This window comes from Mucilaginibacter sp., assembly GCF_039921305.1.
Taxonomy (GTDB): domain Bacteria; phylum Bacteroidota; class Bacteroidia; order Sphingobacteriales; family Sphingobacteriaceae; genus Mucilaginibacter.
Window position 1 is genome coordinate 1 of record NZ_JBDSCA010000014.1, and the last position, 49,372, is coordinate 49,372.

General features: G+C 43.8%; 35 protein-coding genes and 1 pseudogene. 17 read left to right on the forward strand and 19 right to left on the reverse strand.

Features of this window, described 5'->3' with window-relative positions; genetic code table 11:
- Nucleotides 1-379 (forward strand): T9SS type A sorting domain-containing protein (locus ABIN91_RS02760; protein WP_348048205.1); only part of this gene is annotated, 379 nt, incomplete at its 5' end.
- Nucleotides 380-479: 100 nt separating this feature from the next.
- Here ABIN91_RS02760 and ABIN91_RS02765 read toward each other — a convergent pair.
- The 6 genes from ABIN91_RS02765 to ABIN91_RS02790 all read right to left on the reverse strand — a co-directional run bounded on the left by ABIN91_RS02765 (nt 480) and on the right by ABIN91_RS02790 (nt 12,080).
- A complete protein-coding gene (locus ABIN91_RS02765) occupies nt 480-1,481 on the reverse strand; it encodes a glycoside hydrolase family 43 protein (protein WP_348048207.1) in 1,002 nt (333 codons plus the stop codon).
- Between the two features lie 111 nt (nt 1,482-1,592).
- Nucleotides 1,593-2,429, reverse strand: a complete 837-nt coding sequence (locus tag ABIN91_RS02770; RefSeq protein ID WP_348048209.1) for a glycoside hydrolase — start codon at nt 2,427-2,429, stop codon at nt 1,593-1,595.
- A gap of 303 nt (nt 2,430-2,732) precedes the next feature.
- Nucleotides 2,733-5,672, reverse strand: coding sequence for a beta-galactosidase (locus ABIN91_RS02775; protein WP_348048211.1), 2,940 nt, complete (start codon nt 5,670-5,672; stop codon nt 2,733-2,735).
- Between the two features lie 19 nt (nt 5,673-5,691).
- Nucleotides 5,692-6,552 (reverse strand): glycoside hydrolase family 16 protein, encoded by an 861-nt coding sequence (locus ABIN91_RS02780; protein WP_348048213.1) that lies wholly within the window; start codon nt 6,550-6,552, stop codon nt 5,692-5,694.
- A gap of 228 nt (nt 6,553-6,780) precedes the next feature.
- A complete protein-coding gene (locus ABIN91_RS02785; protein WP_348048215.1) occupies nt 6,781-8,796 on the reverse strand; it encodes a RagB/SusD family nutrient uptake outer membrane protein in 2,016 nt (671 codons plus the stop codon).
- Between the two features lie 11 nt (nt 8,797-8,807).
- Entirely contained in the window at nt 8,808-12,080 is a 3,273-nt protein-coding gene (locus tag ABIN91_RS02790) for a SusC/RagA family TonB-linked outer membrane protein (protein ID WP_348048217.1), read from the reverse strand.
- A gap of 708 nt (nt 12,081-12,788) precedes the next feature.
- On the opposite strand from ABIN91_RS02790, the gene ABIN91_RS02795 reads away from it, so the two are divergent.
- The 7 genes from ABIN91_RS02795 (at nt 12,789) to ABIN91_RS02825 (ending at nt 25,483) form a co-directional block, all read left to right on the forward strand.
- Nucleotides 12,789-16,856 (forward strand): two-component regulator propeller domain-containing protein, encoded by a 4,068-nt coding sequence (locus ABIN91_RS02795; RefSeq protein WP_348048219.1) that lies wholly within the window; start codon nt 12,789-12,791, stop codon nt 16,854-16,856.
- Nucleotides 16,857-17,228: 372 nt separating this feature from the next.
- The gene (locus ABIN91_RS02800) at nt 17,229-18,434 is read left to right on the forward strand and encodes a glycoside hydrolase family 88 protein (protein WP_348048221.1); all 1,206 of its coding nucleotides are present in this window, start codon (nt 17,229-17,231) and stop codon (nt 18,432-18,434) included.
- Between the two features lies 1 nt (nt 18,435).
- The gene (locus tag ABIN91_RS02805) at nt 18,436-19,431 is read left to right on the forward strand and encodes a family 43 glycosylhydrolase (protein ID WP_348048223.1); all 996 of its coding nucleotides are present in this window, start codon (nt 18,436-18,438) and stop codon (nt 19,429-19,431) included.
- A gap of 5 nt (nt 19,432-19,436) precedes the next feature.
- Nucleotides 19,437-20,687: a DUF2264 domain-containing protein gene (locus ABIN91_RS02810; protein ID WP_348048225.1), complete on the forward strand. Its 1,251-nt coding sequence runs from the start codon at nt 19,437-19,439 to the stop codon at nt 20,685-20,687.
- Nucleotides 20,688-20,693: 6 nt separating this feature from the next.
- Nucleotides 20,694-21,797 carry a glycoside hydrolase family 43 protein gene (locus tag ABIN91_RS02815; RefSeq protein ID WP_348048227.1) on the forward strand — a complete coding sequence of 368 codons (1,104 nt, stop codon included), beginning with the start codon at nt 20,694-20,696 and terminating at the stop codon, nt 21,795-21,797.
- Entirely contained in the window at nt 21,798-23,645 is a 1,848-nt protein-coding gene (locus ABIN91_RS02820) for a glycoside hydrolase family 2 TIM barrel-domain containing protein (protein WP_348048229.1), read from the forward strand. It abuts the gene before it with no gap.
- 5 nt (nt 23,646-23,650) lie between these two features.
- Nucleotides 23,651-25,483, forward strand: a complete 1,833-nt coding sequence (locus ABIN91_RS02825; RefSeq protein ID WP_348048231.1) for a beta-galactosidase — start codon at nt 23,651-23,653, stop codon at nt 25,481-25,483.
- 62 nt (nt 25,484-25,545) lie between these two features.
- On the opposite strand, the gene ABIN91_RS02830 is transcribed toward ABIN91_RS02825, so the two are convergent.
- Nucleotides 25,546-26,853 (reverse strand): DUF892 family protein, encoded by a 1,308-nt coding sequence (locus ABIN91_RS02830; protein WP_348048233.1) that lies wholly within the window; start codon nt 26,851-26,853, stop codon nt 25,546-25,548.
- Nucleotides 26,837-27,775, reverse strand: a complete 939-nt coding sequence (locus ABIN91_RS02835) for a manganese catalase family protein (RefSeq protein ID WP_348048235.1) — start codon at nt 27,773-27,775, stop codon at nt 26,837-26,839. The genes ABIN91_RS02830 and ABIN91_RS02835 overlap by 17 nt, the downstream gene beginning before the upstream one ends.
- A 276-nt stretch (nt 27,776-28,051) precedes the next feature.
- Here ABIN91_RS02835 and ABIN91_RS02840 point away from each other — a divergent pair, with 276 nt between their 5' ends.
- Nucleotides 28,052-29,917, forward strand: a complete 1,866-nt coding sequence (locus ABIN91_RS02840; protein ID WP_348048237.1) for a PAS domain-containing sensor histidine kinase — start codon at nt 28,052-28,054, stop codon at nt 29,915-29,917.
- A gap of 98 nt (nt 29,918-30,015) precedes the next feature.
- On the opposite strand, the gene ABIN91_RS02845 is transcribed toward ABIN91_RS02840, so the two are convergent.
- From ABIN91_RS02845 to ABIN91_RS02880, 8 genes are all read right to left on the reverse strand, one after another.
- A complete protein-coding gene (locus ABIN91_RS02845; RefSeq protein ID WP_348048239.1) occupies nt 30,016-30,570 on the reverse strand; it encodes a ferritin-like domain-containing protein in 555 nt (184 codons plus the stop codon).
- Between the two features lie 61 nt (nt 30,571-30,631).
- A complete protein-coding gene (locus ABIN91_RS02850) occupies nt 30,632-31,042 on the reverse strand; it encodes a YetF domain-containing protein (RefSeq protein WP_348048241.1) in 411 nt (136 codons plus the stop codon).
- 227 nt (nt 31,043-31,269) lie between these two features.
- Complete coding sequence (locus ABIN91_RS02855; protein ID WP_348048243.1) at nt 31,270-31,752, reverse strand: inorganic diphosphatase; 483 nt, start codon at nt 31,750-31,752, stop codon at nt 31,270-31,272.
- Nucleotides 31,739-32,944, reverse strand: a complete 1,206-nt coding sequence (locus ABIN91_RS02860) for a DUF2252 family protein (protein ID WP_348048245.1) — start codon at nt 32,942-32,944, stop codon at nt 31,739-31,741. Before ABIN91_RS02860 ends, ABIN91_RS02855 begins: the two co-directional genes overlap by 14 nt.
- Nucleotides 32,944-35,160 (reverse strand): hypothetical protein, encoded by a 2,217-nt coding sequence (locus ABIN91_RS02865; protein WP_348048247.1) that lies wholly within the window; start codon nt 35,158-35,160, stop codon nt 32,944-32,946. The genes ABIN91_RS02860 and ABIN91_RS02865 overlap by 1 nt, the downstream gene beginning before the upstream one ends.
- A 1,031-nt stretch (nt 35,161-36,191) precedes the next feature.
- Entirely contained in the window at nt 36,192-36,878 is a 687-nt protein-coding gene (locus ABIN91_RS02870; RefSeq protein WP_348048249.1) for a hypothetical protein, read from the reverse strand.
- Complete coding sequence (locus tag ABIN91_RS02875) at nt 36,875-39,718, reverse strand: MBG domain-containing protein (RefSeq protein ID WP_348048251.1); 2,844 nt, start codon at nt 39,716-39,718, stop codon at nt 36,875-36,877. Before ABIN91_RS02875 ends, ABIN91_RS02870 begins: the two co-directional genes overlap by 4 nt.
- Nucleotides 39,719-40,468: 750 nt before the next feature.
- Nucleotides 40,469-41,644, reverse strand: a complete 1,176-nt coding sequence (locus ABIN91_RS02880) for a DUF87 domain-containing protein (protein WP_348048253.1) — start codon at nt 41,642-41,644, stop codon at nt 40,469-40,471.
- 118 nt (nt 41,645-41,762) lie between these two features.
- Here ABIN91_RS02880 and ABIN91_RS02885 point away from each other — a divergent pair, with 118 nt between their 5' ends.
- The 3 genes from ABIN91_RS02885 to ABIN91_RS02895 all read left to right on the forward strand — a co-directional run bounded on the left by ABIN91_RS02885 (nt 41,763) and on the right by ABIN91_RS02895 (nt 43,764).
- The gene (locus tag ABIN91_RS02885; RefSeq protein WP_348048255.1) at nt 41,763-41,951 is read left to right on the forward strand and encodes a hypothetical protein; all 189 of its coding nucleotides are present in this window, start codon (nt 41,763-41,765) and stop codon (nt 41,949-41,951) included.
- 89 nt (nt 41,952-42,040) lie between these two features.
- Complete coding sequence (locus ABIN91_RS02890) at nt 42,041-43,375, forward strand: recombinase family protein (RefSeq protein WP_348048273.1); 1,335 nt, start codon at nt 42,041-42,043, stop codon at nt 43,373-43,375.
- A gap of 8 nt (nt 43,376-43,383) precedes the next feature.
- Nucleotides 43,384-43,764 carry a hypothetical protein gene (locus ABIN91_RS02895; RefSeq protein ID WP_348048257.1) on the forward strand — a complete coding sequence of 127 codons (381 nt, stop codon included), beginning with the start codon at nt 43,384-43,386 and terminating at the stop codon, nt 43,762-43,764.
- 193 nt (nt 43,765-43,957) lie between these two features.
- Here the strand turns inward: ABIN91_RS02895 and ABIN91_RS02900 are convergent, their stop codons facing one another.
- Complete coding sequence (locus ABIN91_RS02900; RefSeq protein ID WP_348048259.1) at nt 43,958-44,272, reverse strand: hypothetical protein; 315 nt, start codon at nt 44,270-44,272, stop codon at nt 43,958-43,960.
- A 1,132-nt stretch (nt 44,273-45,404) separates the two neighbouring features.
- Between ABIN91_RS02900 and ABIN91_RS02905 the strand changes: the two genes are divergently transcribed.
- The 5 genes from ABIN91_RS02905 (at nt 45,405) to ABIN91_RS02925 (ending at nt 47,587) form a co-directional block, all read left to right on the forward strand.
- The gene (locus tag ABIN91_RS02905; RefSeq protein ID WP_348048261.1) at nt 45,405-45,848 is read left to right on the forward strand and encodes a hypothetical protein; all 444 of its coding nucleotides are present in this window, start codon (nt 45,405-45,407) and stop codon (nt 45,846-45,848) included.
- Nucleotides 45,849-46,025: 177 nt separating this feature from the next.
- Nucleotides 46,026-46,280 carry a helix-turn-helix transcriptional regulator gene (locus tag ABIN91_RS02910; RefSeq protein ID WP_348048263.1) on the forward strand — a complete coding sequence of 85 codons (255 nt, stop codon included), beginning with the start codon at nt 46,026-46,028 and terminating at the stop codon, nt 46,278-46,280.
- A 132-nt stretch (nt 46,281-46,412) separates the two neighbouring features.
- A complete protein-coding gene (locus ABIN91_RS02915; protein ID WP_348048265.1) occupies nt 46,413-46,673 on the forward strand; it encodes a hypothetical protein in 261 nt (86 codons plus the stop codon).
- Complete coding sequence (locus ABIN91_RS02920) at nt 46,654-47,130, forward strand: hypothetical protein (RefSeq protein WP_348048267.1); 477 nt, start codon at nt 46,654-46,656, stop codon at nt 47,128-47,130. The genes ABIN91_RS02915 and ABIN91_RS02920 overlap by 20 nt, the downstream gene beginning before the upstream one ends.
- Nucleotides 47,131-47,377: 247 nt before the next feature.
- Nucleotides 47,378-47,587 (forward strand): hypothetical protein, encoded by a 210-nt coding sequence (locus ABIN91_RS02925; protein ID WP_348048269.1) that lies wholly within the window; start codon nt 47,378-47,380, stop codon nt 47,585-47,587.
- A gap of 367 nt (nt 47,588-47,954) precedes the next feature.
- On the opposite strand, the gene ABIN91_RS02930 is transcribed toward ABIN91_RS02925, so the two are convergent.
- Together ABIN91_RS02930 and ABIN91_RS02935 are read right to left on the reverse strand one after the other, a co-directional pair.
- Nucleotides 47,955-48,389, reverse strand: a complete 435-nt coding sequence (locus ABIN91_RS02930) for a hypothetical protein (RefSeq protein ID WP_348048271.1) — start codon at nt 48,387-48,389, stop codon at nt 47,955-47,957.
- 6 nt (nt 48,390-48,395) lie between these two features.
- A pseudogene (locus tag ABIN91_RS02935) lies at nt 48,396-49,250 on the reverse strand (RHS repeat-associated core domain-containing protein); the annotation flags it as partial.
- Nucleotides 49,251-49,372: the final 122 nt, after the last annotated feature.

A 49,372-nucleotide genomic window follows, 5' to 3' on the forward strand; every position in this document is an offset into this window, starting at 1 on the left:
CATCACCGTGTATGACAAGGGTGTTTTGATCTATGGTACGGAACCCGCAGCCCTATCCACAAACGCGATAGCCGCCAGCAGCAAAGATATTGCATTGATGCCACCTGCTGTTGATATCAACAAGCCCCTTTCCGATAGATTGATCATTTATCCTAATCCATTGGTCGATACCCGTTTCTCGGTCAAGCTAACCAGTGATCTGGTCAATCAATCCATAACCGTAAGGATAAGGGATGCTTACGGAAAGATCATGCAGACCAATACTTTTAAAGCTGATGGGGATGCATTACTCGTACCCTTGTCTGGAACCTATCCTCCTGGTGTGTATTTCGTTCAACTTAACAACTTATCCTCCCTTAGGATCATGGTGAACCAGTAAACCTAACCTGATTTTACCGGAAGACCATTTGTTCAATAAATAAATGATCTTCCGGTATATAATCAGATTCCATCTAAACCAGATGAAATTGACCTTTGAGTTAAGGTATATAAGGCTTATTTAAAATTAGTTTATCGCCCGACAGATCTACTTCAAACAAATGAGGCACCCTGATATAACGGCCGTTAATGTTTTTATGACTATGTACCGCCATTAACTGCTTACCACCCAACGTGGTAAACAACATTCCATGACCGTAATCAGGCGGTGTAATGGGATTTTTCTCTTGAACCCATGGCCCATTCAATGTACCACTTTGCGAATATGCAACCCCTTGGGTATACACATTGTAAACCCAACTGGTCCATATCATCCCTAATCGCCCGGTTGCTGTCTTAAATAAATACGGCCCATCAGTTACCTTATTGGGGCGATCATCGCCTTTCTCATCTTTCTCACGGCTCCACGGAGAATCACTGGCACGGAACAATACCTTTCCCTGGCCAATTGTACCAGTTAAATCGGGTTTGAGTTCAATCATTTCAATTGTCCCATTCCAATTCTGCAACCATTCGTAGCAGTATATCATATAAGGCTTTCCATTCTTATCTATCCAGAACGTAGCATCCAGTGTGGGCTTATTGGCAGGCAAATAGGTAGAATCTTTCATAGGTAAATACGGCCCATCAGGCGTATCACTTACAAGCACGTGGCAGGCGCGGCGTTCTATCACATTCCCTTTATATGTATCTATATTAACCGCCTTATTGGTAAAGGTGGCAAAGTAATAATATTTGCCTTTAAAGGGATGGATCTCGGCGGCCCATATCATCGGCTTAGGCCCCATCCACGAGTTGGGGTCTGTTTTGGCAACTTCATACGGTCCATCCCAAAATTTCAAGTCTTTACTTTTCCATAATAGGCCGCCCGTCCCTGTCATATAATACATATTCGTATTCTGATCTGCCAGTATGAAAGGATCGCTTAAAAGAATAGAGTCTAAAGGAACATGGTTCCTGATTTTCCTTGTCTTGATTTGTTGGGCACTTACCACTGCCGAAAGCAACATAGAACCCAATAAAACAACCCAAATCTTTTTCATATAATGAATTTTAAAAATAACCTGCGAAATACTATTTAAATGTATCTATTGCTAAACTCATCGGCAAGCGCTTAATTAATAAAAGGGGAAGCACCTTTTATTAATTAAACCTTATAAGGTTGCGCTCTTTTCAACAATTACATTCCTTGCGCGCATATAGGTGGTGCCGGTTGGCCCGGGCGAACCTGATGAACCTTCCATCTGGTAATCGATGATGATGTTCATAGTTTTGCCTACAAAGTTGGCCCCAGTTTGGGTACTCCTCAAAACACCGTCAATCCAGTATTCAATTGATACATCTGTAGCAGTGGTTTTGGTCATGTAAACAGAATAAGTATGCCAGCTTCCCGGACTGCTAATTGTTGTTCCAACGCTGCTCCATCCACCACTTGCATTCTTATAAGTGTTTGTCCAGCAGGTAGTGCTGCCTTTATACTCCAGAAAATCACTCTCTGGCGGCCATGAACTGGCTCCGGTAGCCCAAAACGCCGGCCAGGTACCTGTTTGCGATTCGCACTGAAACTCCCCTTTAAAATGCCATTTTGGCCATGAGGCATCTACAACCGGTATCACCTTCGCGTATACAGTACCCGAATAATAGTGTATGGGCAAAAATGGGGTTACTGTGCTATTGCCTACGCTTCCGCTTGGAGCACTGGTTAGCGTAAGTACACCTCCCGAAACAGATATGTTTGCGGCACGCATTCGCGCCGAACCATTGTGATCTGCCCCCCAGGGATAAAGGTTATTCCAATACGTGCTGAATGAACTGAACGATGTGATCGGAATTACATTTACCCAGGATACCGCAAATGAGGCTGAGGCATTGACAGAAGATGGCAGAGCAGCAACGGCTTCTGTGCTTTGGGTTGCTGCTTCTTTTTTGCAGGCAGATAACCCAACAAAAAATAATAAAATAATAACCGGAATTAATTTAATTTTTTTCATAACTAATAGATTTTTTGGTAGTTAATTGATCTTTGCTTCCCCTAATATTATAATTGATAAGCAAATGAAGTATAAAAATACTTGTGCAATAAGGGGCAAATCACGATTTTGTAGGGGGGGTATTAGCAAGCTCACTTACTTAAATGTCAGGTTTTTTAAGCGGACGGATGATTAATGTCCATCCCGACAAAAAACTCCAATTTTTACGTTACCGATCTTGCTAAATAACTGTAAATAAACACAAAACCCCTGTAACTCAAATATTGGTTACAGGGGTTCGGTCATGTATTAATTCAAATACGACTAAAGTATCAAAGTCTTGGTATTCCGGCTGGAAATGGTTTCAGGCACAATTTCAATCTTATCCGGACGATTGCCATATTGGTCATAAATAACGATGGTATTTTCGCCCTCTTTCAACCAACACTCTGGAATATATAAACTTTTAACCGGAACCCGCTCCGGATAGCCACCAATATTATGCCCGTTTACAAATACAAACCCATGGCTCAAACCATCAAAGGTAACCCGCCACATTGGGTGGCTTTGTTTCGGATGGCTGATAATGAACGAATTTTTAAAAAAGTAAGGCCTGTCAAATTGATCAGCTGAAGACAGGGCTTTCCAGTTATCGGTACCAACTATATTTCCCGGCCCTCCTTTCATACGCCAATTGGTTAAAAATTGGTCATCTTTAAAGATAATTTCTACCGGTTTATTTATAGCGCCAAATACCCCCCGGTTATTTTGCCCTCCCTTGTTTTCGGCAAACACTGTGATCACTACCCGCTGTGCACCGTCTGAAAGAACGGTTAATGGCTTATTTTTTTTCTCTTGTTTCGCAACCTGTTTGCCGTTTATAAATACTATGGCATTCTCAGCTATTCCTTTAAAATTAAATTGTAGCGGAACGCGTCCTTCAATAACAGGAACTTCAGTTTGAAACCAGGCATAACCACGCTTCAAAGTATTGGTATTGGCCCTGCCACCCGCTTGGTAAGGCGTTGCATTATCAAAAGAAGGAATAGTAAGTGCGTCACCCTCCTTATAGTTATCGGCAGCAACGGTTTTCCAGGTAGTTACGTATGGCACCGCTCCCCGTCGGAGGATCACATCACCGGCTATACCCTTTACATCCGTATTCTGCAGGTTACCAATAAAATTGTATAATTTATCCCGGCCATCATGTGCCGCATACACGGTTAGCAAATGATCTCCGGAAGTAACTTCAAACTGCAGGTTATCCAGCATGCCATCTGCCACACGCTTATCATCTATAAACACAATAAACCTGCCCCCGCCTTTACTTATACTTAATTTGTAAGTACCGGCAGTTTTTACGCTGATGTGTGTACGATACCAGGCATTTGAGCTTATATCATCATCCGCACCCATTTCAAGGGGGTTTTCACTTTGTTTCCAGCTACTGTCATCAAATTTATCAGCCGTGCCGGGAGACGCATTTTTAGCAAGCCATACTGCCGAAAATTTACCTTTAGAAATCCCAGCGTTAGTCACTTCTTTAGCTGCGGGTGTCATTCTGCTAAAGGTTTCGCCATAAAGCCAGGTTGGATAACTGTTTTGTTGTTCCCAAAAATGTTCGGTTGTTAGTTCGGTTTGCCCTTTAGCAAGCGGTTTTAATTCCGAAACATATTCCGGGCCGGTTACCACATAGTTTTTGCTTTTTGCATCAATAAACCAGGTGCGGTCGGCTAAAGTACTGTTTAAGGCTAATATCCTGATCAGTTGACCACCCGATCTAAAGCTATACACCAATGGCTGAACAGCGTCAAACCTGGTGTGGATGGTTAGTTGGTTACCTTTAATGCTGATTGGTTTGGAGCCTTCCGCCAATACAGGCTTGATCTTCGATGTCAGCTGCAAATCACCTGACGACCCCACGGGCCCATACATCACTAATGTGGTTGTTTTACCTTGTTCACATACCCCTAAAATACGGCTCAAGCCCCAATTTAGGGTAATATTGCCTGTCAGTTTATAGTTGTGCACTACCGGGAAGATCTCGCCCGGTGCTAAATTTAATTGAGTTGGAGGTAACCCTTCCGGAGAGAGGGACAGCGCGGCGTTACCGGCCGAAGCGTGATCAAAGAAAAGGATATCTCCGTTATCACTATGCCTCGTGGTTAATACAACACCGGTATCTTTTAACATGCTTTGATAGGCATCACTATGGGTACTGTTTTCCAATACGCTTTCAAAACTTCTGGCAAACAAGGCATTCCGTTTAAATTGATAATATATTGGTCTAAGGTCGCCGGTTTGCCCTACCGCTGCACCATAATCATAGGATGCCGCATCCTCATGACTGAAGCTATAATCAAAATTAGTGCCGCCATGAGCCATATAATAATTGTAACCGTTGCCGCCGTGCGCTATGATCTTCCAGGTACGGCGCCCGTAGGTGTCAGCATCTTTCTGGGTAGAGCCATAAAGGTTGTACCATACACTCCAAAACTCGGTTGTAAACCAAGGGTTTGGCCGGTTCGGATCATCAAGCGTAGGTTTTTTTCCAGCCGGATCACTTCCATGATTCAAACCGCTGAAAAAATAGGGCACTTCCAAACCAGAAGCCAGCGCCTTTTGTTGTAAATGTTTAAAGTAATCGTTAGGGATAAATGTGCCCCAGCTGGCAGGGTGTTCGTTTTCCAACTGAACCAATATAACCGAACCGCCCTTATTGATCTGGTTATTGTTAACTATGGGCAATAGCTTATCAAAAAAACGATCCATGTATTTTTCAAACTCCGCATTAGGCGATCGTACCGTAATATTGTCTTTAAATCGCAGCCAAATAGGGTAACCACCGCTATCCCACTCGCCGCAATAATACGGGCCCACGCGAACAATGGCATACATCCCCAACTGTTTAACCGTTTTCAGGAAGGTATCCAGATCCTGGTCGCCACTAAACTTGAAGTGGCCTTCATTTGGCTCATGAAAGTTCCAGAAAGTATAGATCTCGATGCAATTAAAGCCACCTCTTTTTAATCGAAGCAAGCGGTCATACCATAATTGGTGAGGGATACGCGCGTATTCCATTCCGGCAGAAACAATGAAGGTCCGTTTCCCATTAATGAGAAACCCTTTAGCGTCAAAATCCATAAACTTTTTAGCCGCAGGTGATGCCGGGAATATGTAGTCATTAATCTGGGCGCGGAGCGATTGGCTAATGGCAATGCAAGCCACGATCAGGATAACTCGTCTGATCAGTTTAACAGTCATAATTTTCTTTTTAGTTTAGTTAATATTTGGAGCTTTCTTGTTTCTGATATACCCTTACATAGTCAATTTCATACTTACGCGGGAACTCAGTGCCTGCTGGATCGCCACCATTATCTCCGCCCAATGCCAAATTGAGCAAAATATATTCAGGCTGCTTAAAAGGGTTATAGCCGCTTCCATCCCGGTTAACAAGTTTGCTTAATTCCACCTGGTTAAGTAGTTGGTCATCCACATACAAACTGATCATCTTTTCATCCCAATCCATGCGCCAGATGTGAAATTTTTTAACCCAGCTTTTACCCAGACTATCCACCTTTTGGGTATTGCTGTACCATATGGCTTTATTAGGCGCGTTGCCGCCGCAAGCAATATTGGCCAATAGTTTGCCCCGGTAATATTCCATAATGTCTATCTCGCCGTTAAACGGCCAGGGGTGGCTCACACCCAAGGTCCAAAATGCCGGCCATAAACCCGGTGCTACATCTATACGGGCGCGCATTACAAAACGGCCATATTGCCAGGCGTGCTGTCCGCGTGTATTCAGGCTCGAAGAGGTGTAATCTATAAATTCACGATTCGTTTTCCAGTTGGAACTCCGCGGAACATAATTCGGATTAGGCAAATGTTCCTTCCTTGCCTCAATTACCAACATCCCTTTATGGCAAACTGCATTTTGAGGCTGATACCATTGCAACTCATGGTTACGTGTAAATCCCTTTTCAAATTCCCAGTTCGTACTATCCGGTTTACCTTCCTTATTAAATTCATCCGCCCATACCAAGCGATATTGGCCAAGCGTATCGGCTTGAACGCGCTGCGCCAAAGTAACAGCCGGTGAGCATAGAGCGATGAAAATGAAGGTTGACAGTATCTTTTGCATATCGCTGTAAGGTTTTGATAAATGGTTTACAAAGTTTGATGAAGTTGAGTGATGGTTTGAATGGTTTCCATTCAAATATAATTGTACATTCTAATCATGTATGCAAACTCTCTAAATAAAAGGGACTGTGTTTTTACGACAGCCCCCTTTTATTTGATATGATAAGGATGGATCTAAATAATTTCTGATTCCAATAAGCTTAATTGCATCACCCACGGTGACAACATGTTAATTAACCTTATCCTCATCGGCTACAGCATCCGCATAGTTATCCCATTCCGGAATACTGGCATCATAACCGGTATAACCAAAATTTTGGAAAAGTTTCCCTCTGTTGTTAGCCACAATAGCATAATTTGGAATTGGCCAATACATATTATATTTATTCATGGTGTATTTTAGTACAACTCCGGTACCTAAATTAATATTACCCTTATTGTATGGCGTGTAATGAGCAATACGTTGATACCAATAACTTCCTCCGCTATTATCAGTTCCGTTCTGTTTATCGTAGGTAGCCAGGGTATATGTATTTCCCCATTCATCAGGCTTGCCGCTTTTGGCCAGGCAGTACGATATCCTTTTGAGTTCCACATTACGCCATTCTTCCAAATATAGTTCACGGGCGCGTTCATTTACAATATCACCAATATTTACCGATGTATATAACTGTGCGCAATTCGCTCTTTTCCGCACCTCGTTCACATCACTGGTGGCATCTTTCCCCTGGTATAACTTAGCCTCTGCCCGTAGTAAATAAGTTTCAGCCAGGCGGTATAAGTACCAGTTCGCATTTCCGCCTTTGGTAGCACCTGCAAAAGTAACCCCTCCAAGACCAGCTTCATCAACAACATCTAACATATAAATTTTGTAAAGCGGAAAATCAAACCAATCCCGAATCGTGTCTTTAACGAGAATCGCGTTAGTGGTAGGATGATATTTCACAATATTTTGTCCTTTATAGGTAGATGTAGGGTCATTATATCTAAAATCGGTCATATTAACCCAGTTACCAACCGTGGAATTGTGTCGCAAATCTTGTTTGTCTTCTATTCCATTAACGTTCCAAAGCGGATGTTGTGCGAAATAGGTTGAGCTTGTAGTTGCGATACCACGGCCCATTGCACGAACCCAATCATATACAGGGTTATAGTTAGCATTATTCCGTGCGTAGTTGTTAAGGGCTTTTTTACCATCGGGGCCAATGATGTTACCATCGTTCCAAAACGGGCCAAAAACACGCATGGCCTTAAAGTTAGTAAATCCTTCAATTCCATAGTTGGGCAGGCCCATCAAAACTTCAGTGTTACTTGCGATCAACTTATTCTCCGGGCGATGTAGATCCCAGATCACGTTACGGGTGATAGGCCATGTCTTTGCTTCACCTCCGGGATTGAAAGTACCAAAACTGTTCTTCATCAATGCAAATCCAGATGAATTGATCAGGATATCAGCCTGTGCCTCAGCTTCGGCATAACGTCCTGTACACAAGTAAATTTTGATCAGTAACTGACGGCATGCCGCTTTGTTCACCTGGCCAACCAGTAAAGAATTTTTTTGGTCGGGAACCCACTGGATTGCAAATTCCATATCCTTGGTTAGCATATCTAAAATTGCCGCTTTTTTGGTAGACCGATAGTTTTGCTTAGGAACTTGCAATATTTTGGTAACGAGAGGAACATCGCCAAATTGCCACATTAATGCCATGTACCGGAACGCACGATGGAAATAAGCACGGCCTTTATAGGCGTTCTTGGTAGCCGCATCTAAGGCGGTTATACCATCGATATAACTGGTAACGGTATTGGCATATTTGATCCCATTATAGTTTTCGTTCCAAAAATATCCAAGCCATGATCCATCCCCCTCGGTACCAAAGGGGCCACTTGGCGTTAATTTTGCGTTTATATCATCAAACAATCCACCTCCGGCATCAGTTTTTCCATAAACCGACATATCTGAGAAATAATACTCCGTACTCATGGGTACGTTATTATCATTTCCGCTATAACCATTATAGAAAAAGCCCAGATTCCGGTCCGCCGTGGCTAACGCAGCCTTTATCCCGGCTTCCGTTGTAAATGTTACGGCCGGTTCGTAGAATGATAAAGGATCCGGTTCAAGAAACGATTTTTTACACGCTGATAAGATGACAGTACCAGCCAAAACTAAAATCCCCTTTGATATTAAGCTCTTGTAATTATACTTCATAATTACAGAGTTATTCTTATTGTAATTTTTCATGTTCTGATAATTTAGAAAGTAACGTTTAAGCCAAATGTATAGGTCCGTGTTGCCAGGCCCCCTGTTTCAGGATCGGCATATTCCCAACCGCTATTATAAACGGCTGCATTTTTCACGGCACCATACAATTTCACTTTTGCAAGGTTGATTTTAGATGTTAGTGATAGCGGTAAAGTGTAACCTACAGAAATATTGTCTAAACGAATAAATGAGCGGTTATAAAGTTTTTGTGCCCCAGTAGCACCAGCGGGGCCAACAGCCGCTAAACGGCCATAGTCATTCGTCGGGTTTTCGGGGGTCCAATATTTCTTGGCAAACGGATTGAATCCGTAGGTGATCAAAGATCCCGCGTTATCTCCGTTCAGATAGTAACCTGCCAGGCTTTTACCGCCCATGTACGAGTAAATACTAAAAGCAACGTCGAAGTTCTTATATAGTTTAAATTCGTTACGCAACGACCAATTGATAGGAGGTGTGCTTTGGCCCAAAAATTCCTTGTCTTTATCGTTATAAACCGGGGTGGTGGTTCCGTTCGCGTTCTTGATATCATCGGCCGTATAATTATTGGCAACTTTGGGATCTCCCGGACGCTGTCCATATCTTGCTGCTTCAACAACTTCATTTGCCTGCCAAATACCAGTTACCCTATAATCCCAAATTTCACTGATCGGTTGTCCGATAAACCAGCCCGCAGGTGTATAATCATCCTCTTTCTGACCAGTAACATTACCAGCAGCATCCACTATGTTTGAGTAAGTACCAAACAGGTGCACAATTTTATTGGCATTGTACGCAAATCCTAATGAAGTTCGCCATTCGAAATTCTTTTTCCGGATGTTTACCGTATTCACAGTGATCTCAACCCCTTTGTTATTTACTTCTCCCAAATTTGCGGCTATCGAAGAAAATCCGGTAAAACCTGGCAGTGGCTGGTTCATGATCATATCTGTGGTTTTGATATTGTAATATTCAATAGATCCATTGATACGATCATTAAAGAAACCAAAATCCAACGCCGCATTCAGCGCGATAGATTTTTCCCATCTTAAATTAGGATTCGCCAACCGTGATGCTGAAATTGATTTTACCAGTGCCGGGTTTCCAGAATTGTCGAGATAGGGCATTGTAGTGTTAGACGCCAGGTTAGCTAACGCGACATACGGATCATCCAAAGAGCGGTTACCGTTCTGACCATAAGAAAGGCGGAATTTACCGAGATTCATCGGTGTCCAATGAAAGAATTTTTCGTTGGTAAACGTCCAGCCAACAGCCACAGATGGGAATGTTGCATAAGCATTATTCGCGCCAAATGCTGAATAACCATCACGACGGATAGATGCTGTAATTAAGTAGCGCTCATCAAAAGCATAAAATAACCTGCCCAGCAAACCATTTGCGGTTTGGTGCGTATCTGTGCTTGAGAAGCTACTGGCAGTTTTGTCACCATTACTGGTATTATGGAATCCCAGCGCGTCCGATGGCAGAATATTACGCGCATTAATAAGATCGCCCCAATAGCGGCGCTCTTCAACTTCCTGTACTAAGGTCGCTGTGAAATGATGTTTCTTTGCAAAAGTTTTGTCCCAGTTAACCGTGTTATTAAAATTATAATCGTAACGTTTGCTCTGCTCCCGGTCTACACCAGCATTAGTTGGAGCGGTATCAGGTCTTTCGGCAGAGGTAAAATAACGGTTATAAAAGAACTGGAAACGAGGTGAAGCATTAAATGAGTAAGTAATACCCAATGGTAATTTCACCTTTGCATTGAATATCGTATTCAATACTGTATATCCTTTTTCCAGGTCCACATATTGCTTTTCAAAATCAAAGTTATAACCGCGTTTATCTGTATTACCCATCGGGTATTCGGCTAAACTGCCATCATCATTCAAATAACTGGCATACGGGCTGTTACGTACTTGGTTGGCATCGTAGTAATTGGTTCCTAACCCTACCTGTATCGTCCCGTCAGATCTGTTTTGAAAGTTAACGTTCGCTCCAATTGATAACCAATCAGTTATTTTACCATCTACTTTTAGGTTAGCACGCACAGTTGAGTAATCATCTCCTTTAACAGCGCCCATTGCGCCCAAATAGCCCATAGACATGTAGTAATTGATCTTATCACTGGCACCTGCCACACTTACGTTATAATCTCTATTATACCCGGTGCGGAAAGATTGATTAAACCAGTCAAATGTTTTTCCAGCCACATAGTTTTTTAGCACGGCATCGCTCAATCCCAAACGCCTTGCGTAAATACTCGCATCAGATTCGCCAGCGACGTTAGTGGAATATGCTCTCCACTGTTGTATGGTGATGCCATATTTGCCAATATTATTCGGGTTATCAAACTGGCCCGGTTTTGTAGCTGGATTTTGATAAGCTTCGTAAGCGCCGGTAGTTGCATTTACGCCGTAAGTTGGCGCTTTATACCAATCTTCCCGATACTGCATATATTCATCCGGGCTAAAAACGTTCATATACGCGCTTTTGCCGTTAATACCAACGCTGGTATTAAAATTTATCACCGGCTTACCGATCTTACCTTTTTTGGTGGAAATGATGATTACCCCACTGGCTGATTTGGCACCGTACACGGCTGCGGCTGAAGCATCTTTCAAGATATCGATTTGCTCGATATCATCAGGATTGATCTCAGAAAGCTCACCATAAAACTGCATACCATCAAGAATGATCAAAGGCTCATTGTGAGCACCTGCAGTATACAATGAACGTTGTCCCCGCAGTTCGAGGGAGCCACCACCTTTTGCCGAAACATCCATTCCTACCCTTAAACCTGGGGTTCCGCGTAGTATGTCCTGTACTGTTTTAGGGTTTTCATTAGCCAGCCTGTCCGGAGTTATCTGAACAACAGATCCTGTCAAATCTTTTTTCTTAACAGTGTTATATCCTACAACCACCACTTCATTCAGGCTGCTGCTGGACGGCTCCATTTTCACCGATATAACGGGAACAGCGGTCAGAGTGATCGTTTGAGCTTTATAACCCAGAAAACTTATTTCAATGGTTTTAGCACTTTCAGGGATTGATAGCTTAAATTTCCCATTAAAGTCAGTGCTCGCACCGAGCGAGGTACCGGATACCCGCACCGCGGCTCCTATAAGCGGGTCACCATTGCTGGCGTCGGTAATGGTACCAGTAATGTTTCGAGTCTGAGCTGAGGCTCCATACGGAAAAATAAAGATCAGCAGAAATAATAAGACCGCGCGGGACGACCGCCCTAATCTTTCATTCAAATTTTTCAAGTAATAATTTAGCATAATTATAAGGTTATTATTAATTAGTTAATTAGGTGTTCACTCCCAGGGACTGACCATAGACACCCGTTTAAAGCCAGTTAAGCCGAGCCTTGATTTTGTTCCGATAAAATAAATTCCGTTTTTCTTCGTTTCATGGAAAAACGCATTTCCCGGCGAATTACAGAGTAATAAGATTTTTAATTCTGTGTTGAGTAGTAGTCTCATCATATCTTAATTTGTTAAATTGGTTTATAGCCGCCAACGCGATTTGTTCACTTGAGTCACTGTACAAATTTTTGCGGTCTACTTTTGGTTTAACGAAAGTAGACCGCAAAAAACAAATCCTTAGGGGTTAAATCTTCCAACTTAGGGGGATGAATCATTACTTTAAGTGAGGAAATAATAATGTTGGTTTCGTAATTAAAAAATAACGCCAAATACAAGTGTTATTCTCCTAAGGATGGATCCTTGACTTGGATCTTAGTAAAATAATCGTCACGATATTTAAGATAATGCTGATTGAACATGCCACCGAACATCTGGGGCAAAAACAAATCAATAAGATACTTTTTTACCCATTAAAATTCATATCTTTTTATCTAAAAGGTGGCGAATATTTATCATAGAAGTGCGCCTGTGATAAGAAAAGACTCAAATGGAATAATTCTGAATTTTATGTGTTAAAATAGTAGTTTTGATTGCCAATTCATTGTTACTTAATTACCAACATTGATCAGATCAATTCAAAGCTTTTTAAAGCTATATTTATTTTTAAGCCTGTTTACTTGTACTGCCGAAGCCAGGGTTGCACAAATGCCGTTGAAATATTTTGGGATAGATGAAGGTTTATCCAATAATTCGGTAACAACTATTTTTAAGGATAAATACGGGTTTGTTTGGGTGGGCACATACGATGGTCTTAATCGTTACGATGGAAGCACCGTTGGCATATTTAGAAACGTATGGGGCGATCATTCATCGCTGAACGATAATCATATCAACAAATTATCGGGCTGGGACAATAAAATATTCATCGGTGCACAAACCGGGCTAACATATTACAATTATAAAGATTCAAAATTTTACCCGGTTACATACCTAAAGTCAGGCAGTTCACATCCAACTAAGATCTCTAATAATGTAACCGCCCTGGCAACTGATCATTCGGGAACCGTTTTCATTGGGACAGACTACGCCGGCTTATATGTTTATAACCAGGCCGCTAAAAATGCAAGCTTAATTCCTTTTCGCAATTCACATAACAGCTACAGCGTTCAGGCAATTTTTATTGATCGCGACGATCAGGTATGGCTGTTTATTAGAGATGTTGGATTATGCATTTACACAAAAAATGATCATAAAATTCAAGTCGTAAATAATAAGCTAAAATCCGCAAGCTGTATCACTACAGACAAGTATAACCGTATATGGATCGGAACCGATGGTGGTTTGTATTCTCTGGATCTCAAAACCGGCTCTTTAAACCGTTACTATAATAATGGCGTTTTACTAACCAATGAAAATATAACCGATATTAAGTTTTCAGCATCAGGAGAGATGTGGATCGCGACCGATGGAGGCGGGGTGAATATTATAGATACCACCCACCGGAAAACAACGTATCTCATCAGCGGCCACAAACGAGGTTCCGGACTTTTAAGTGACGCCATCAGCATGATCTTTCAGGATAACGAAGCCAGAACCTGGATAGCCACCTTACGGGGCGGGGTTAATATCATTGATAAACAAAGAGATCAGTTTAAAACCATTTCAAACGACCCATTTAATCCCAACAGTTTGATCAATAATTTTATCATCTCTTTTTGCGAGGATGAGAATCACAACTTATGGATAGGCACAGACGGTGGCGGTTTGAGCTACTGGGACCGGCAACATAACCGGTTTACCAATTATCTTCATAACCCAAAAAACGAAGAAAGCCTGGGCAGTAATTTTGTGGTGAGCATCATCAAAGATCAGGAAAACCAGATCTGGCTTGGATTATTTAATGGAGGTATTAACCGTTTTGATAAACGCACCCAAAAATTCATCCATTACTCGTGCTTTAACCCCTTTACCAATACTGAGGATAAAAATTTGTGGAAGCTTTATATTGACAGCCGCCACCAGATCTGGGCAGGTACCACCAGGGGCGGCGCGCTATACTGGTATAATCGGCCTAAAGATAAATTCGAGGTTTTTGACGAGAGGCTTACCAACATTCATGCGCTTTATGAAGATCAAAAAGGTAATATATGGGCAGGTGATTATTCCAGGTTAATTAAAATTGACGCTGTTCACCGCCACCATCAGTACATTGTGGTTAACAATCCCGTTCGGTCGATTAACGGTACCGGCAATCTGATCTGGATAGGAACAGAAGGCGGCGGCCTGTTAAAATACAATACAGATAACGGGGCGATAGTACGTTATACCCAAAAAGACGCTTTACCAAGCAATTCTTTGCTCAATATTTTGATAGATGCCAAAGGGAATTTGTGGGGAAGTACATACAATGGCCTCACAGAGTATTTGGCAGGTACCGGAAATTTTAGAAACTTCTACGTTTTTGATGGCTTACAGAGCAACCAGTTTAATTTTAACGCTGCTGCTAGATTGCAATCAGGAGAATTGGCATTCGGTGGGATCAATGGTTTTAATGTTTTTCATCCGGATAGCATTAGTCAGCCCGTTGATCTACCTCAATTGAAAGTTACCGGTTTACAGATCAACAACCACATTGTAGAAGGGAACAGCAAATATTCTCCGCAGCAAGGAATTGTTGATCTTAAGGAGATCACCGTTCCATACAATGACGCAACAATCGCGTTGAATTACACGGCCCTTGAATATTCATTTCCTGATAAGATCAACTATGCATACTTTCTGGAAGGCTGGGACCATGGATGGAATGATGTTGGGAAACTCAAAACAGCCTATTATACCCGGCTCAACGAAGGTACATACCTATTGAAAATAAAAGCCACCAATACGGCCGGAACTTGGGATAGCCATGAGTTACATATCAGGATAATTGTATTACCCCCGTGGTACCGTACCTGGTGGGCTTATCTAATTTATTTTGCGGCGCTGAATACCCTAGTTTACGGGTTCTGGGTTTACAGGATCAGGCAAACCCGCTTTAAATATGAAATAGAGATCGCTAATTTGAAGGTAGAACGTGAAAAAGAATTAAATGAAAAGAAGCTGTCGTTTTTCACTAACGTGTCTCATGAATTTCGTACGCCACTTACCTTGATCATCAATCCCGTTAAGGATTTGCTGAACCAGTATAAAAATAATGAGGAATTAAATATCGTATACCGTAATGCCAGAAGATTGCTGGGTCTGGTTGACCATCTGCTGCTTTTCCGCAAAACAGAAAGTGAAAATCCGCAACTCAAAGTCGGCCTCATCAACTTTCCGGTATTGTGTAAAGAAGTTTATAACTGCTTTACACATCAGGCAAAGATCAAACATATCATTTACGAGTTCGAATGCGATCAAAACACGGTTGAAGTTTATCTGGATAAAGAAAAAATAGAAATTGCACTCTTTAATCTGATATCGAATGCGTTTAAATTCACTCCTGATGGAGGTAATATCCACATTTCGGTAAAAGAGGATGAATTATCAGTGTCTTTTGAGATCGCGGATAATGGTATCGGTATCACTGCCGATGCCGGAGAAAAGCTCTTTGATAAATTTTACCAGGTTAAGGACCCAAACTCGTTAAAAACCGGATTTGGAATTGGACTATACTTGGTGAAAACCTTTATAGAAAGCCACCACGGTACCATTAATTACAAGAACACTGCCGGTGGCGGAGCAACGTTTACACTATGTTTACCGAAAGGGAAAGAGCATTTCGGTATAGATGAAATCAGCCTGCCGCTTAATCAGGAGCCGCTTCCCTCTGATTTTCTGATGGAGCATGATAACATCGAAATGATGAATAAGGAACCGGATAATTCAGACCTTGAATTGCTGATATCTGATCACCAATCCATTCTGATCATTGATGATAACCCCGAGATCAGGAATTATATCAAAAGGATATTTTCACACGACTACTCCGTTCTGGAAGCTGGTGATGGTGAGGTAGGTTTAGAAATGATAAAAAAGCATCTACCCGATATTATCATCAGTGATATTGTGATGCCAAAACTGAACGGACTGGATCTTTGCAAGATAGTTAAAGAAGATACTTTGTTAAGCCATATCCCCATCATCCTTTTAACCGGTGAATCGGGCCACGATATCCGGTTGAAAGGGATTGAAGAAGGGGCGGTCGATTTTTTAAGCAAACCTTTCGATAAGGATTTGTTGGTAGCGCGTGTGAGGGGGATTATTAAAAACAAATCAGAACTTCAAAACTACTTTTATAGCGAGATCACCTTAAAAGGCAAGAGCCGTAACGTATCAGAAGAGCATAAGGATTTCTTATATAAATGCATTGAGGTGATCGAGGCTTCGTTAATGGATCCGGAACTTGAGGTTAATTTAATAGCAGACAAGATGGGTATGAGCTATTCTAATCTTTATAAAAAGGTAAAAGCCATCACGGGCCAAACCATTAACGGATTTATAAGGTATGTGCGCCTGCGCAAGTCGGCAGAGTTAATGATCAATACCAATTGTAATGTAAACGAAGCCGCGTTCAAAGTGGGTTTCAACGACGTAAAATATTTCCGTGAGCACTTTCACAAGCAATTCGGCATGAACCCCTCAGAGTTTATTAAACGTCATCGCGTAGCCTTTCAAAAATCTTATCGTTTGGGCAAATCCGTTCAGTAAAGCGGGTTTTCTGCCCTTTTTAAAAAATATCCCCTGTTATTGGTGATTTTACCCCCTCTCCGGATGCTACAAAAAGCAGTAATTAGCCGTATCAATTATGAACGGATCAGATTGGGTAACTAACATTGCCCAACTGTATTAACAATTTTGTAGTGTTTAAATTCTTTTACTCCTGTTTTGTATTTACGGTTGTTACCGTACCACTGCCAAACACCCGCGTTTTTGGGCAGAGCAAAAGCATATCCACTATAGCCGGTGATAGATGGGCCAATAATAGTGTCAATACAGCTATCTTTAAAAAGAATCCCCTAATAACAGGTGAACAGGTGCGAGTTATTGACTGGAAGCCAAAGATCAAATAAGTATTACAAAATGTTAAAAAAAATTATAGCCATCGGATTAACAGCCATTTTATCGGGCCATATTTCTTTCGCCCAGCAAAGTGGTTTTAAAGTCAATAAAAAGGTTCTTTCTTTGGTGAGATCAGACTTAAAACGTGCTGCGGATCAATACAAGATCTTAATGAAACAGCTACCGCCGGATAAGTTTCCAAAATCTTATAACGCTAAAACCGGCAAGTTTGAAACCAGCGGATCGGGCTGGTGGTGCAGCGGCTTTTATCCGGGAACCCTGATCTATTTATATGAGAATAACAAAGACCAGGTTTTGCTTTCGGAAGCCAACCGCATGCTGGCCTTATTAGCTAAGGAACAATACAACAAAACCACACACGACCTCGGTTTTATGATGTATTGCAGCTTCGGTAATGCCGAGAAGGCAGAACCCAAACCAGAATATAAACAAATCTTGATCAACAGTGCCAAATCATTAAGCAGCCGCTTTGATCCTAAGGTGGGGTGTATTAAATCATGGGACAGCAAAAGGCCCGAATACCTGGTGATCATCGATAATATGATGAACCTCGAACTCCTTTTCTATGCTACCAAAGTAACAGGAGATTCAAGTTATTATAAGATCGCGGTAACGCACGCCAATACCACGATGAAAAACCATTTCCGGCCAGATTATAGTTCCTATCACGTAGTCAATTACAACCCGGGAACAGGTGCTGTACAGCAAAAGCGTACAGCACAGGGCTACAGTAACGAATCTGCCTGGGCGCGTGGCCAGGCATGGGGCCTGTACGGTTACACGGTAATGTACCGCGAAACAAAGGATAGAAAATATCTTGAACAAGCTAATCACATCGCGAAATTCATTCTAACCAACCCCAATTTACCTGCCGATAAGATCCCCTATTGGGATTATAATGCTCCCAATATACCAAACGCTTTGCGGGATGCCTCGGCAGCCGCTGTAATGGCCTCGGCATTGCTGGAATTATGCCGTTATGTGAGTCATCAAGAAGGGCATAATTACTTCAGTGCAGCCGAAACGATCATCCGGAATTTATCCGTGGCACCATATCTGGCGGCAAAGGGAACAAATGGAGGATTTATCCTGGAGCATAGCGTTGGTCACATTCCCGAAAATACAGAAGTGGATGTACCCCTTACCTATGCCGACTATTATTTTATAGAAGCCCTGAGCAGGTACAAAAATTTCAACACCAAGTAAAATGAACAGATCAAGAACGATAACCGCAGCTATTTTATTGATATTGATTTCGTCTGGAGCCATTGCGCAGGTTCACGATACTGTCCGGAAAATTTCATCCGCGACCGGGGTAATTATTGATACTGTACCGCCGCCACCCGCATTGCCAGGTCTGTTCGCTGATCCAAATATTGCTGTTTTTGGGAAGCGGTTTTACATTTACCCAACTACTGATGGAACAGAGGGCTGGCTATCTACTAATTTTACCTGCTGGTCATCCAGCAACCTGGTTGATTGGAAAAATGAAGGCGTGATACTGGATCTACCGCGCGACTTGGTATGGGCAAAACAAAGAGCCTGGGCACCCACCATCGCCTTTAAAAATAACAAATACTATTATTACTATTCGGCGAATGTAAATATTGGCGTTGCTGTTGCTGATAAACCAACCGGACCTTTTACCGACCCGATCAGTAAGCCACTTATAGCAAAAGGCACCAAGCGCGGGCAAATGATAGACCCTATGGCATTTGTAGATGATGACGGAGCGGCTTATTTATATTGGGGACAAGGCCAGTGTAATGTAGTTAAGTTAAACAACGATATGGTATCGTGCGACACATCAAAAATTCTCTCTTTTAAACCTCCGGGTTATAACGAAGGCCCGTTTGTAATCAAAAGGAAAGGTATTTACTACCTGATGTGGTCGGAGTATGACACCCGCGACCCGAGGTACTCCATTGCTTATGCAACCGCCACATCACCAATGGGGCCATTTAAAAAGGCGGAAAATGCCGTGGTATTAAAAGGCAGAGGCGCAGTAAAAGGTGCAGGGCATCATTCTGTAGTACAGGTACCCGGTAAAGATGAGTGGTATATTGCCTACCATCGTTTCAAAATTCCCGGAGGGGATGGCTATAACAGGGAAACCTGTATTTCAGCAATGCACTTCGATAAGGATGGCAACATTTTACCTGTCAATGTTTTGTTAAAAATTCATCCTGTAAAATTGAAATGAAGAGAATGAGATTCATAAAAACATTTCCGCTTTGCGCCATTCTAATCATTGTCGTAAGCAACGTTATCGCCCAAAAGCAACCAAAAACAGTAACCGGTTCTACCCGGAAACTATGGTTAAGTTATATGGACAAAGTTGCGCGCCCGGTTATTTTCAACCTCGCCGACGATAAGCTGAAAGAAAAAATGCCCATGCTGCTTTCCGATCATATTGATAATAAGGAAAGCCGCTCACAAATAGGCTACCTGGAAGCCTTTGGCCGCACCTTAAGCGGGATAGCACCTTGGTTGCAATTGGAAGGCGGAGAGGCAGAAGAAGTAAAACTGAGGAGTGAGTATCGCAAAAAAGCTTTGCAGGCAATTTCAAATGCCGTAAATCCACAAGCCAAAGATTACCTGAAATGGAAAGGGGGCCAGCCCTTAGTTGATGCGTCTTACGTAGCGTTTGCTATGATCCGAGCTCCCTGGCTTTGGCAGAACCTGGATAGCCTGTCTAAGCGCCGGCTGGTTTCCGTATTAATGGACACGCGGAGTACCGTCCCTGTTTACAGCAATTGGATATTGTTTAGCGGAATGATAGAGGCATTCTTTTGTAAATACGATCTGGGTTATGATCCGGTGAGGGTAGAGTTTGGAGTAAGAGAATTTACTGAGCACTGGTATGTTGGTGATGGTTTTTATTCGGACGGTATGAATTTTCATGATGATTATTATAACAGTATCGTCATCCACCCCAATCTGCAGGTTATTTTGAACGAGATCAATCTTAAAAAGAAAACGTACCTGAGGGAGCAGCAAAAGGAGCTGCTTATAGCGCAGCGTTATGCCGAGATCCTGGAGAGAACGATCAATGCCGATGGCAGCTATCCCGCCATAGGCCGGTCAATTGTTTACCGGGGCGGTGTATTCCATCATTTGGCAAACATCGCTTTTGAGCAGCAACTGCCTACAAAGCTGAAGCCCGCGCAGGTGAGATGCGCACTCACAGCGATGATAAAAAAAACACTTGGAGCGCCAAATACATTTACGCAGGATGGCTGGCTGAACATCGGTTTATACGGAAAACAGCCCAGCCTGGCAGATTTTTATATTACCACCGGCAGTCTTTACATCTGCACCAATGCCTTTGTTGTTCTTGGGTTACCGGAGTCGGCGCCATTTTGGTCTGATGTGGATGAACCCTGGACCTCTGTAAAAATTTGGAGCGGGCAAGATGTGGAAGCTGATCATGCCCTTGATTTAAAAGATAAAAAGTAACGATAGATGAAATACTTCAAATTTTTATTGCCGGCAACTTTATTACTAAATAGTCTGGCATTCGCGCAAAGCAAGGTCAAAAACTTTACGCCGGGTGCAATATGGCCTGATAACAAGGGTGTACATATCAATGCTCACGGTGGTGGGATATTATTTAAAAATGGCACCTATTATTGGTTTGGTGAACACAAGATAGCAGGAGGCGCCGGGAACAAGGCCATGATTGGTGTTCATTGCTATTCGTCTAAGGACCTATACAACTGGAAAGATCAGGGGATATCCTTGTCGGTATCAGAAGATCCTGAGAACGATATCGCCAAGGGCTGCATATTGGAGCGCCCAAAAGTGGTTTATAATGCCAAAACCAAAAAATACGTGATGTGGTTCCATTTGGAATTAAATGGTCAGAGTTATAAAGCCGCTCGTACCGGTGTAGCCATAAGCGATAAAGTAACAGGGCCATATGCTTTCATCAAAAGTTACCGTCCAAATGCAGGCTTTATGCCATTTTATCCGGAAGGTACACCCGAAAGTGATAAGGTGAACTGCGAACAGCCTAAAAACAAAAGTGAGGGTTTCTTTTGCCGCGACCTGCCTGGCGGACAAATGGCGCGTGATATGAACCTTTTTGTTGACGATGATGGAAAAGCATACCATATATTTTCGGCTGAGGAAAACTTCACTTTGGATGTGGCCGAATTAAATGCTGACTATACCGGGCATACCGGAAAATACTCAAGAGTATATGCCGGGCACCAAACAGAAGCACCCGCGTTATTCAAACACAATGGTATTTACTACATGATCGGATCTGGAACCACTGGTTGGGCACCTAACCCCGCCCGCTGGTTCACGGCAAAATCTATCTACGGGCCGTGGACTTATCATGGTAACCCTTGCATTGGCAAAGGCGCTGAAATTACATTTGGGGGGCAGAGTACCTATGTACTTCCTGTTTCCGGCAAAAAAGACGCTTTCATTTTCATTGCGGATAAATGGGCACCGAAAGATGCCATTGACGGAAGATATTTGTGGCTACCGATAACTTTTAAAGGAAACGACATCGAGATCAACTGGTTAGATAGCTGGGATCTGAAAATATTTAACTAGATGAAAAAGATAGGACTGTTATTTTGTTATTTAGGTTTCGCATTTTCTGCCATTGCGCAGGACAGCTTGATCACGAATATTAATGCCCGTAAATCAATGTCGTTAAACGGCTCGTGGCAATATATTGTTGATCCGTATGAGACCGGCTTTTATGATTACCGGTTTAAGGAACTCAAGGAAAGCAATGGCGATGCTTATTGGAACACGGATATCCAGATCAATAAGACAGAGAAGAAGGAGCATGGCTATATTAATAAATATACGTTACAGGTTCCGGGTGACTGGAACCATCAAAAGCCTGAATTTGTATATTATGAAGGCACCATTTGGTATAAAAAAAGTTTCGATTTTCATCCGGTTAACGGGCAAACAAGCTATTACCTTTATTTTGGAGCGGTTAATTACCGGGCCGATGTTTATCTGAATGGTAAAAAGCTGGGTATGCATATTGGTGGCTTTACCCCTTTTAACTTTGTGATACCAGCTTCCTTACTCAAAGAAAAAGGAAACTTCCTTGTTGTTAAAGTTGACAATAAGCGCTACGCCGACGAAGTGCCTACCCTAAATACCGATTGGTGGAACTATGGCGGCATTACACGTGATGTTAAACTGATTGAAGTACCAACCAGCTTTATTCAGGATTACATGATACAGCTAAAAAAAGCCGTACCCGGAAAAGCGCCATCAGCAAAAGCCGAGGTTGAAGGCTGGGTGAGGATACGTAATGCACAGGCGGGAACATTAATTAACATTACTATACCCGAGTTAAAATTCAAAAAGCAGATTGCAGCATCCGGAGAAATTACACCGGTTAGTTTCCCGTTAACGGGACTCAAACTATGGTCGCCGGAGCAGCCCAAATTATATACCGTGATCGTTTCCACCAATAACGATAAGGTAGAAGATCAAATAGGTTTCCGCACCATTGAGGCTTATGGCAAACAGGTATTACTGAACGGCAAACCAATTTTTATGCGCGGCATATGTGCCCACGGCGAAATTCCAGCCGAAGTAAGGCGGGCCTTTGGGCCGGATGATGCTAAAACATTACTATACCAGGCACGCGAATTAGGCTGCAATATGGTTAGGCTGGCCCATTACCCTCACGATGAAGCGATAACCCGGCTGGCCGATTCATTAGGTATATTGGTTTGGTCGGAAATACCGGTATACTGGACCATAAAATTCGGGAGCCCGGAGGTATTGAACAAAGCCAAAGCCCAGTTACAGGAAATGATAACACGCGATCATAACCGTGCCTCCATCATAATTTGGTCGGTAGGGAATGAAACGCCGATTAGCCAAACCCGTACAGATTTTATGCACAGCCTCATTACCCGGGCTAAAGAACTGGATCAAACCCGGATGGTTTCAGCTGCGCTTGAAGTTAATTATAGCGCCTTGAAAGACATGAACATAGTGGATGACCCGCTGGGACAATTTGTTGACCTGGTAGCGTTTAACGAGTATTTAGGCTGGTACGGCGGCTTACCCGACAAGTGCCGCACAACCAATTGGAGCACACCATACAACAAACCGCTTTTCATTAGTGAAACAGGTGCCGAAGGTAAAGGCGGTTTCCATGCCGATTCACTAACGCGCTTTAGCGAAGAGTTTCAGGAATGGTACTTTAAAGAGCAGGTGGCCATGTTAAAGCGTATGCCCGATAACTATGTTGGCATATCGCCCTGGGTGTTGAATGATTTCCGTTCGCCCAAGCGTAATAATCCTTTGTACCAGGAAGGCTGGAACCGCAAAGGTTTATACGACGATAAGGGCCATAAGAAAAAAGCCTTTTACGTTATGCAGGCTTACTACAATGAAATTAAAAATAGATTCTCAAAATAACCAACATGTATTTAAAAAAAAGTATTTGGAAAATAGTTTCCATCGTATTATTATTGACCCAAACCCCTGTCTATGCACAGGTAAAACACACTTTCAGCTTCGGCGATACTGCTTTTTTACTGGATGGAAAACCCTTCCAGATAATTAGCGGAGAAATGCACTATCCACGCGTACCACGCGAGGCCTGGCGATCACGCATGAAAATGGCCAAAGCCATGGGGTTGAACACCATTGGCACCTATGTGTTTTGGAACCTGCACGAGCCCGAGAAAGGCAAGTTCGATTTCACAGGAAATAATGATGTTGCGGAATTTGTTAACATCGCAAAACAGGAGGGTTTATGGGTGGTCCTTCGCCCAAGCCCTTACGTATGTGCCGAATGGGAATTTGGAGGATATCCTTATTGGTTACAAAATGAAAAAGGATTGATCGTTCGGAGTAAAGAAACCCAATACCTTGCCGAATACAAAAAATACATTCTGGAAGTAGGTAAACAACTTGCACCCCTTCAGATCAATCATGGTGGAAACGTGCTGATGGTACAGATCGAGAACGAGTATGGATCTTACGCAAGCGATAAAGAATATCTTAAAATAAACGAAGCCATGTTTAAACAAGCCGGGTTTGACGGCTTGCTGTACACCTGCGACCCTGCCAGCGACGTAAGCAAAGGGCATTTACCCGGCATGCTACCGGCTGTTAATGGTTTAGATAATCCCGCCAAGGTTAAAAAGATAGTGGATGACAATCATGATGGGAAAGGGCCTTATTTTATTGCAGAATGGTATCCGGCCTGGTTCGATTGGTGGGGAACAAGCCATCACACGGTACCGGCAGCCAAGTATAGTGGCCGGTTAGACTCTGTTTTGGCAGCTGGCCTATCAATTAATATGTATATGTTTCATGGTGGTACAACAAGGGCCTTTATGAATGGCGCCAATTTTAAAGATGCAACACCGTATGAACCACAGGTGAGCAGTTACGATTATGACGCGCCGCTTGATGAGGCAGGCAACGCTACAGCAAAATTTATGTCTTTCAGAAATGTGATCGAAAAGCACCTTGCACCAGGTGTAAAACTACCGGCTGTACCTGCTCAAAAACCAGCAATAAAAACTGCAGACATTCAGCTCAATGAGGTGGCGGGTTTGTTAAATAACCTCCCAACACCGCAGCTAAATTCGCGCCCGCTTACTTTCGAGGACCTGAATCAGAATTATGGATTTGTACTTTACCGCACTACCTTAACAGGTGGCAAGAGCGGTTTTTTAAAGCTGAAAGAACTCCGGGATTTCGCCATCGTGATGATCAACGGTAAAACCATAGGCACCGTAGACAGGCGTTTGAAACAAGATAGCATAAAGATAGATTTACCAGAAGGAATGGTGACATTGGATATTCTGGTAGAAAATATGGGGAGGGTGAATTTTGGTAAATACCTGTTACAAAACAGGAAGGGCATCACACAAAAAGTACTTTTTGACCAAACGGAAGTGTTAAACTGGAAAATGTACAGTTTGCCATTTGCAAATACTACTGCCTTCAAATATTCAAAAACTGTCCAAACAAACACATCACCGGTGATCAGGAGAGGATCATTCCAGGTGAATAACCCCGGAGACACCTATCTGGATATGCGTAAATGGGGAAAAGGTATGATATGGGTTAACGGCCACAATTTAGGAAAATACTGGAGCATTGGCCCGCAGCAAACTGTGTATTTGCCGGTTGAATGGTTAAAGAAAGGAAAAAATGAAATTACCGTTTTGGAATTGCTCAAGCCTCAATCGGCTAATGTCTCGGGAATAGAAAAGCCGATTCTGGACCAAATCCAATAATAAGACGCAAATAAATAAAGAAGGCCGCTTTGAGCGGCCTTCTTTATTAGTGCTAACCAGTATTATTCATCTGTGGGTTCCGTACCCGCTTCATAATTGACATGATTCTCAGCAATCTCTGTTAGTAAAGCATCCGCCGTTTTTTCTTCATCAATGGTTAATATCAGCAGTTCGGCAATGTCATAATACCCCAGCGTTTTGGCCAGGCTGATCATTCCGCCGTACGAGGCGATCTCGTAATGCTCGGCTTTTTGCCCGGCGAATATCAAGCCTACATCTCGTTGAGCCGTGCCTTCCTCCGTGTTGCTGATGATCTCATCACCTTCATCTACTATGCCAGACATTGCGTCGCATTTAGTAGTTTCGGGTTCTAAACCCAATATACCAAATATCTGCTCTAAACGGCTCACATGAATTTGTGTTTCGGCCAGGTGATTGGTAAAGGCAGTCTTCAATTCCTGCGAAGTAGCCGCATCGGCCATATCGGGTAAAGTTTCAACTAACTCTCTTTCGGCCCATAGCAGGTCTTTTAATTCATCCACAAAAAACTCCATCAATTTAGAATTTCCGGTAGATGTAGCTTGTTCTTCCTGCCAGGCTTCTTCCTGCTCTATACTTTCAGGTTCGGGTGCATAAGCTGTTTGTTGGTATTCACCGGCTGCTCCTTCGTATGATGGTTGTTCTACAAATTGTTCCTGCTGCTCCTGGTAAACAGGCTCACCGGATGCTACCGTATTTCCATAGTCTTGCTCGTCATTATCATCCGTAGCTTCCATCTGGTCGCGTAATGCTTTAATCAGGTCATGACCTGCCGTGATACCTTGTTGTTGTATCTGTAAAACCTGCACCAGTTCTGGGCTCAAATCATTTTCCGGGTCAAGTGCATCACGGTAGGCGGCTTTGGCTGCATCTTCGCCGCGCTCGCATTCGTTCAAAATTGCTACTACATCACTACCCGTAAAGGTAGCCTTAATATCGATCCAGGCACGGTGCAGATCGCCAGAGGCGCTGGTACCTTCAGCCACATCGCCTCCGTATTGCTGTGCTATGCTGGTCAGTTCGGTTACATATTGCTGGCTCTCGCCAGCCAATCTGTTAAATACAGCTATTAAACCATTGTGGTCGCTTTCCAGGTCGGTACCCGTTTTTTCAAAACCGGCTACGCGGTCATTATTTATTTTGATGAGGTCATTGATCACATCAATTGCTTTTTCAGAAACTTCCATAGGTGTTTGTTGTTTTTTGTTAATTGTTCGTTTATCATGGTCAAGGCTCGCGACAATGCGACTGGCATGCTCAGCACGAGCCCTGATCACTTCTTCTGGCTCAATCCGTAAATCGGTTATGCCGTTGTTATTTTTTTCCATCATAAGTACTCCATTGCGCCACGCCTTTTGGCTCCGCGGTTTTCACTTCGGCACTTTTTACCGCGCTCATTTCCTTATCCAGTTTTTCAGTGGCTTTTAGTTCTTTCTCATAATTAACCGGCAGCTTGGTCTGGCCTTGAGTTTCTTGTACCTGCTGTAATGGGTTTTCTACAAATACCCATTCCTTGCCTAAGCCAGGCATTTCCCCTTCGTTCCAGGGGCCGCGAACGGCACCTTCAGAAAGGTTATAAGCTTGTTGCGTGAACCGCGGATCAGCGGCTAATACCCCTGGCGGGAAGTTATTCGGAATGCTATCAAGTGCGGCTTCAAACATTTTATAGTGGGCCACTTCGCGGGTCATCAGAAACGACAGCGTTTCGTGTATATACGGGTCATCGGTAAATTTCATCAGGTGTTCGTAAACCAGTTTAGCTCTTGACTCAGAGGCCAGGTTGCTGCGCAGGTCTACCGTTAGGTCACCGTTGGAGTGTATATAGGACGCGCACCAAGGAATGCCCTGGCTGTTTCGGGGCGTAACGCCACCGCCGGTAATGATACCGAACTGCGGGTTGGCGCTCAGGGCTTCATGAATGATGCTCTCTTTAGCGGCTTTACCATTCATCACCTGCATAATCTCGCTTTGGTCAGCGGCGTCCTTTAGTTCGCCATTGACTCCTTTTAACAACATCTGTATAGTAGCGCCCACAATTTCGAGGTGACTGAATTCTTCCGTCGCGATATCCATCAGCATATCGTATTTATCCGGATGTGGCACCTTCGCGCCAAATGCCTGGGTGAAATACTGCATAGCTGCGGCTAACTCTCCGTTTTCACCGCCGAATTGCTCCAAAAGTAAGTTGGCAAAACGCGGATCGGGGCGGGAAACCCTGGCATTGAATTGTAGGGATTTAACATGGTAAAACATAGCTGTAGATTTTTAATGGTGAACTACTGTTCTTGCAATTTTAAGTCCAATTATTCTTTTAATTAAAAATATTTTTTATAAAGAAATAAAACAACTTAATACTCATCATAGTTAACTCTGCATTTTTATTACGTTACCGAAGAGTTTCCGGTGTACTAACAATAATTCCGGGTATCTTTAGGTACCTGATGAAAGGACGGTAACAAAAGTGTATTCAGTACAGCTTTTTAAGTCATTAATAAAACAATTAGGAATATTATTGGTTATTTTGGTTTGATGGATCAAGATGCTGAGTTCCCGAAATTAGATACGAATGCTTTAGACACGAAGCAAGCCATACTTGCTGCGATCATCGCATCTACGGATGATACGATCATTAGCAAAACAACACAGGGAATTATAACAAGCTGGAACCCCGCCGCCGAACGGATGTTTGGTTATACAGAGACCGAAGCTATTGGTCAGCATATTTCGCTTATCATTCCGCATGACCGGCTGGCAGAAGAAGCCTTTATTATAGGACAGATACTTAAAGGTGAAAAGATAGATCACTTTGAAACGTTAAGAAGCACTAAGAACGGTGATCTGATACCTATTTCATTGACCGTATCGCCCATCAGAAACAGCGCTGGCCAGATCATTGGCGCCTCTAAAATTGCCAGGGACATCAGCGAACGTCAAATCGCCGACGAAAAACAAGCCATGCTGGCTGCTATTATCTCTACGTCCGACGATGCCATCATCAGTAAAACCATGGAGGGCATCATCACCAGTTGGAACCCCGCCGCCGAGCTCATGTTTGGACATTCGGCACAGGAAGCTATCGGCAAACATATCTCGCTGATCATTCCGCCCGGCCACTTAGGCGAGGAAGATAATATCATTAGCAATATTTCAAAGGGGAACAAGATCGACCATTTTGAAACCATACGCATCGCCAAAGATGGGCGGCTTATACCTATTTCTGTAAGTGTTTCACCCATCAGGAGCAGTTCGGGTAAAATCATCGGGGCTTCCAAAATCGCGAGGGATATTTCCGAACAAAAAAAAGCCGCTGAAAAGCAAGGCGTACTTGCGGCTATTGTCGACACTTCTGATGATACCATCCTTAGCAAAACCTTAGACGGTATTATTACCAGCTGGAACAAGGCTGCCGTAAGGATGTTTGGCTATACCGAAGCGGAAGCCATAGGACAGCACATTTCGCTCATTATCCCGCCTGATCGTTTGAATGAAGAAACGTATATCATCGGCGAAGTGAGTAAAGGCAATAGTGTGGATCATTTTCAAACCTTTCGCCGTGCCAAAAACGGCAGCCTGGTACCTATCTCCCTGTCGGTTTCTCCGGTTACAGATAGTAACGGCACGGTTATCGGCGCGTCGAAGATAGCACGCGACATCAGTGCAGAACAGGCTTCACAACAGGAAACAGCCAAACTTTATGAACAGTTAAAAGAATTGAACGCCAAAAAAGATGAGTTTATTGGCTTAGCCAGTCATGAATTAAAAACGCCGTTAACCAGCATTAACGGTTACCTTCAGATACTTGGCCAACGGGTGGTGGATGAAAAGGATAAGATGTTTGTAAGCAGAACCCAACAGCAGGTAAATAAGCTGAGCTCGTTAGTGAATGATTTGCTTGATGTATCTAAGATAGAGGCAGGTAAACTCCATTTTGACGAGGAAGAGTTTGATATTCGCGGAATTGTTGATGACTCGATTGATCTGATCACTCATTCCAATAATAATTACCGCATAACATTACATTCGCCGGTTACTAAATGTATCATAAAAGGCGATTCGCACCGTATACAACAGGTGTTGGTTAACCTTTTAACCAATGCCATCCGATATTCACCTGGCAGTAAAGAAATAGAAGTATATCTAAGCTACAACGAACAAGAAGTAAAAATAGGTATTAAGGATTATGGCATAGGTATAGCACCGGAGAAGCTTAATAATATTTTTTCACGGTATTATCGGGTAGATGACATTAATTCCAAAGCTTCCGGCCTGGGTATAGGCCTCTATTTATCTTCTGAGATTGTAACGAGGCACCAAGGCAAAATATGGGCTGAAAGCGAGCCCAAAGTAGGGAGTACATTCTGGTTTACTCTTCCTGTTAACAACGGAGTGCTTTAAGGATACAACAGAACCATTAAATAATATGGTACTGGTTAGAATCTTTAACCTAAAAAATAACCGGGGGCAGCCAAGGCTGCCCCCGGTTTTCAAATGTTTTATTCAACTTCAGCCGCGGCGGCTTCATTTACATAATTTTCGGCCACTTGCGTTAATAATGAATCAGCATTTTTTTCTTCTGCTAACGTTTCGTCAAATAAGCTTTGCGCTTCGCCGAAGCCCAGCGTTCCCGCTAAAGTGCGCAGGATACCATAAGAAGCAATCTCGTAATGCTCTACTTTTTGAGCAGCCGATATGATCGCAACATCTCTCACCTCTGTACCTTTTTCAGTGTCAGATAGTAGTTCGGTCGCTTCGCTCAATAAGCCTTCCATTGCAAGGCACTTCTTCGCTGCGGCTTTTTCACCTATCGAGGCAAATACACTTTCCAAACGGGTTACATGGTTTTTGGTCTCTTCCAGGTGGTTGGTAATGGTTTGTTTCAATTCCTCTGAGGTAGCGCCCTTAATGAGCTTTGGCAACGCGGTAGCCAAATGTTTTTCGGCCCAATAAATATCTTTTATCTCATCAATAAATAATTCTTTCAGCGCGCTCTCTGCTTCAGGTGTGCGGCTGGCTGCTGCTGCAGACTTTGTGTTGTTTTTTGTAGGCATAATGTTATATATTAATGTATAGTTAATGTATTTAATTACTATGCAATTTTTATTCCACAAGTTATTTTTTTATGGAACTTATTTCGCCGTTGCGTTCCATGTATACCTTATCTATTTTGGTCATGTCTTCGGTAAGTGCCGATTTGCGTACACCTTGCATAATGTCTTCTCGGCAAACCAGCGCCTTTTTCATTGTGGCCTCCTGAAATTTACCTTGTTCAAACAATACCATTCTATCCCCCTCGATAAATTTGCCGAAAGCTTTGCTATGAGCGATCAGCCAACCGAACAAACGGTGCATTAAAACGATCACTAAACAACACACAACTACCGAAACAAAGTCTGAGGCTCCTACAATGGCACGGCTCATAACCGCGCCGAGCGAAATGGTAATAATATTGTCCAACGGCGTACGTACGCCAAAAGAGCGCCGGCCCGATATCCGGATCAGGATAAGCGCGATAAAGAACATGACCACCCCGCGACTAGCTCATTTGCAGCGCGTTGAGATCTTTGCCTTCGCCGAAAATTTTGATGAGTAGTTCCATAATTTTATAAGTTTAAGTTAGATCGTTCGCCCGCAAACCGCCACCGCGCGGCGAGTGGGAGGCACAGCTTTACGATGTTGTTGCCAATACATCCCGGTGATAATCAATACCAAACCGCAGATCATCAGGATCACTATCAGCCGTTTCCTTTTCATTTGCCCAGCAATTTAGCGGCCTGAACGGCATTCAGCTTTGCCGTCACTTTGAATTGTTTACCAGCCTGTTCATTATAATTCTTAAAAAAGGCTTCAAGTTGGTTCCCTATTGCTTCCGGCAACTGCTCCAATGTAGTAATCTCCGAAAACATTTGCGATACACCGGGCACGCCAATAAAACGATCGTTCCGCATGGTTTGGCCATTAAGCTCGGTCTGCTCGGCTTGCAAAGCGCCAATAATTCGGCAGTCGACAAGGCAACCTGGAAACGTCCCACTTTCCGAGATCATAATGATATCCAACGGATCACCATCTTCCCCTTTGGTTCCGGGAACCATCCCAAAATCGAAGGGGAATACTAATCCCGCCGGCAGTATCTTACTTAGCCGGAACCGTTGTTCTTCCGGGTCGTAATCAAACTTTTGGTTATAGCCTTTAGGGCATTCAACCATGGCGGTTATCATTTTAGACTGTTCCATATTCCCCTCTTTTAAGCTCTTTAAGATATTGGCGGTAATATTTTTTAGTAGTGGCGGCGTATTTTCGCGCATAACTGATCACCGCTTCCTGCCATCCCTGGTCCTGGCCAAAAGCCATCAGTTCATCAATAGTAGCCGAGCCCTGCATCCCGCCGCTGCGCAATTGCGCCGAAGCTGTCAACGCAGCCATATCGTCAATTACCTGGTACATATCCCGGTAATCTTTTAGCAATTTAAACTTGATGGTATCTTTTACCGGTTGCAATTCCTGGATGATATAAGATTCGCCCCTAAAAATCGTAGTGCTTAATAATGCTGCCGGCACGTTCTGCATCCGTTGTTGTATACCAATCACCCGGGCTGCTTCGGCATCCCATTGCAATTGCTGTACCGGGATATACGGCAATGCCGAAGAAGACCGGGCCTGCTTCATATCCAGCAACAGGTATTTATTTTTGGTATTTGTACTCTTCAATAAAAACAGGTAACGTTTAACACCGATGCTGCCCGTACCCGCCAAACGGAAAACCGCACTGATTACTTTATAATTATAGGGCCCATCGCTACTGGTATGGATCCATTCGCCGATATGCGCCTTTAGTTCCGCGCGCAGCTTTTTATTCAGCTTGAAATGGCGCTCATCTTCCAGCGTAAGCATGATGCTTTTTTTCTTGCTGATCGTGCGTTTTTTGAGCAGATCCTTATAAGTGGTTTTAGTGGCAGCGGTTAGAAAATTACAAACGATGCCTTTGGCGGTACGCGGATCGATACTGATGGCCTTACCCCTGGCCAGGGTGACTGAATAGGTCCTGAGAAAAAGCTGCGCCATTTTCTGAGCCTTTTCCGGTTCGATTTCCAGGTTATCAAAGGCGATAAAAATGCTGGTTACCATCCGTACGGTTTCATAACTGGCCGGAGCCAGTAAACCCTCGTCAAAATCATTAAGGTCAAAATACACCAGTTTATTATCCCCCTTGTAACTCCCGAAATTCTCGATATGCAGGTCGCCGCAGATCCAGGCCAGCGGTGATAAGGGCAAAGGTTCGGCGGCCGCCAGGTCCTCATAAAATAAATGGCAGGTGCCGCGGAAAAACCGGAACGCATTATCCGCCATAGCCTCGTATTTCAGTTGCACCTTTTCGGGCAGCAGGCCTTCATTAAATGTCTTTAAGCGTTCAATTAGTTTTCCCATTAATGCTTACTCCAACTAATATGAATTTCACTGTCACCGGGGATTATAAATTCCAGATGGCCCTCTTTTGTTTTTTTTCCTTTAAGTAATTCTTTACCGGCGTTCAACCTGACCGAAAATTCTGGCATCGGTTCTTTACCCGTCTTCACCAGCATGAGCCGGCAATTTACCCGTGAATCACCCGCCAGTTTGAAATTTGCCGGTTTATGTTTTTTAGGAGAAAACCCATAAGTTGGGTAATCGGTATAGATCATAAAGGGCTGGCCTTCTACCTGCATATAATGCCGCGGCAATATACCGAAGGCATTACCTGCCCCGTACACTTCCTGGCCAACCAGGCCCGATTTTTCCCAACCATCGTGTAAGTCTTCCAATGCAATCCAAAGGTTAGGATCAACTTCGCCAGTCTTTACTTCCTCCGATAGCATTTCTTTCGGTAACATGGTAGGATAATAGTAAACCGCCCGATCGATCAGGAAACGGATATATTCTGCCATTAGTAATCTTAATGATGGCAGAATATCCTCACCCTCAGCATGATGCAAATAATCGTGAAAAGCGCAAAAAACCTCCTGTTCTTCGTAAACTGCCGTATAAGTCGCATCGTTTAATGGGAATAAAGCGAAAAAGGACGGAAAGTTTTTCCCGTAACCATAGTTGCAGTCCCACAAACTGGTGTTCTTAAAAACATTAGCCAAACAGAGGTAACTTAGTTCTTTATAAACTTCTTTTTTGGTAATTTTATACAGCCGCAACAAAGCGCCTGCAGAAAAGGCCGTGTTATTCGCCTGGTAAAATAATTCAAAGCCGAGTCCGCGTAAGCGCTTTGCCGCTTTTTCGGCTTCTGTAAGATAGCGCCCCTCGCCCGTTAATTCCCAGGCCTGCAGCATTACATGAGCATATAAACCCGGCACATCTTTTTCGCCGCCCTTACCAGGTTGCGTTTCTGCCTTCACTACTTCCAGCGTATCCATTTTATAAAATACCGGCCAGGTATAATCAAAATGATGGGCCACCTTAATGGCAAAGTCCAATGAATCAACAAACAGCTTTTCTGCTACCTTATCTCCCTTCAGCGCAAGCCGCGATAAGTTAAGGAGTGGATGATGTAAATACCACGAATCCATGATCATAGGTTTCTTATGTTCTTCCTCACCTTCCATGGTATCCGCTACTTTTGGATGCCAGCGCATAATAGTGCCGAGCTTTTCATTATAAAAAGGAGGTAGGCCCTCCATAACCTTTTTTATAAGAGCCAACTGAGAATTGTTCCATTCCACGTAATCCAAAAGAGGCAACAGCACAGCGAGTTGTACCATGATTTCTGGAGGCGACTTGTAATCGCATACATAAGCATTGAAATAATGATGTCCGTCTACCTGCGACCAGCACCCGGGGCTATCCTCAAGGTCGGTTATGCCTTTTTGCAGGATATCCAGCCAATTTTGGTAATGTGTTTCCGGTTTGGGCAATGCCAAATAAACAACCGATAATAAATCAAGATACTGGCGCACCATAGCCTCCTCATCTGCGGGAACGAGTTCATCAAAAACGATGAAAGCATCACTTAAAACATAGCTTTTTCCGGCTTCCAACGGCTTGTTTTTGAGCGTTGGAGGTAATGCAAAACCTATCTCGGGCCATTTACCTCCAACTGTATCGCCTGCCGAAGTTTCGGTAACCTGGTTATAGTCTGCCAGCGATGTAAGGTTTTGCATGTACAAAACCGAACCAGCTTTTGGCCGGGTTAGGTTAAAGTAAAGCTGACCCGAGCGTGCTCCCACCTGGTTTACTTTAACCTCGCCTTCTGCCAACACATCGCTGCTGGCGGCGCCTAATGGCACAATATCTCGCGGCCAATAAGGAAATAATAATGGAGCCTCTGTTGTTAAATTTATTGTTAAACGTATTACCGGCGTTTCTTCGCCAGGCAGTTGCAGCTCGGTTGTATATTCGCCCATAAGCGAACCCATTTTAAAAGTAATGTTCTGTTCGTCCTTTAATACTTTTTTCAGTTCCAACTGATCATCAGGCGAATAAGCCATCCGGAAAGCGATTCGACTGCCTTTTGGCCACGACACAACCAACCAGCAGGAATTATCTGCCAAATAAACTTTAAACCAATACCCTGATATTTCATGTTCAAAAACAGGTTGAAGATTGATGTTGTTAAGTTGCTTATTGATATTCAAAAGCCATGCTGAAGCTGCACTCATCGTAAAAAAATTTAATATTCAATAATTTATTACTCCGTGAACACCGCGGATAGCGTCAGTAAAATGCATTACATTAACTCCAGCAGATCGTTTTTTGTTTAAAATTTCCTATTTATTTACTTTTATAATTAATTGGAAATAAATTTAGCACTTGCGGCATATTACATACATTAAAACCTCAATTATGTTTCACCAGATAACAGACTTGCAATTCGATGCCAGGGTATCTAAAATCTGATTCGCACTTGCCAACCTTTACCAAAACTATGCTTAGCAGATTAAAATCAAACACGAAGGAAGTACGGGAAATAATAATTGAAAAATGGGGTAGTGAAAGAATTGAATGCATCGATGGAGATTCTGATGAACAAGACCACCTGATTCCAGCGCAAGATTTGATTAACAATGCCACACAATAGGGGAGTTTTGCGTTTAAAATGCACTTTTTATAGCAAAAGTTTAGGTTCGATTTTTTTTAGAGATCGCTTCAAATAAAAAAACAACTTACTGATAATCAGAAAGTTGTTTTTCCTGTAGCCCGTAGGGGAACGAAATCGAACCCCTTTATCGACGATTTAAAATTGTTAGCTTCTTAAATCATGATTCGAGCCCAGTCTGGGAGCAAGCCCTAAGTCTGTGGAGTGAAGCTTTTTGTAATAAATGGGCATTTTGATGCAATAATTGCGTGATTTACACTTTTCGGATCTGAATTTCACTTTTCGGACGAATTTATAAAAAGCAGTGGGGGGATTGCCTTCTTTTATCTGTGTTTAATGCAACTGTGTATCGGACAGTGCGAAAAAGATATCATGCAATGTGAGCCTGCGCCTGCGCCAGAGCACATAATTGTAATCCAACGGAAACTGAACACTTACCTTGAACAGGTTGATGCCCAAAACTCGCTGGTATTAATATCAACGGATTCTTTTTAGTTCTTTCATTAATACGCAATATTACCGTATAGGATGAAGGCACTTAAATTAATGGAACGAAACAACTATGGGAAGGAATAAATTGTCCGGGTTACACCATTAATTCACCTTAAACTGGAACACGCCCGAGTCGGAAGTATTGCCTGCAACGTCTTTGGTGATTACCTTCCAGTAGTAAGTGGTGCCCGATGTTACGGTAACCCCATTCACAAACTTATCCGTAATGTTGCTTTTGAACAATGCCGGCGTGGTTGTGGTGCCAACGTAAATATCGTAGCCCGCAATGTCGTTATCCGGGTCAATGGCCGTCCAGCCCAGGTTGATCGCTCCTGTTGTTGGTGTTACATTTTGTCCGTATGCCGGCGAAAGGTTATCTGCCGGGAATGGCGGGTGCGATACCGTGCCTACTCCCGCATTGTAAAACTTCCAGACATCACTTTTTGCTGTTGTGGCTGATGAACGTGACATAGATACCACATACCAGGAATAAGGTGTATCGCGTAGTAAAGTAACAGTATACTGATTTGCAGTTACTATTTGCGTAGCAACTGTGCCTGTCAACAGGTTTTTGATGTCTATCTCGTAACTATCGGTATTACCGGCGCTGTTCCAGGTAAATACAATTGAGCTTTGTGTAGAAGAAATAATGGCTCCCGTAGTGCAGGCGGAGTTCTGTGCCGGAAAAGTTAGTGTTGTAACTTCCGGATCTGGAGGGGTAGTGTTGTTTTTACCACAACCTACTATAAAAGTTGTAGCTAAGGTTATGATGATGATATACTTTCTCATTGTTTAAACACTTTAAAGATCTTTTCGGTTTGACCGGTTAATAGTTTGACCATATACAGGCCACGCAGGATATTTCCGGGGTCAATCTGCAATGCGCCAGATGTATTGGTAAATTGCTTGCTGTAAACCTTAACGCCTGTGGCATTATATAATTCAACCGTAACCAAAGGGATATTCCCGCTGCCGAGGCTAACATTCAGTGCCGAAGTAAAAGGATTTGGATATGCCATAACATCTGTCGACAGGTTGAAGCGGTTTTGGTAGATACCCTGGCAGGGCTTATTGGTTGTTACCGTCACATCGTTAATGCCTTTGTTCAGCGCAAGTGTAATATTGCTGGCAGTAGTTGTGGTGGTATTTCCATTTAAAGTAATATAGTAAGTATTGGCTCCATCCATGGTTAGATTAATACTCTGTACGGTTTTGTTAACAGCTGCATAAACTGCAAGGTCTTTAGGTTCGGTAATTACTACTGTAAAACATTGCGAATAGCTACTTTGCCCCGCAACTGTAAAACAAACATTATAGGTACCCCCCGGTAGATCATTTATGGTTTTACTTGTGGTGAATGGATAGCTGGCATTGATGCTACCGCCTGTTATCGTTGCTGTATAGTTCAGATTTTGCGCTGCTGTTATACTGATCGTACCATTGGCCGAGCCGCGACATGCCGTGCTATTGGCCACTATGGTAAAGTTTGCGGCGGCAAGGGTATTGGTAATAGTTAATATACCTGGCACGTATGTAAATTTATAGTTCGCCGAAACTGCACCACTTACCGCAATAGGGTATGAGCCAGGGATAGATGAGACGGTTGCCGCAGTGGTTGTGGTTGGTGGAGCAGTCAGGCCTGTTTCTGTATCGGAGTTCACAAAACCTGCGTAAGAAACAGTAAATATTGGGTTGGGAGCGCCCAAAGATCGTGTTTTACTATCGGCGGTAATAGTCAGCGTGGTCGGATTAATCGTTAACGTTCCGGGGGTGTAGCTAATATTATAATTTGCGGATGCTGCTCCGCTGACTGTGATCGGGTAAGTACTCACGCCTGAGTTTGCTGTAGCCGTGGTTGTTACCGTCGGCTGCGTAATTAATTTAGTTGCATCATCGCTGTTTACAAAACCGATGTATTTTATCGTTAATGCAGGGTTGGATGATCCATAATTTTTGCTTTGGTTATCGGCGGTAATAGTCAACGGCGACGGATTAATCGTTAACGTTCCGGGGGTGTAACTTATAGTATAATTTACGGATGCCGCTCCGCTGATTGCGATCGGGTAAATACCTACAAGCGAGCTTGCTGTAGCGGTGGTGGTTACTATTGGCTGCGTAGTTAATTTAGTTGCATCATCGCTGTTTACAAAACCGGTGTATTTTACCGTTAATGCAGGGTTGGATGATCCATAATTTTTGCTTTGGTTATTGGCGGTAATGGTCAACGTGGCCAGGTTAACGGTCAACGTTTGTGTAAGTGGGGTTGCTACGCTATACGCGCTATTACCAGCTTGCAATGCCGTAATAGTTGATGTGCCGGTTCCGATAATATGTAGACTACCGTTTACGATGGTAGCCACCGAAGTATTGCTACTGGTATAACTAACGGCCAACCCCGAAGTACTTGTCGCAGCCAGTGGAACATCGGCTGAGCCATAAGTTACGTTGTTTAAGGCATTAAAAGTTAAAGCCTGCTGTTTTGATATCACTGCTATACTTAAGGTAGAAATACTGCTTCCAACTAAATTATAAGCACTAACCGTATACACCGTAGTTGGCGACGTTGCTGTTGGTGTACCGCTAATAGCCCCTGTCGTGATATCAAAGTTCAAACCGGCAGGTAATGCCGGGCTGATGGTGTAACCAGATTGGCGCACTTTTCTAATCAGATGGTTGCCATCATCAGCGATATATAAATTCCCTTGTCCATCAAAGCTTAGACCATTAGGTTCGAAAAAACCAGCGGCAGGCCCGGCGCCGTCGGCTGAGCCTACTGTTAAACTTCCGGCCAAAGTAGTTACCACGCCCGTAGGTGAAACCTTCCTGAGCAAATGGTTAAACATATCAGAAACATATACGTATCCCATTATATCAACAGCTAAACTTCCTGACCCATTAAAACTTGCGGCTGCTCCTATCCCATCTTGTGAGCCTTGTACGAAAAAAGTACCTGCTAAGCTACTTACAACACCTGTCGGAGTTATCTTCCGAATTACATTACTGTGATCTGTTACGTAAACATTCCCGTCTACATCAACTGCTATTCCCCATGGTGAGTCAAAACTTGCCGAAGTGCCTGGCCCGTTAGTTATGCCCGCAATGCCGCTACCTGCAAAGGTACTAACCAAACCTGCTGGAGTGATTTTCCGAATCAGATAGTTTTTAGTATCTGCAACGTACATATTCCCTGCAGCATCGAGAGCAATAGCATTAGGTTGATTAAAAGTTGCAGCGGTGCCTTGTCCGTTGGCAGAGCCCGTTGTGCCGTTGCCAGCAAAAGTACTTACTACACCGGTAGGGGTAATTTTACGGATACGCGAAGTTCCCGAGTTTACATCAGTAACATATATGTTTCCAGTGGCATCAATTGCCATACCCAGCGGATAAGAAAAGCTCGCTGCTGAACCCTGGCCATCTGCAAAACCCAAAACGCCACTACCCGCGAAGGTACTTACTACCCCAGTTGTGGTGATCTTTCTGATTTTGTGATTATTCTGATCTGATACATAAATATTCCCTGATACGTCTTCAACAGTTGAGGTGGGGGTATAAAAGGTTGCTGATGAGGCCGGACCGTCTACAGAACCGACTACGCCTGCTTTACCAGCAACTGTTGTAACTTGTCCCAAACCGTTGGTAGGTATCGTTCCCCCCCGTATTAGTTGGCAGTAAAGGTATTATTGGTGTTGTTGCAATATATGTTTGTGAACTGGGGTACGTTATGTTAGGTGCCTGTGCGAATGCTGTGACAGTAAATAGGAATGATATAAAGGCAAGTAGATGTTTTTTCATAGAATGGATAAAAGTTAAATTAATAGTCCAAGACTATGTAATTAGAGGGTTAAATGTATGAAATATTTATAGAATCAGAACAGGAAGCGCAACAGTTTACAATAATCAATGAAGTGCTTAACCGATATTCTATAGTTATATAATTCGCAAAGACACTACCGTGATCTGTATGATGGCCGGCTTTTCACCAAATTATATAGGCGGTTACTTTAACTATGTGTAGGTGGTTATTTTAGCATGCTGGCTGTATTAGCTACTCCCGCCATAGATAAATTTTGGCGGTGATAACCGGATGGGATAGTACGGGTATCCGTTTACGCTGACCCTATAGATGGGTGCTAAAAAGCAAAGTCGAGTCGATTAAGGAAGTGTGTAAAAGGATCCTCCACGAATTTGTTTATTAACTTAATTTATTTAAAACCAATAAAAAAACCTGCAAAGTTTTGATTTGCAGGCTTTTAGCATCTTCAATATTTTTTTCAGTAGGGGGAAGCGGCGAAATGTCGAACCTTTTGGACGACTTGAAAATGGTTGAAAGTGCAAAAACATCATTCAAAATATATAATGCCACGCCAACGAATGAGTTTTTAATTGGGCGACGTATTAAAATCGGCTAACGTCACCGCGCTGAACCCCTTGCTTTCCGTGCCGTCAATGAGCAGTTTCAGGTAAATATGGTATTTGGGCAGGGTTGCGAAATCATCATAGCTGAACACCGGATAAAACTCCCTTTCCATCGTCTTTGCGTCGGACAGGCCCAGCCGAAAGCAGATGATCGTGCCCACGTTTCCCAAAATCGCGCTTTTCGTTTCCGGCTCCAACTGGTCAAGGTACTGGTGCGTCAGGAACACCCCCACGCCGAACTTCCTGATCTGGGAAAGCATGCTTGCGAACGTGGACGATATGAAGCCGTGAGCCTCGTCTATGTACAGGTAGAACGGCATTCGCTCCGATACCGGAAGTATCGCCCGGCGCATCGCGGTCGCCTGAATGACGGTAATGAGAAAGCTGCCCAATACCGTCGACACGTCCTCCCCGATAACGCCCTTGGACAGGTTGCACAGCACGATCTTGTTTTCTTTCATGCATTGCTCGACAGAGATGCTTTCCTGCTGCCCGAAAATGCCCCGCAAGGTATCGTTGGCGATCAGCACGCCTATCTTGTTGAGGATGGGTAAAATGGTGCTTGCCTGCGTGCTCGCCGAATACAGGTCGTATTCCCGCACCCAAAAGTTGATGACGTATTGGTCATGCACCTGCTCCAGCACCTTCGCCCTGAAATCCCGGTCAAGCAGCAGCGCGTTGATGTCCAGCAAAGTCGCTCCGGGGTACGAGAGCAGCGTCAGAATCGCGAACCTCAGGACATATTCGAGCTTGCTTCCCCACGCTTCCAGGAACAGCCTTTTGAAGGTCGTGACGATTTCGGACGCCACCAGTTGCCGCTGGCCTTCCGGAACGTCATGGAGCGGGTTAAAGGCGGGCAGGGCGGCCTTGTCGGTCGCGTCGAAGTGCACCACGTCCCTTTTCCTGTGCTCGGGCATCCGGCTCAATATCGCGCTTACCGTGTCGCCGTGGGGATCAAGGATGCAAATGGGATGCCCTTTCATAATGTCGTCCAAGGCCATGTTGACGAGCAGGTGCGACTTCCCCATGCCCGTCTTGCCGAGGCAGTAGATGTGGTGCAGCCTGTCGGCAGGCCTGATGCCAAACAGCTCGCTGTGGTTTCTAAAGTTGGTCTTCGCGATGGGCGTGAACGGTTTCATTTCATACATGCAACCACGATACCGAATGTTACCAATTGCTTGCAGAGGGTTAATCTTGGGCATTTTCCAAAGATCAACCCCCTATCGTTTGCATATGCAAATCGGCAATATGTAACTTATGGAAATAAAGGAACATCGCCTGTTGGCCTTCATCGAGCTGTACAAGGAAACTTTTGGCACCAACTTGTCACGAAGCGAGGCGCACGAAAAGGCTACCCTGCTTTTGAATTACGTCTTGCTCTCCATCAAGCCGCTTGCCAAAACCGATGAGGATACTATAATTGACAGGTCAAACGAAAGCGAATAATCAATACATTTTGCACCTGGGAAGGGGGCATCGTTTACGCTTTCGTTTGACAACAAAGTGGTTTAACGATGCCCCCTTTCCGGGTTTTTATGAATACAGAAAAGATAACTTATTTTATATACGCAAGAAAGTCAACCGAAGGAGAGGATCGGCAGTCTTTGTCAATTTCATCCCAAATTGAGGACATATCCAGACTTCAGACCCAGCAAGGATTAAGGGTCACGGAAACGATAACCGATAGCGCCAGTGCCAAAATCCCGTTCAACCGCCCCGCATACGCCTCTATGATCAAGCGAATCAAAAAGGGAGAGGCCGGTGGAATTATAGTCTGGAAAATAGATCGTTTAGCCCGAAACCATTTGGAGTGGGGAGAATTGATGCACCTGCTTCAAACTGGTGTAATAAAATCCATTTGGACAATGCACCGGGAATACCTGAGCAGCGACAGCGCATTGCTAATCAGCCTTGAAGCAAGCATGGCAACCCAGTTTAGCGTTGACCTGTCCGAAATAGTGAAGCGGGGCCTGCGAAAGAAGGTCTCTTTGGGCCAGCCGCCTATCATTGCCCCTACGGGATATTTGAACACCAAGCATAACGACCACGGCTCTAACTCGATTATTGTTGACCCGAAACGGTGGCCTTTAATGCGCAAGGCATTCGACCTGATGCTTACCGGCCAGTACACCGTGGGCCAGGTAGCGGCCATTTTGAACGATGGGTATAATTTCCGCTCTCGCTCAACCAAAAAGCGCATGGGCAAGCCTTTGGCAACAAGCGTATTATACCGCTCAATTATCGACCCCTTTTACACCGGGTATTTCAATTACAAGGGAGAACTGCACAAAGGGATGTACAAGCCCATGATAACGCTTGAGGAGTTCGATACCATACAGGTCATTCTCGGACGGAAAGAAAAGCCGAAACCACATAAACATGATTTTGCCTTTACCGGATTCATAAGGTGCGGGTGTTGTGGATGCGCCATCACCGCCTCAAGAAAACTAAAGAAGCTGCAAACAACCGGAGAATACAAGGATTACACCTTTTACCATTGCACCAAAAGGAAGGGGGCGGCTACTTGCGCTGACAAGCGCTATACCACGGAGAAGGAAATGCTTGCACTGATTGAAGAAGAATTGCAAAATATTGCCCTTGTCCCACGTTGGAAATCCTGGGCAGCTGAAACCGTTAAGGCAGACAATGAGGACGAGTTGCAGAAACAGCAAAAGTTGCTCAAGAGCATCGGGGATTATGAACAAAAACTGCTGTCGGAGCTTGATAATTTGCTGGACTTGCGCATCAGTAACGAATTGTCAGACGAGCAATACAATCAAAAGAAAGCTGAACGGCGGCATCAGCTCATCAGGGTGCAAGAAAAATACAGCAAGCGCAAAAGAACATTGACGACTGGATCGAGCAGGTAAATGAAAAGTTGGATTTCGCCGAAAACGTCATTGATAATTTCAAAACCAACGATCCAAAACTTCAAAAGAGGATTTGTAACTATATTGGTTGGAACTGGTCTTTAGAGAAGAAAAAGCTAACGTTTTCAAGGTATGAATGGTTTACAGACATACAGCATATCAAAAAGCACTTTGAGCAGGAAAAGGCGCGGTTGGAACCGATAAAAACCTTTGCAGAATATAGGCAAACTGCTTCCTTTGGTATCGTCCGTTCATTACTGTCCGCCCTAATAAGTCACATTGGAACCGCGGGGGGCGCGATCCTGCCGAGCCCGCTCGCGTCGGAACCGGAAGGCGGCCCTGAAACTAATGGCAGTATTAATAACCACAATGAACTAAATCGCCCGTAATTTTATTTTATCCAAAGCTTCCCCCTTGATAATTACCAATAACACTCATCATGCTATGCCGTGAAAAAACAGGCGAATAGCCCGCAGGCAGTCAGGTGAGCGGTACGGCCTTAATGCAATCATAAAACCGCGGCAATATTTTTTATTTACAGCTTTGTAGAAAGCCGTTCAAATTAAAAACCTCAAACGCTACTTAAAGCACCTTAACGTTGTACAGGTAAAAAGAAAACATAATGAGATCAAGCTGTCCGCTACCAGATTTCCCTCGTCCCACGTTGCACATTTGCAAATGTGAGAAAATTAAGTGCACGGCAGCATTCATTGGCATTTGCCTGTACCGTTCCCTGAATTTTTCGAGACTTTCGAGCAGTGCTCCAAAAAACCTGTCTCCCACGAAGCAATTTAACTGGTGCTGAAATGACAGGCACGACTTGCACAGGCAGTCATACCCCTTTTGCTCTCCGGCGGCTCCATCCTTGATAGGGCCGTCGCTTTTCTGATGTTCCATCGTTTAATTTCCATTTTTAATTTTTTGTGCGCGGGAGAGAAATCTTATTTTGCGATCGTTGCCATGTGTGCTTTAATACTATAAAGCAGCAATAAATTGCTACTTTTGCACAAAAAAAGGCTTCCATCGTTGTCCTGAATTTCGCCCGGGGTTTTCCTAGAACCCCGGGCTTTTTACATTCAATCCCGACGCGGTTTTGCTATAAATATCCCACTTTTGCTAATACCATCCAAATGATATCCATCGGCTTGGCAATATGATCATCCGTATTTATTCAGCCCTGATCAGAAACGATCTAATAAAATCAAAATGATTTCTTTTATTCTTCGGTTCTGACACAAAAACCATTTTAGTATGACGCGAAAATTTATTTTATTTTAACTTTAGGTTAAGCCTTCCCTGGCTATATTGTCGAAACTCGATAGCCTGTTGGATTTGCGCATAAGCCAAGATATAACCGAGGCAATATACAATCAGAAAAAAGCTAATACTTACGAGGCACGAGCGGTTGACGATATAGAGAAACCAATAATCACTGGATCAGGAATGGTTCCGGTCGGGACTAACAAATAGCTATATAGAATATAGGAAAAGGCCCGGTTCAATGTGCTACGTACATTACTGTCCGCCCTTAGATCACATTAGAACTGATGGCAAAAATTTACCTTCTTTTTAGGATACTTTAACTTATCCCAATTCCCGGATTTTTTCTTTCCCTTACTTTAGATTTGCACAAAGATCACCCCTCTGCCACTCACTATATCCGCTGCATACAATCGTCATGTGGATGGCGAAATACGGCTTGGATACGCAACCCAGTCTTTCGCCATTCATAAATCACATTTACCCAATCAGGAATTGCGATCCATTAAAAGCAAGCTAACACGAGTATAACGATATAGCAAAGACAATTTCTTCCAACACGAACGGAAAAAAGGTAATTCTTGATCTGTGCGGCGGGACGGGGGCCTGGAGTAAGCCGTACAGGGACACGGGATACGACGTGAGGGTGCTGACCCTGCCCGACTTTGACGTGGACAAGTGGGCGGAGTACCCCCAATTTGTAGAACTACTCAGGAGCAACACGGTGCACGGCATACTGGCCGCCCCGCCCTGCACCATGTTTTCCCTCATGAGGAACGACCGCAGGGCGTCAACCCCGCGCGATTTCCGCAAGGGCATGCGCACGGTGCAAAGCTGCCTGGAAATCATTCGGGAATGCCTGTATCACCCTCCTTACAAGCACCAGAACAGCCTGAAGTTCTGGGCCGTCGAGAATCCGCGCGGCCATCTCGGCCGCTTCCTCGGCAAGCCCACATTCGTATTTGACCCCTTCGAGTTTGGCGATCCATATACCAAGCGCACTTGCCTGTGGGGCGTATTTGGCGAGCCGAGAAAGAGGCCCGTCGCCCCGCTCAAGGGCAACTTCGTCCGGCAGACCCCGCTGTTCATGCACCTGAAGGTCCACCAGGTACCGCCCGGATACCAGGCAAGGACAAAGATTCCCTTGGATACAATCGTTAGGAGCGTCACGCCGGAGGGATTCGCGATGGCCTTCTACGAGGCGAACAGGTAGCCGCAGAGCCGCTCAAAGCGATCATTCGCTCTTTGATAGGTACCAACAAAGTCATTTATTTTGGATTTATCTTTCCGTTACTTTGAATTTATCCAAAGATTAACCCCCTTATATTACACTCGCGCCGCCTGATACCTTATGACTGTGGGTTACATAAATCGACCATACCCCAATAGATTGAAAGTAACCCGCCGAAAAGCGGGCTATCAGCAGCAGCATGTCGCAAGGCTGTTAGTAGACGTTAATGTATCTACCCTTTCCCTATGGGAAAACGAATGGTACATGCCCAGCGGCACAAGCCTTATCAAGCTGTGCATTCTGTATGGCAAGACACCACAGGAACTCTATCCGGAATACTTCGATTTGATTAAACAAAGCCTCATAGAACGCCAGGAATATCCCGACGGGGATACTAGTGTCAATCGCATATAAACATTTCCTGTTTCCTGGCAACGTGACCTTTTGCCGCGCCCGCTTTTTGAAAACCGCGCAACGTACGAACGTTTTAGAAAAAAATATCGAACGTACGATCGTTACTACAAATTATCAGCAGCATTACCAGTTATGCCCACACCCACAAAAAGCGACATGTTCACACCAAACCAAATCACCCTGGCGCATCAGCTCGCCGACAGCCTGGAAGACCGCAAGTCCCTCTCGTTCTACCTCACCTGCGCGCAGAAATATCCCAGGGACTACCTGCTTGCCACGCTCACGCACGTCATGACCCTTCCCGACCATTCAGTGCGCACCACGCGGGCACGGCTGTTCACCAACATCATTACCAAGTCGGCATTCAATACGCGTGACCGTTCTTGGGATTAGCATCGGCACCAAGGGCACCGGCATCTGCGTGCTGCGGGACGGGGAGCTGATCGACGCCAACGTCCACTACTATCATACCCCGTGGTCAGACTTGAAGCTTCGCGCCATCGTCAACCAGTACAGGCACTACGTTCGCCGGTACGGCGTGACCGCCATCATCATCAAGGTTCCCCCGCCCATAAACCATACCCCCGCGGTGCGCCGGATCATGGCGCAAGTGGAAGGCCTTGCAAAGCAATATTACTGCGAGTTCGACCTTACTACCAAGACAGAAATAAGATCTACTCTCAGCCTTCGCTCGGGCGAGATCGCGGGGTTCGCAAGGCAGCTCTATCCCGAATTGCAGGCCATATACGAAAAGGGGGCCCGGAACGGACACGGTTATCACAAGAAGCTGTACGAGGCGGTATTGAGCGCATACCTGTTTCAGCAAAGAAAGCGTGCCAGGTTGCTTTAGGATCTCCTTAATTGAATAGTTAATAGATGGCAGGGCTTTCGCCCTGCTTTTGTTTGTTGATCGTTCTTCAAACTACACCTGCGCCAGCAAAGAAATCGCCGAATATGTGCGGCTATACCGCAGGGAGATGCTTGCGGTAGCGTGGGCTTAATAAGAAGTAAAACCAAGCAAAATACTTCCTTTCAATTGTAACATAGCTGTCCAAAGTCGGAGAAATAGGACAACAGACTTCGGAGAAATTATCAACGTGAATCTGACAACGTTTGGCAAGGGCTATCCGAGGCCCGTATTCAACAATGCGTTCTTTAATGATCCCAACGTTTACAATGCGTTCGGCTTAGCATTGCAGGAGCAGTACAAGGCCATCACGCAGAAAATTGATGCGCACTTTGACCCGCAGGAAATCGCATCGCTTAAGCCGCAGATAAAGGAGCTCAAGTCTAAGAAGGGATATTAATATAATCTTGAATAAGCCCCTTAAATGAGAGGGGCCTTATTGTTCTTGATGGGTGCAAAATGAGCGTACTATTCTTGTGACACGTGGACAATACGTTCGCGCTGTTAGAACTGACCTCTAATATAATAAGTAATAAGACATCATAGCAAGGGTTGATAGACTATATCATCATCGAGCTTTTCCACATAATGGCATTTACCCTATGACCAAATTTAAATACCTTTTTACAGTGATTTTTATCAGGGCATGTAAATGATTCAAATTGAGAAGCAAGTTACCAGATTAACCGAGGGGGCTAAAAAGACGTATTTCACGGTCAACCTTGCAATGTCGATACTGTCTTTGAGAAGCCAAATTATTTATCGGTTTATTTCGACCTAACGATCTTGAACATACTATTATAATGAGGCAAGCCTCCCCAGTACACGTTGTAACGTTTGGAATAGTAACACATCCCTGTGGCATGAGTCGCATGAAGCTCCTTGATAGCTAATTTTGAGAATTTTGGAACAAACAAAGAGTTAAACTCTTTGTTTGCCTTGCTTTCGTCACCCAGATAATTTATCGCAATAGTATTGTCTATTCTCACCATTTTGATAAGATCTTCGATTTTGGGATGGCCCCTTTTCATCATTGCAACGGTTTCTTTGACCATACCATCAAACGCTTTTTGGCCAATCTCAATCCCAACTAATTTTTGGCTGGATACCCACGGTTTTTTTTCGCTTGTTTGGCCATTGGCACTTTCAAAATTGAAAAGTAAAAATCCTATAATAATTAAAGAGAGAAAGCTGCTTTTCATGTCATTCTATTTTAGTTTATAACTCGGATAATCCGCTTTTATTATTTTAAGAGCTGTAGGAGATGCACTTTTATTTAGCGTGATATTTTGTGTTATTGGAACCCGCCCAAAATTGTTCCATCCCCACTGGAAAGCCCCCAATATTTTGTCAGTTCCTGTATTATTAAAATTCACAGCAACTATAATGGTTTCAAACCTTGTCGTTTTGTAATTAGTACGTTCTGTAGGCCTATCAAAGGCCGTTATATCGCCAGCGGTGTTGCTCCAATGAGATTCACCTAAAAGGACGCTGGCTGAGTAATAGTAGGGTTTTCCTAAGCTGCCAGTGTAACCAGGCTTCCCATTCACACCCCCGTCTACAAATCCCCTGTATGTTTCACCGCCCTCACTAAATTTGTATTTGCCATATGCCGGTCCATCTTCCGAGGTATAAACAGTTTGTATGATCTGTAGATTGCTTGCCGGAACACCAGATATAAAGAAGGTCACATCTAAAATAGTGCCTTTCAGCCCGCCGTACAGAAGCGTCACGTTTCCCGCTTGACCAGGACCCTGACTTGTACTCGAAACATTAACCATATTTCGATCGTCTACAATTGTAGGGTTGGCTTTTAGCAGCGCGTTTGAAGACCCGTACGTTTGACCATTGTATTGATAATTTCCATCGGCACTGTAGCTGTCACTTGCAGATACGGTCACTATGTTACCATAGGATGTTTCTACCTCTACACGGCCATCCGGATCAATCATGTTGACGGGGTTGTTGCCAGCATATTTGTATGGGCTAAAACTGGCGAACCCCTCTGCCATAGGATCAATGACATTCCACCTTGCGATTACAGGATCATAGAACCGCGCCCCATAATCGTATTGGCTACCATAAAGTTTTTACGTTTTTGGCTGTTTTCCGTTTTGCACTTTTTCGGTGCCATAAAGAACGTTCGTTAGGGTAAAGATAAGCGTTAGTTTTTCATTTGCAAGGC

Coding starts and splice junctions, on each gene's coding strand:
- ABIN91_RS02765 (WP_348048207.1), bottom strand. CDS start 1,481: ATGAAAAAGATTTGGGTTGTTTTATTGGGTTCTATGTTGCTTTCGGCA.
- ABIN91_RS02770 (WP_348048209.1), bottom strand. CDS start 2,429: ATGAAAAAAATTAAATTAATTCCGGTTATTATTTTATTATTTTTTGTT.
- ABIN91_RS02775 (WP_348048211.1), bottom strand. CDS start 5,672: ATGACTGTTAAACTGATCAGACGAGTTATCCTGATCGTGGCTTGCATT.
- ABIN91_RS02780 (WP_348048213.1), bottom strand. CDS start 6,552: ATGCAAAAGATACTGTCAACCTTCATTTTCATCGCTCTATGCTCACCG.
- ABIN91_RS02785 (WP_348048215.1), bottom strand. CDS start 8,796: ATGAAAAATTACAATAAGAATAACTCTGTAATTATGAAGTATAATTAC.
- ABIN91_RS02790 (WP_348048217.1), bottom strand. CDS start 12,080: ATGCTAAATTATTACTTGAAAAATTTGAATGAAAGATTAGGGCGGTCG.
- ABIN91_RS02800 (WP_348048221.1), top strand. CDS start 17,229: ATGTTAAAAAAAATTATAGCCATCGGATTAACAGCCATTTTATCGGGC.
- ABIN91_RS02805 (WP_348048223.1), top strand. CDS start 18,436: ATGAACAGATCAAGAACGATAACCGCAGCTATTTTATTGATATTGATT.
- ABIN91_RS02810 (WP_348048225.1), top strand. CDS start 19,437: ATGAGATTCATAAAAACATTTCCGCTTTGCGCCATTCTAATCATTGTC.
- ABIN91_RS02815 (WP_348048227.1), top strand. CDS start 20,694: ATGAAATACTTCAAATTTTTATTGCCGGCAACTTTATTACTAAATAGT.
- ABIN91_RS02820 (WP_348048229.1), top strand. CDS start 21,798: ATGAAAAAGATAGGACTGTTATTTTGTTATTTAGGTTTCGCATTTTCT.
- ABIN91_RS02825 (WP_348048231.1), top strand. CDS start 23,651: ATGTATTTAAAAAAAAGTATTTGGAAAATAGTTTCCATCGTATTATTA.
- ABIN91_RS02830 (WP_348048233.1), bottom strand. CDS start 26,853: ATGATGGAAAAAAATAACAACGGCATAACCGATTTACGGATTGAGCCA.
- ABIN91_RS02835 (WP_348048235.1), bottom strand. CDS start 27,775: ATGTTTTACCATGTTAAATCCCTACAATTCAATGCCAGGGTTTCCCGC.
- ABIN91_RS02840 (WP_348048237.1), top strand. CDS start 28,052: ATGGATCAAGATGCTGAGTTCCCGAAATTAGATACGAATGCTTTAGAC.
- ABIN91_RS02845 (WP_348048239.1), bottom strand. CDS start 30,570: ATGCCTACAAAAAACAACACAAAGTCTGCAGCAGCAGCCAGCCGCACA.
- ABIN91_RS02850 (WP_348048241.1), bottom strand. CDS start 31,042: ATGTTCTTTATCGCGCTTATCCTGATCCGGATATCGGGCCGGCGCTCT.
- ABIN91_RS02855 (WP_348048243.1), bottom strand. CDS start 31,752: ATGGAACAGTCTAAAATGATAACCGCCATGGTTGAATGCCCTAAAGGC.
- ABIN91_RS02860 (WP_348048245.1), bottom strand. CDS start 32,944: ATGGGAAAACTAATTGAACGCTTAAAGACATTTAATGAAGGCCTGCTG.
- ABIN91_RS02865 (WP_348048247.1), bottom strand. CDS start 35,160: ATGAGTGCAGCTTCAGCATGGCTTTTGAATATCAATAAGCAACTTAAC.
- ABIN91_RS02870 (WP_348048249.1), bottom strand. CDS start 36,878: ATGAGAAAGTATATCATCATCATAACCTTAGCTACAACTTTTATAGTA.
- ABIN91_RS02880 (WP_348048253.1), bottom strand. CDS start 41,644: ATGAAACCGTTCACGCCCATCGCGAAGACCAACTTTAGAAACCACAGC.
- ABIN91_RS02885 (WP_348048255.1), top strand. CDS start 41,763: ATGGAAATAAAGGAACATCGCCTGTTGGCCTTCATCGAGCTGTACAAG.
- ABIN91_RS02890 (WP_348048273.1), top strand. CDS start 42,041: ATGAATACAGAAAAGATAACTTATTTTATATACGCAAGAAAGTCAACC.
- ABIN91_RS02900 (WP_348048259.1), bottom strand. CDS start 44,272: ATGGAACATCAGAAAAGCGACGGCCCTATCAAGGATGGAGCCGCCGGA.
- ABIN91_RS02905 (WP_348048261.1), top strand. CDS start 45,405: ATGAGGAACGACCGCAGGGCGTCAACCCCGCGCGATTTCCGCAAGGGC.
- ABIN91_RS02915 (WP_348048265.1), top strand. CDS start 46,413: ATGCCCACACCCACAAAAAGCGACATGTTCACACCAAACCAAATCACC.
- ABIN91_RS02930 (WP_348048271.1), bottom strand. CDS start 48,389: ATGAAAAGCAGCTTTCTCTCTTTAATTATTATAGGATTTTTACTTTTC.